General features: G+C 71.5%; 50 protein-coding genes and 1 pseudogene (1 of these 51 running past the window's edge). 24 read left to right on the plus strand and 27 right to left on the minus strand.

Going from position 1 to position 57671, the window contains the following annotated elements:
• Nucleotides 1–95: 95 nt before the first annotated feature.
• Nucleotides 96–860, plus strand: a pseudogene (locus AB0O76_RS04995) (MFS transporter); the annotation flags it as partial.
• Here AB0O76_RS04995 and AB0O76_RS05000 read toward each other — a convergent pair.
• From AB0O76_RS05000 to AB0O76_RS05015, 4 genes are all read right to left on the minus strand, one after another.
• Entirely contained in the window at nt 835–1311 is a 477-nt protein-coding gene (locus AB0O76_RS05000; RefSeq protein ID WP_365485581.1) for a (2Fe-2S)-binding protein, read from the minus strand. The pseudogene AB0O76_RS04995 and the gene AB0O76_RS05000 sit on opposite strands and share 26 nt — an antisense overlap.
• A gap of 10 nt (nt 1312–1321) precedes the next feature.
• Nucleotides 1322–3667, minus strand: a complete 2346-nt coding sequence (locus AB0O76_RS05005) for a molybdopterin cofactor-binding domain-containing protein (RefSeq protein WP_365485583.1) — start codon at nt 3665–3667, stop codon at nt 1322–1324.
• A 119-nt stretch (nt 3668–3786) separates the two neighbouring features.
• Entirely contained in the window at nt 3787–4368 is a 582-nt protein-coding gene (locus tag AB0O76_RS05010) for a TetR/AcrR family transcriptional regulator (RefSeq protein ID WP_365485585.1), read from the minus strand.
• 5 nt (nt 4369–4373) lie between these two features.
• A complete protein-coding gene (locus AB0O76_RS05015; RefSeq protein WP_365485587.1) occupies nt 4374–5069 on the minus strand; it encodes a type 1 glutamine amidotransferase domain-containing protein in 696 nt (231 codons plus the stop codon).
• Between the two features lie 119 nt (nt 5070–5188).
• Here AB0O76_RS05015 and AB0O76_RS05020 point away from each other — a divergent pair, with 119 nt between their 5' ends.
• Nucleotides 5189–6151, plus strand: coding sequence for a LysR family transcriptional regulator (locus AB0O76_RS05020; protein ID WP_365485589.1), 963 nt, complete (start codon nt 5189–5191; stop codon nt 6149–6151).
• 13 nt (nt 6152–6164) lie between these two features.
• Here AB0O76_RS05020 and AB0O76_RS05025 read toward each other — a convergent pair whose 3' ends face one another.
• On the minus strand, nt 6165–6557 hold the full coding sequence (locus tag AB0O76_RS05025; protein ID WP_365485591.1) for a nuclear transport factor 2 family protein: 393 nt from the start codon (nt 6555–6557) through the stop codon (nt 6165–6167).
• 69 nt (nt 6558–6626) lie between these two features.
• Between AB0O76_RS05025 and AB0O76_RS05030 the strand changes: the two genes are divergently transcribed.
• On the plus strand, nt 6627–6800 hold the full coding sequence (locus AB0O76_RS05030) for a hypothetical protein (RefSeq protein WP_365485593.1): 174 nt from the start codon (nt 6627–6629) through the stop codon (nt 6798–6800).
• On the opposite strand, the gene AB0O76_RS05035 is transcribed toward AB0O76_RS05030, so the two are convergent.
• Entirely contained in the window at nt 6770–10024 is a 3255-nt protein-coding gene (locus tag AB0O76_RS05035) for a cytochrome P450 (protein ID WP_365485595.1), read from the minus strand. The genes AB0O76_RS05030 and AB0O76_RS05035 overlap by 31 nt on opposite strands.
• Before the next feature lie 176 nt (nt 10025–10200).
• On the opposite strand from AB0O76_RS05035, the gene AB0O76_RS05040 reads away from it, so the two are divergent.
• The 7 genes from AB0O76_RS05040 to AB0O76_RS05070 all read left to right on the plus strand — a co-directional run bounded on the left by AB0O76_RS05040 (nt 10201) and on the right by AB0O76_RS05070 (nt 17582).
• Nucleotides 10201–10830: a PAS domain-containing protein gene (locus tag AB0O76_RS05040; protein ID WP_365485597.1), complete on the plus strand. Its 630-nt coding sequence runs from the start codon at nt 10201–10203 to the stop codon at nt 10828–10830.
• Nucleotides 10831–11052: 222 nt separating this feature from the next.
• A complete protein-coding gene (locus AB0O76_RS05045; RefSeq protein ID WP_365485599.1) occupies nt 11053–11604 on the plus strand; it encodes a heme-binding protein in 552 nt (183 codons plus the stop codon).
• A 38-nt stretch (nt 11605–11642) separates the two neighbouring features.
• Complete coding sequence (locus AB0O76_RS05050; protein WP_365485601.1) at nt 11643–12239, plus strand: ankyrin repeat domain-containing protein; 597 nt, start codon at nt 11643–11645, stop codon at nt 12237–12239.
• Nucleotides 12240–12599: 360 nt separating this feature from the next.
• Entirely contained in the window at nt 12600–13124 is a 525-nt protein-coding gene (locus tag AB0O76_RS05055) for a hypothetical protein (RefSeq protein ID WP_365485603.1), read from the plus strand.
• Between the two features lie 146 nt (nt 13125–13270).
• Nucleotides 13271–14782: an FUSC family protein gene (locus AB0O76_RS05060; RefSeq protein ID WP_365486323.1), complete on the plus strand. Its 1512-nt coding sequence runs from the start codon at nt 13271–13273 to the stop codon at nt 14780–14782.
• 403 nt (nt 14783–15185) lie between these two features.
• Nucleotides 15186–16454, plus strand: a complete 1269-nt coding sequence (locus tag AB0O76_RS05065; RefSeq protein ID WP_365485605.1) for a nitric oxide synthase oxygenase — start codon at nt 15186–15188, stop codon at nt 16452–16454.
• Nucleotides 16455–16529: 75 nt separating this feature from the next.
• A complete protein-coding gene (locus tag AB0O76_RS05070; RefSeq protein WP_365485607.1) occupies nt 16530–17582 on the plus strand; it encodes a lactonase family protein in 1053 nt (350 codons plus the stop codon).
• Nucleotides 17583–17683: 101 nt separating this feature from the next.
• On the opposite strand, the gene AB0O76_RS05075 is transcribed toward AB0O76_RS05070, so the two are convergent.
• From AB0O76_RS05075 to AB0O76_RS05115, 9 genes are all read right to left on the minus strand, one after another.
• Complete coding sequence (locus tag AB0O76_RS05075; protein ID WP_365485609.1) at nt 17684–18628, minus strand: hypothetical protein; 945 nt, start codon at nt 18626–18628, stop codon at nt 17684–17686.
• A gap of 95 nt (nt 18629–18723) precedes the next feature.
• Nucleotides 18724–19734, minus strand: coding sequence for a BadF/BadG/BcrA/BcrD ATPase family protein (locus AB0O76_RS05080; protein ID WP_365485611.1), 1011 nt, complete (start codon nt 19732–19734; stop codon nt 18724–18726).
• Nucleotides 19731–20408, minus strand: coding sequence for a uracil-DNA glycosylase (locus AB0O76_RS05085; RefSeq protein ID WP_365485613.1), 678 nt, complete (start codon nt 20406–20408; stop codon nt 19731–19733). The genes AB0O76_RS05080 and AB0O76_RS05085 overlap by 4 nt, the downstream gene beginning before the upstream one ends.
• A 33-nt stretch (nt 20409–20441) precedes the next feature.
• Complete coding sequence (locus tag AB0O76_RS05090; RefSeq protein WP_365485615.1) at nt 20442–21533, minus strand: exo-alpha-sialidase; 1092 nt, start codon at nt 21531–21533, stop codon at nt 20442–20444.
• Between the two features lie 78 nt (nt 21534–21611).
• Entirely contained in the window at nt 21612–22517 is a 906-nt protein-coding gene (mmuM, locus tag AB0O76_RS05095; RefSeq protein ID WP_365485617.1) for a homocysteine S-methyltransferase, read from the minus strand.
• Nucleotides 22514–24592: an ABC transporter ATP-binding protein gene (locus tag AB0O76_RS05100; RefSeq protein ID WP_365485619.1), complete on the minus strand. Its 2079-nt coding sequence runs from the start codon at nt 24590–24592 to the stop codon at nt 22514–22516. Before AB0O76_RS05100 ends, mmuM begins: the two co-directional genes overlap by 4 nt.
• Nucleotides 24593–24608: 16 nt before the next feature.
• Nucleotides 24609–25514, minus strand: a complete 906-nt coding sequence (locus AB0O76_RS05105) for an ABC transporter permease (protein ID WP_365485621.1) — start codon at nt 25512–25514, stop codon at nt 24609–24611.
• Nucleotides 25511–26461, minus strand: a complete 951-nt coding sequence (locus tag AB0O76_RS05110; protein WP_365485623.1) for an ABC transporter permease — start codon at nt 26459–26461, stop codon at nt 25511–25513. Before AB0O76_RS05110 ends, AB0O76_RS05105 begins: the two co-directional genes overlap by 4 nt.
• Complete coding sequence (locus AB0O76_RS05115) at nt 26458–28299, minus strand: peptide ABC transporter substrate-binding protein (protein WP_365485625.1); 1842 nt, start codon at nt 28297–28299, stop codon at nt 26458–26460. Before AB0O76_RS05115 ends, AB0O76_RS05110 begins: the two co-directional genes overlap by 4 nt.
• Nucleotides 28300–28529: 230 nt before the next feature.
• On the opposite strand from AB0O76_RS05115, the gene AB0O76_RS05120 reads away from it, so the two are divergent.
• From AB0O76_RS05120 to AB0O76_RS05145, 6 genes are all read left to right on the plus strand, one after another.
• Nucleotides 28530–29741 carry an ROK family transcriptional regulator gene (locus AB0O76_RS05120; protein ID WP_365485627.1) on the plus strand — a complete coding sequence of 404 codons (1212 nt, stop codon included), beginning with the start codon at nt 28530–28532 and terminating at the stop codon, nt 29739–29741.
• Entirely contained in the window at nt 29738–31315 is a 1578-nt protein-coding gene (locus tag AB0O76_RS05125; protein ID WP_365485629.1) for a M81 family metallopeptidase, read from the plus strand. The genes AB0O76_RS05120 and AB0O76_RS05125 overlap by 4 nt, the downstream gene beginning before the upstream one ends.
• 86 nt (nt 31316–31401) lie before the next feature.
• Nucleotides 31402–32223: a transporter substrate-binding domain-containing protein gene (locus AB0O76_RS05130; RefSeq protein ID WP_365485631.1), complete on the plus strand. Its 822-nt coding sequence runs from the start codon at nt 31402–31404 to the stop codon at nt 32221–32223.
• Between the two features lie 84 nt (nt 32224–32307).
• The gene (locus AB0O76_RS05135; RefSeq protein ID WP_365485633.1) at nt 32308–33843 is read left to right on the plus strand and encodes a hypothetical protein; all 1536 of its coding nucleotides are present in this window, start codon (nt 32308–32310) and stop codon (nt 33841–33843) included.
• A 23-nt stretch (nt 33844–33866) separates the two neighbouring features.
• Nucleotides 33867–34937, plus strand: coding sequence for a hypothetical protein (locus AB0O76_RS05140; RefSeq protein WP_365485635.1), 1071 nt, complete (start codon nt 33867–33869; stop codon nt 34935–34937).
• Nucleotides 34924–36309 (plus strand): hypothetical protein, encoded by a 1386-nt coding sequence (locus AB0O76_RS05145; protein WP_365485637.1) that lies wholly within the window; start codon nt 34924–34926, stop codon nt 36307–36309. The genes AB0O76_RS05140 and AB0O76_RS05145 overlap by 14 nt, the downstream gene beginning before the upstream one ends.
• A 239-nt stretch (nt 36310–36548) precedes the next feature.
• Here the strand turns inward: AB0O76_RS05145 and AB0O76_RS05150 are convergent, their stop codons facing one another.
• The 3 genes from AB0O76_RS05150 to AB0O76_RS05160 form a co-directional block, all read right to left on the minus strand.
• Entirely contained in the window at nt 36549–37295 is a 747-nt protein-coding gene (locus AB0O76_RS05150; protein ID WP_365485639.1) for a BTAD domain-containing putative transcriptional regulator, read from the minus strand.
• A 122-nt stretch (nt 37296–37417) separates the two neighbouring features.
• A complete protein-coding gene (locus tag AB0O76_RS05155) occupies nt 37418–40249 on the minus strand; it encodes an AAA family ATPase (protein WP_365485641.1) in 2832 nt (943 codons plus the stop codon).
• Nucleotides 40250–40404: 155 nt separating this feature from the next.
• The gene (locus tag AB0O76_RS05160; protein ID WP_365485643.1) at nt 40405–40596 is read right to left on the minus strand and encodes a hypothetical protein; all 192 of its coding nucleotides are present in this window, start codon (nt 40594–40596) and stop codon (nt 40405–40407) included.
• Nucleotides 40597–40840: 244 nt separating this feature from the next.
• On the opposite strand from AB0O76_RS05160, the gene AB0O76_RS05165 reads away from it, so the two are divergent.
• Together AB0O76_RS05165 and AB0O76_RS05170 are read left to right on the plus strand one after the other, a co-directional pair.
• On the plus strand, nt 40841–42910 hold the full coding sequence (locus AB0O76_RS05165; RefSeq protein ID WP_365485645.1) for a UvrD-helicase domain-containing protein: 2070 nt from the start codon (nt 40841–40843) through the stop codon (nt 42908–42910).
• Between the two features lie 202 nt (nt 42911–43112).
• A complete protein-coding gene (locus tag AB0O76_RS05170) occupies nt 43113–44492 on the plus strand; it encodes a tetratricopeptide repeat protein (protein ID WP_365485647.1) in 1380 nt (459 codons plus the stop codon).
• Here the strand turns inward: AB0O76_RS05170 and AB0O76_RS05175 are convergent.
• Entirely contained in the window at nt 44474–45550 is a 1077-nt protein-coding gene (locus AB0O76_RS05175) for an NADH:flavin oxidoreductase/NADH oxidase (RefSeq protein WP_365485649.1), read from the minus strand. The two genes, AB0O76_RS05170 and AB0O76_RS05175, sit on opposite strands and share 19 nt — an antisense overlap.
• 185 nt (nt 45551–45735) lie before the next feature.
• On the opposite strand from AB0O76_RS05175, the gene AB0O76_RS05180 reads away from it, so the two are divergent.
• A complete protein-coding gene (locus AB0O76_RS05180) occupies nt 45736–46104 on the plus strand; it encodes a helix-turn-helix transcriptional regulator (protein WP_365485651.1) in 369 nt (122 codons plus the stop codon).
• A 31-nt stretch (nt 46105–46135) separates the two neighbouring features.
• Here AB0O76_RS05180 and AB0O76_RS05185 read toward each other — a convergent pair whose 3' ends face one another.
• Nucleotides 46136–47485 (minus strand): FAD-dependent oxidoreductase, encoded by a 1350-nt coding sequence (locus AB0O76_RS05185; RefSeq protein ID WP_365485653.1) that lies wholly within the window; start codon nt 47483–47485, stop codon nt 46136–46138.
• 221 nt (nt 47486–47706) lie between these two features.
• On the opposite strand from AB0O76_RS05185, the gene AB0O76_RS05190 reads away from it, so the two are divergent.
• A complete protein-coding gene (locus AB0O76_RS05190) occupies nt 47707–48081 on the plus strand; it encodes a DUF6214 family protein (protein ID WP_365486325.1) in 375 nt (124 codons plus the stop codon).
• A 42-nt stretch (nt 48082–48123) separates the two neighbouring features.
• Here the strand turns inward: AB0O76_RS05190 and AB0O76_RS05195 are convergent, their stop codons facing one another.
• Complete coding sequence (locus tag AB0O76_RS05195; RefSeq protein WP_365485655.1) at nt 48124–49779, minus strand: methyltransferase domain-containing protein; 1656 nt, start codon at nt 49777–49779, stop codon at nt 48124–48126.
• A gap of 110 nt (nt 49780–49889) precedes the next feature.
• Nucleotides 49890–50564, minus strand: coding sequence for a DUF305 domain-containing protein (locus AB0O76_RS05200; RefSeq protein WP_365485657.1), 675 nt, complete (start codon nt 50562–50564; stop codon nt 49890–49892).
• 186 nt (nt 50565–50750) lie between these two features.
• Between AB0O76_RS05200 and AB0O76_RS05205 the strand changes: the two genes are divergently transcribed.
• Nucleotides 50751–52253, plus strand: a complete 1503-nt coding sequence (locus AB0O76_RS05205) for a hypothetical protein (RefSeq protein WP_365485659.1) — start codon at nt 50751–50753, stop codon at nt 52251–52253.
• On the opposite strand, the gene AB0O76_RS05210 is transcribed toward AB0O76_RS05205, so the two are convergent.
• Nucleotides 52241–52930, minus strand: coding sequence for a helix-turn-helix domain-containing protein (locus AB0O76_RS05210; RefSeq protein ID WP_365485661.1), 690 nt, complete (start codon nt 52928–52930; stop codon nt 52241–52243). The genes AB0O76_RS05205 and AB0O76_RS05210 overlap by 13 nt on opposite strands.
• Before the next feature lie 192 nt (nt 52931–53122).
• Between AB0O76_RS05210 and AB0O76_RS05215 the strand changes: the two genes are divergently transcribed.
• Nucleotides 53123–53368 carry a DUF2630 family protein gene (locus AB0O76_RS05215; protein WP_365485662.1) on the plus strand — a complete coding sequence of 82 codons (246 nt, stop codon included), beginning with the start codon at nt 53123–53125 and terminating at the stop codon, nt 53366–53368.
• Nucleotides 53369–53493: 125 nt separating this feature from the next.
• On the plus strand, nt 53494–53628 hold the full coding sequence (locus AB0O76_RS05220; protein ID WP_365485664.1) for a hypothetical protein: 135 nt from the start codon (nt 53494–53496) through the stop codon (nt 53626–53628).
• A gap of 22 nt (nt 53629–53650) precedes the next feature.
• Here AB0O76_RS05220 and AB0O76_RS05225 read toward each other — a convergent pair whose 3' ends face one another.
• From AB0O76_RS05225 to AB0O76_RS05240, 4 genes are all read right to left on the minus strand, one after another.
• Nucleotides 53651–54352, minus strand: coding sequence for an HAD-IA family hydrolase (locus tag AB0O76_RS05225; protein ID WP_365485666.1), 702 nt, complete (start codon nt 54350–54352; stop codon nt 53651–53653).
• A gap of 359 nt (nt 54353–54711) precedes the next feature.
• Nucleotides 54712–55434 (minus strand): phosphatase PAP2 family protein, encoded by a 723-nt coding sequence (locus AB0O76_RS05230; RefSeq protein WP_365485668.1) that lies wholly within the window; start codon nt 55432–55434, stop codon nt 54712–54714.
• A gap of 98 nt (nt 55435–55532) precedes the next feature.
• The gene (locus AB0O76_RS05235; protein ID WP_365485670.1) at nt 55533–56468 is read right to left on the minus strand and encodes a M56 family metallopeptidase; all 936 of its coding nucleotides are present in this window, start codon (nt 56466–56468) and stop codon (nt 55533–55535) included.
• A 98-nt stretch (nt 56469–56566) separates the two neighbouring features.
• On the minus strand, nt 56567–57139 hold the full coding sequence (locus tag AB0O76_RS05240) for a DUF5134 domain-containing protein (protein ID WP_365486327.1): 573 nt from the start codon (nt 57137–57139) through the stop codon (nt 56567–56569).
• A gap of 152 nt (nt 57140–57291) precedes the next feature.
• Between AB0O76_RS05240 and AB0O76_RS05245 the strand changes: the two genes are divergently transcribed.
• Nucleotides 57292–57671: the beginning of an FUSC family protein gene (locus AB0O76_RS05245; RefSeq protein WP_365485672.1), read on the plus strand. It continues 1345 nt past the right edge of the window; the window shows 380 of its 1725 coding nt (coding positions 1–380); it begins with the start codon at nt 57292–57294; the stop codon falls past the right edge of the window.

A 57671-nucleotide genomic window follows, 5' to 3' on the forward strand; every position in this document is an offset into this window, starting at 1 on the left:
CCGCCTTGCAGCTGCACGCACCAGGGCCCGCTCGGCCCTGCTGAATCGGCACCCGGCGCGAAGACCGGCCTGACCCATCGGACAGGCCCTAGGCGCTCGGCTGGCGCGTCGCGTTCCTGCTGATGACCGTGCTCACCGTCGTACTGCTCGCCTGGATCACCGTGTCGGTCCCCGACCATCCCGGGCAGCGGCGCGAGGGCCGCACCCCGGTCCTCTCGACCCTGCGCATCCCCGGCGTGACACCGGTCCTGACCGTCACGCTGGTCTTCGTCCTGGCCCACACCATCCTCTACACGTACATCGCCACGTTCCTCGACCACCTCGGCATGGGCGGCTCCACCGACGTCGTCCTGCTCGTCTTCGGCGCCGCGTCCCTGCTGAGCATCTGGATTGTGGGCGCCCACATCCACCGCAGGCTCCGTACGCTCACCATCGCGAGCGCCCTGCTGGTCGCCGTGGCCGCCGCGCTCCTCGCGGTGCTCGCCGACAGCCCCGCGCTCGTCTATGTGGCCGTGACGCTGTGGGGGCTCGGCTGGGGCGGCGCCCCCACGCTGCTGCAGACCGCCGTCGGCGACGCGGGCGGTGAGTCGGCGGACGCCGCGCAGGCCATGCTCGTCACCCTCTGGAACGCGGCCATGGCGGGCGGCGGAGTCGTCGGCGGCATCCTCCTCGGGCAGCTCGGCTCGGAGTCCTTCCCCTGGAGCGTCCTCGCCCTGCTCGTACCGGTGCTCGTCGTGGTGGTCGCCGCCCGCAGGCACGGGTTCCCCGCCCGGCGCCGGGGCGCGGGCCCCGACGCCGCCCGGGCGCCCGAACTCACCGTGGAGAAAAGGGAGTTCACATCTGCTTCGCCCCGGCCTTGATGGCCTCCCGGATCCGTGTGTACGTGCCGCACCGGCAGATGTTGCGGATCTCGTCCAGGTCGCCGTCGCTGATCTCACGACCGGCGTCGGCGGCCTGCCGCACCTTGGCGACCGCGGCCATGATCTGCCCCGGCTGGCAGTACCCGCACTGCGACACGTCGAGCTCCAGCCAGGCCTCCTGCATGGGGTGCAGTTCCTTGCCGACCGTGCCGGGCAGGCCCTCGATGGTGGTGATCTCGTCGTCGGAGCCGATCTTCGACACCGGCACCGAACAGGGGTTGAACGCCTTGCCGTTGATGTGAGACGTACAGGACTGGCAGACACCGAGACCGCAGCCGTACTTGGGTCCCGTGACGCCCAGCAGGTCGCGAAGGACCCACAGGAGGCGTACGTCGTCCTCGGCCTCGACGGTGATCTGCTCGCCGTTGAGCTTGAAGGTGTGGCTTGGCACGAAAGGCTCCTCAGTAGGCGCGGTCGAGACCGTCGGTGGGGGACTGCGGCGTCGACGGCTCGAGCGGCAGCGGTTCGAAGCTGAGCGTGCCGTGGTTGATCGGGAAGCTGGTCGGCAGTGTCCCGGTGGCGCGGGCGTAGGCGCAGGCGATCGCGGCGAACGCGGGCGCGACCCCCAACTCGCCCGCCCCGGAGGGCTTGTCGCCGGTGCTCGGCATCACGACGACCCGCAGATCGAGCGGGGTGTTCCACTGCCGGGTGTAGAAGTAGTTGTCCCAGCTGCCCTCCAGCGGGATGCCGTCCTTGATGTGCAGGCTGGAGGTGAGCGCCATGGCGAGGGCATCGTTCATGCCGCCCATCATCTGGGCCTCCAGGCCACGGGGGTTGATGGCGAAGCCCGCGTCCACGACCATCAGGGCCTTGCTGACGCGCGGTCCGGTGACTCCGTCCCTGACCTTCCGGTTCACCGTCTCGGGCCGGCAGTCGATCTCGACGAGCGCGGCGACCGCTCCCCGGTACTCGGAGTGCAGCGCGATGCCCTGCGCGACCCCGGCGGGAAGGGACTTGCCCCATCTGCCCACCTCAACTGCCTTGTCCAGTACGGCCCGCAGCCGTTTGTCCTTGAGGAACTCGCGGCGGAACTCCACCGGATCCTTGCCGAGCTTCGCCGCAAGCAGGTCGACGACGAGCTCCCGCGCACACGCCACGTTCGGCGAGTAGATGTTGCGCATGCTGCCCGTGTTGAACTTCAGCGGCACCTCGTTGAGGAGCTGCGTGGTCACCCCGAAGTTGTACGGCGTGGACTGGGTCAGCTGGAAGATGGTCTCGGCGAACGTCAGATTGCCCGCCACCGGCAGCTTCGCCGCCGTCGACGTGATCATCTCGCCCAGGCCGTGGCCGAAGTCGGTCTGTGAACTGGTGTGCCGCTGCTCGTAGCTGAGGACATTGCCGAGCGCGTACGTCGCGCGGACCCGCGAGACACACATCGGATGGGTGCGCCCCTGCCGGAAGTTGTCCGTACGGGACCACGACAGCTTGACCGGCTTGCCCATCTTCTGCGAGATCTCGGCGGCTTCGGCGGCCACATCGTGGAAGAGATGCCGCCCGAACGAGCCGCCGCCCTCGATCACATGCACGGTGACCGCCTTCTGGGGCAGCCCGAGCCGCGTGGCGATCTCCCGCTGGGCGACGATCGGCACCTTGAGGCTCGACCAGATCTCGGCACGGTCGGCGCGCACGTCCGCGATCGCGTTGTCGGGCTCAAGAGGGCTGTTGCTGGCGAACGCGAAGGTGAACTCGGCGTCGACCTTCTTGGTGAGCAGCGGCGGCACGACCATCGGCAGCGCCGCCTTCTTGAGCTTGGCGAGGACGGTGCCGTCCGACTCCCCGTCGACGGTGCCACGCCCCCAGGTCACCTTCAGCGCCCGCAGCGCGTCGATGCACTGGCCGAACGTCTCGCCGCGCACCGCCACACCGTGCTCGACGGTCACGACATCGGTGATGCCCGGCATGCCCCGCACCGCGTCGGCGTTCTCCACGGACACGACCGTGCCGTTGATCGTCGGCGGCCTGCGCACCATCGTCGGCTTGGCGTCCGGGATCTGCATGTCCATCCCGAACGTCTTGCGCCCGGTCACGGCGGCCAGCGCGTCGACCCGGTTCTGCGGGGTGCCGAGGACGGTGAACTCCGAGGGTTCCTTCAGCCTGGCCGATGCCTGGACGACGTGGGTGCTTGCCGCCGCCTTCGCGAGCGATCCGTACGTGGCGCTCTTCTCGGAGCCGTACGCGATGACGCCGTCCTTGGTGGTGAGTTCGGACGCGTCGACTCCCCACTGCTCGGCGGCCGTCGCGACGAGCCGCTGCCGGGCCACGGCCGCCGCGACGCGCACCGGGCGGTACATGCTGCGCATCGAGTTCGACCCGCCGGTCAGCTGGTTCATCAGGAGTTCCGGGCGGGCGTCGGCCATCGTCACCTTGACCTTGCCGATGGGCAGGTCCATCTCCTCGGCGATCATCATCGCGACCGCCGTGGTCATGCCCTGGCCCACCTCGGCCCGTGGCACCGCGAAGGACGCCGTGCCGTCGGCGTGCACCTGGACGGCGATCAGGCCCGCGGTGGGAGCCGCCGCCAGGTTCTGCAGATCGCCGAGGTCGAGGAGGTTCTCGGGCTGCGGCGGCGACGGCACCACGGCATCGGCGCTCTCGCCGGCCGAGTCCACGCCCAGGCGCACGCCGACGGCCAGCGTCGGCGCCGCGAGCAGATACGCGAGCACCCTGCGGCGGCCGGGCCCGTCGGACCCGTCGGGCCCATCCGGTTCAGCCTCCACATCCGGTGCCGAACGGCGCTGTGCTGCCATGGGTGCTCCTCCCCGGAACGTGAACGATCAGCCGGGGGAGCCTATGGCGCGGCGGCAGGGACCGCAGCGAGGGGGCGAAAAATCCACACAGCCACCACAGGAATTGACCGGAAGTCAGCTCAGGGGAAAGTGGTTACGCCGCCCGTCGTGACCGGAGGGGCGAGGAGCCCGGTCAGGAGCGCGTCCGTCGCGGGCCCGAAAAGGCGCTCCCCCTCGGACACCGACTCCAGGCCGATGACGAGCGCGATGCACATGTCGGCGGCCTCGGCGGGGTCCACCGTCACGGGGGTCCCCGCCTCGCTGAACAGGCCGATGAGCAGGCGGCGCAGCGAGCCGGTGAAGTCGTGACAGATGTCGCCGAACAAACGGGCCTTGTGGTCGAGGAGTTCGGCGGAGTGCGGCGAGTCCCCGGCCAGGCGGAGGACCAGGTCGAGCTTGGCCGCGAGGACGCCCCGGATGCGTTCGGCGTGCGGGGCGTCCGTGTCGGCGGCCGCCCGCCCGGCCCGCTCCAGCGCCTGGGTGTGCAGGCGCCGGGCGAGCTTGCGGAAGGCGTCGTCCTTGTTGCGTACGTACTGGTAGACCGCTGACCGGGACACGCCCATGGTGCCGGCGATGTCGTCCATCGTGGTGCGCCGTACGCCGTACCTGGTGAGGCAGTCGTAGGCGGCGTCGAGGACCTCGTCGAGCCGGTCGGTGCCCATAGGGGTCAGGCCAGCTTCTTCAGGAGTTCGGTGGCCGCCGGGGCGGCGGACGCCGGGTTCTGGCCGGTGACCAGGTTGCGGTCGACGACGACCTTCGGGGCCCACGGCTCGCCCTCCTGGAAGTTGACGCCCGCCACGACCAGGCGGTCCTGGAGCAGCCACTTGGCCTTGTCGGCGAACCCGGACTGGGTCTCCTCGACGTTGGTGAAGCCGGTCAGCTCGTAGCCCGCGAAGGCGTTGGAGCCGTCGGCCTTGGTCGCGGCGAGCAGGGCGGCCGGTGCGTGGCAGACCACGCCGAGCGGCTTGCCCGACTCCAGGGCGAGAGTGAGGAGCCTGCCCGAGTCCGCGTTGACGGCAAGGTCCTCCATGGGGCCGTGGCCGCCGGGGTAGAAGACCGCGGCGTAGTCGGCCAGGTCGACCTCTTCGAGCTTGACGGGGTGGTTCAGCTCGTCGATCGAGTCGAGGGTGGCGGCGACCTTGTCGGCGCCTTCCTGGCCGCCGTTGAACTCGGGCGCCAGGCTCGCCCGGTCCACGGGCGGGACGACACCGCCCGGCGTCGCGACGACGATCTCGTGGCCCGCGGCCTTGAAGGCCTCGTAGGGGGCGACGGCCTCCTCGGCCCAGAAGCCGGTCGGGTGCTGGGTGCCGTCGGCCAGGGTCCAGTGGTGGGCGCCGGTCATGACGAACAGGATCTTGGACATGTGTCTCTCCGAGGCTTCCGATGGCTGGAGTCCCTGACGTTCCGTGCTCAGAACGTCAGTGCGTTGATGTCCTCGAAGGTAGGTCCGTCTCCCCAAGGAAATCCAATAGGCTGAGCCATATGGAAGATAAGGATTCCAATGGGTTGCCGGGGACGGCGCAGGCGGCAACAGCGGGTGCTCCGCTGGACCTGAACCTTCTGCGCACCTTCCTCGCCGTGTACCGCTCGGGGTCCCTCACCGCCGCCGCGCGCCTGCTCGGCCTCTCGCAGCCCACCGTCACCACCCAGATCCGCACCCTGGAGCGGCAGGTCGGCCGGGAGCTGTTCGAGCGGCTGCCGCGTGGCGTCGCACCCGCGCCGTTCGCGGACGCGCTCGCCTCCCGCATCGTCGATCCCCTCGACGCCCTGGCGGCGGTCACCGGTCACGGCGGCCCCCTCGACGGCGCCCCGGCCGAGCCCGTCCATCTGGCGGGCCCGGCCGAGATGCTCTGCCACAGCGCGCTGCCCGCCCTCGCGCCGCTCGTCGAGAAGGGCGTCCGGCTGCGGATCGCCACCGGCCTGACCGATCCGCTCCTGGACGAACTGCGCGCCGGACGCCACGACCTGGTGATCGCCACGGCCAGGCCCCGCGGGCGTTCCCTGACCGCAGTGCCGCTGGCCGACGAGGAGTTCGTCCTGGTCGCCGCCCAGTCGTGGGCCGAGCGGATCGGCGGCCCCGACCGGATCGCCGCCGAAGGACCGGCCGTGCTGCACGACGTCCCGCTCGTCACCTACGCCGAGGATCTGCCGATCGCCCGCCGCTACTGGCGCCACGTCTTCGGCAAGCGCCTGACCCGCGAAGCCTCCGTCACCGTGCCCGATCTGCGCGGAGTGCTCTCCGCCGTGATCGCGGGCGCGGGCTTCTCCGTGCTGCCCCGCTATCTGTGCCGCGACGCGCTGGCCGCGGGCAGCCTCGTCCTGTTGAACGATCCGCAGGACGCCCCGATCAACACCGGCTACCTGGTCCAGCGCCCCGGCTCCGCGGACAACCCGCACGTCGCGCTGGTCCGCGATCAGCTGATCAAGGCCGCCCGCGCCTGGTAGCCGCGGGCCCGGCTCACCCGGCGGCCGCCTCCTCGGTGATCCGCTCCCACTGGGCGCCCATGGCGGCGGCAAGCGCCTGCGCGGCCGACAGCGGACGCACCATCACCGTGAGCTCGTCGATCAGGCCGTCCTCGTCGAGGTGGAGGAAGTCGCAGCCGCTGATCTCGCGGTCGCCGACGCGGGCGGCGAAGACGAGCGCGAAGTCACGGCCACCGGCGTCATTGATCTCGCGTACGTAGCGGAAGTCCTCGAAGACGCGCGTGACGCCGCGCAGGATCGCCGCCGTGGTCGCCTTGCCGGGGTACGGGCGGAACACGACCGGGCTGGTGAAGACCACGTCATCGGCCAGGAGCGCCTCGATGGCCGTGTGGTCGCCCGCCTCGACGGCCTTGCGGAATGCCTGCATGCCACACCTCATAGTCAATTTGTTGAGTAGGTGCGTGGGAGGCTAATCGCATCGGTGTACGGTGTCCAGATGGGAACTTCTGGTCGGCCACTCCCCAGCGGCTCTACCGCGAGCTGGAGCGTCACGCTGATGCGCGGTCGCGCCTTCGAGGAGGAGAACCTGCGCTGCTGCGAGCGGGTCCTGGAGATCCTGGCCCGCCGCGAGGCGTCGCCCTACCCGGCGGCGTACACGTCCTCGACGTAACGCCCCGCCCCGATCAGCCCGTCGAGCCACTGCTCGGAGTCCTCGGCCGTGGCCCCCGGGGTGCGGTCCCGGTGGAGAGTGCGGAAGGCGTCGCGTACGCCGGGTGCCATCCGGGAGCCGTCGCCGCAGACGTAGATGCGGGCACCGGCGGTCAGCAGCCCCCACACCTCGTCGCCCTCGGCGGCGATGCGGTGCTGGACGAAGGTGCCCCCGCCGACGGTCGAGCCGGGGGCCTCGCTGAACGCGGGCCGCAGTGAGACCGCCCCCGCGGCCTCGGCGGCGCGCAGCTCGTCGGCGTGCAGGAAGTCGGCGTCCGGATGGTCGCAGCCGAAGTAGCAGAGTGCGGGCGGGAGTTGGGAGCCTCCGGCCACCAGCGCGGCACGGTCCGCGACCGTACCCCGGAAGGGCGCAAGACCGGTTCCGGCAGCGACCATGATGACCGGTGCTGTGTCCGTGTGATCGATGCGGAAGGCCTCGCGGCACGGCTGGACGCGGGCGAGGACCGTGTCGCCCGGCAGCAGGCCGACCAGATGGCCGGAGCCCGTCCCCCGGTAGAGGCGGCCGCTCCCGGAGCGGGCGGGCGCCTGCAGCAGGGACACCATCAGGTCCACCTGGCCGGGCCGGACGGCGGGCGACGAGGACACCGAATAGTGGCGCGGACGCAGCGGCGTGAGCACCTCCAGAAGCGTCGGCCAGTCCAGGGCGCCGCGCAGCGCCGGGTGCGCCTCGACCACTTCGAGCAGCGTGCGCCCGTCGGCGGCCCGCGCCTCGGCGTCGTCGGCCAGGGCGGCGAGGGCCGCACGCTCCGGCGGGCAGGGGTTGGCCGCGGCGAGCACGGCCAGCTGCCCGGCGGTCGGGCGCTCCTGCAACTCGACATGCCGGGAAAGGAGTTGGCGGACCGTCAGCGGGCGATCCACGGCGAGACCGTCACGGCGCGGGCGGCCCGCGCGGATGTCGAGGACGGCGTCCAGGTCCACGCCGAGCGCGCCGGCGGCCCGTTCGACGGACGCCGGGTCCTGGACGGGCAGCACCGTGAGATGGTCGCCGGTCCGGTAGGTCACGCCCTCGGGCAGCGCGAGCCGCACGAACCGCTTGACACGGGGGTGGCCGGGCGCGGTGAGGTCGTACGCCTCCGTCACGGTCATCGGGACGAGCCTGTGGCGCGCGGCCAGGGCGTCCAGCGGACCGCCGGTCAGCTCACGGACCTCGTACGCGTCCGACGGCTGAGCCTCTTCCACCGCGTCGGGGTCGCCGTAGTGTTCGAGCAGCGCGGTGCGCAGCCGGGCCGTGAAGTCCCGTACCGCGCCGCCGAGATCGCCCGACGCGTCGGCCGCCGTACGGTCGAGGAGCCGGGTGCCGCCAAGGTCCGCGAGCCGTTCGTCGAAGCGGGTCGGTACGTGCTGATAGGTGGCGGCCCAGTTCCGGTCGCCCACGCCGAGCACCGCGTATGTGACGTTCTCGGCGGTGGCCGCGGGTGCGCCGTCCAGCCAGGAGGCGAAGGCCGCAGCGTCGTCGGTGGGGCGGCCGTTGTAGGAGGCGGCGGTGATGACGACCGGGCGGTCGACGGGCAGCGCCCCGGCGTACGCGTCGAGCGGCGCCACCTCCGTCTCGCAGCCCACCGAGGCCGCCTCGTCGGCGAGTTGGGCCGCGAAGTCCCGGCAGGTGCCGTAGTTGCTGCCGTGCAGGAAGAGCGCGCGGGTTCCGGCGCGGACCCGTGCGGGCAGGGCGACCGCATCGGTCTCGACGGCAGCCGCGGGGCGGGCGCCCGTGCCCGGCAGCTCGCCGTGCACACGGTCGGCCGCGGTGCGGGGCGTGAGGGTGAGCGTGAAGCCCTCGGGCTTGAGGGTGAGCGTCTCCTTGACGGTGAGCCGGTAGTCGGCGTGGTCGTGAAGGCGGTAGCGGTGGACCAGCATGGCGAGGAGCATCGTCGCCTCGTGCAGCGCGAACTGCCGCCCGATACAGGCCCGTTCACCGGTGCCGAACGGCAGATACGCGTGCGGGGAGCGGGCCGCCTCCGCCTCCGGGGTGAAGCGCGAGGGGTCGAACAGCTCCGGGTTGTCGCCCCACACCGGGTGCCGGTGCAGCATCGGCGTCAGGACCGTGACGCCCTGCCCGGCACGCAGCGGGATGCGGCCGCCGAGCAGCGTGTCCTCGCGGGCGTGGCGGCCGAACGCGGCGGCCGTCGGCCACAGCCGCAGCGCTTCGTTGAGCACCTGGCGGGTGTAGGTGAGCCGTCCGACCTCGTCGAACGTCGGCTCGGGGTCGGAGGTGTCGCCCCAGAGCGCGTCGACCTCGCGGCGCACGAGCCGCAGCACGGCCGGGTGCTTGGCCAGGTAGTACAGGGCGAACGACATCGCGCCCGACGTCGTCTCGTGCCCCGCGATCAGGAACGTGATCACCTGGTTGCGGATGTTGGCGGTGCTCAGCTTCCCGCCGTCGCCCGGATGCCGCGCGGTGAGCATCAGGCCGAGCAGATCCTCGGCGGACTCCGCCGTGCCGGGAGCGTCGGCGCGCGCGGAGACGACCTCGTCGACCACCTGCGCCAGATAGCCGGCGTCGGCCCGGAACGCCGCGTCGGCCGCCGAGTGGTCGCTGCCCGGCGTACGGCTCAGACGCGTCATGCTCCACTCCAGGCAGCGGACCATGGCGTCGACGAACGGATGCGGCTCGGCCCGCTCGAAGGACCCGAAGTCATAGCCGAACCCGGCGAGGCCGATGGTGTCGAGCGTCATCCGGGTCATGTCGCCGGGCACGTCGACAGGACGCCCGTCGCGCGCGCCGCGGTCCCACGACTCGATGAGCCGGTGGGCGACGCGCAGCATGACCGGGTGGTAGGTCCGCATCGAGCCCAGCGCGAACGCGGGCATCAGGATGTCGTGTGCACGGGCCCAGTCGGGCTCGTCGTTGTACGCGGTGAACAGGCCGTCCGCGGTGAACTCGCGCACGTTCTCCAGGGCGGGCCCGACATGCTTGGCGAACCGCTGCTCGTCGGCGAGTTCGGTGACGAGGTCGAGATCGCTGACGAACAGGGCTTCCCTGCCGTGCAGCCGCCGCAGCAGCACCGGACCGTGCCGCCGGGTCAGCTCCATGGCCTGCTGCAGCGGGGCGTGCCCAGGACCGGTCGCGGAGATGTCGATCAGCGGAACGCCGTCGGCGTCATCGCTCGTGTGTCCGGGTGCGGACAGGTCCGGGAGTGCTGCGGTGGGGGCGGGTGTGGGGGGCATGGCGCGACAACTGCCTTTCGCCGTACGGAAGTCACTGCTCCCCAGCTTGATCGTTCTTACCCCCGGGTCAGTACCGTGCCACTACATGATTGTGTAGTGCCGTGGGCCGCCACGCACTTGACGGCTTCCGCCCCGATCGGCCTCGCCCGGATCGACATCCACGGAAGGAGCCGCACATGGACACGGAGCCGTCCGTGGACTCCGTGCTGTGGCGCAACCGCGCCATGACCCTCTTCGACCGCATCCCGACGCCGGTCGCGGTGTGCGCCGCCGACGGGGCGATCATCCTGGCCAACCCGGCGATGGCGACGGAGTGGGGTGCGACGCCCGGCGCCCTGCGCGACCGCAACGTACTGGAACTGTTCCGCCCCGAGGAGAAGACACAGGTCGTCCGGATCGTCGAGGCGGTGCGCCTGGGCCGCCGCTCCCGCTACCCCGTGGCGGTGCGCTGGGAGGCCGCCGACGGGGTGCGCCGCCACGGCGAGCTGACGGCGGAGCCGGTGAGCGACACCGCGGACGAGGTCCCCGGGCTGCTTGTCCTGCTCCGCGTTCTGGGCGAGGACACCGCCCCCGCCGCGCCGGAGGCGACGGCCACCCCGTCCGAGGCCCGCATCCTGGCCCTGCTCGCCACGGGCGCCACCACGGCAAGAGCGGCCCGCGAAACGGGCCTCACCAGGGACGGCGTCACCTACCACCTGCGCCGCCTGACCGAGCGCTGGGGCGCGTCGAACCGGACGGAGCTCGTCGCGCGGGCGTACGCGCTGGGGGTGCTCGTTCCGGGGAAATGGCCGCCGACGGTGGCATGAGCGGCGACCGGGGGTCAACCGATCGGTTGACCCGGCCGTCGACCGTCGGGGGCGGTGAAGGAGGCCCCTGGGCCGACCGGACCGGCCCGGATCCGGACCCAGGATGGATGTCAGAGCGGGAACGCAGAGCTTCCCGAGCTTCCCCGGCCCATCCGGCCGGTCCCGCGGTCCATCCGGCCGGTCCCCCGGTCCATCCGGCCAGTCCATTCGAAGGAGCCCACCATGAAGAAGATGTCGCTGCGTACCCGCGTCCTCACCGGCACCGTTGCCGCCGCCGCCCTCTCCGCCGGTACGTTCGGGGCCGTCTCCGCCAACGCCGCCACGCCGGCCGCCCCCGCCGCGGCCAAGGCCGACGCCGCCGAGAAGAACGTCACGCAGACCTCCCACCTGACGATCGACGCCGCCACCGAGGCCGCGCAGGCCACCCTCGACGCCGCTGAGAAGGAGAACCAGCGCGTCTCCGTCGCAGTCGTCGACCGCAACGGCAACACCATCCTGACGCTGCGCGGCGACGGCGCGGGCCCGCAGTCCTACGAGGCGGCCGAGAAGAAGGCGTTCACCGCCGTCTCCTGGAACGCCCCGACCTCCGAGCTGGCCAAGCGCCTCGACAAGGCCCCCACGCTGAAGGACATCCCCGGCACCCTCTTCCTCGCGGGCGGCGCCCCCGTCGCCGCCAAGGGCGCCCCGATCGCGGGCATCGGTGTCGCGGGCGCGCCCTCCGGCAACCTGGACGAGAAGTTCGCCCAGGCCGGCATCGCCGCCCTCGCCAAGTAGCAGCGGGGCATGCGTCGATACGTCACTGGAGGACCGAGATGCACGACCACAACCGCCGGCTCCTGGAGGCCGCCCGCCGGGGTGACGCCGCCGAGGTGCGCGCCGCCCTGGACGCGGGGGCGTCGGTGGAGGCCCGCGACGAGGAGCTGCGCTCCCCGCTGCTGCTCGCCTCGTTGGGCAGCCATGTGGAGGCCGCCCGCGTGCTGGTCGACGCCGGGGCGGACCCCAACGCGCAGGACCGCCGCAGCGACAGCGCGTGGCTGGTCACCGGGGTCACCGGCAGCGTCGCGATGATGCGCGTGCTGCTGCCCGCGGGGCCTGACCTGACCTTGCGCAACCGGTTCGGCGGCGTCTCGGTGATCCCGGCGAGCGAACGCGGCCACGTCGCCTACGTACGCGCGGTGCTGCGCGAGACGGACATCGACGTGAACCACGTCAACGACCTCGGCTGGACGGCCCTCCTGGAGGCCGTGATCCTCGGCGACGGGGACCTGCCGCACCAGGAGATCGTGGAACTGCTCATCACGGCGGGCGCCCGCCCCGACCTCGCCGACGCGGACGGCGTCACACCGCTGCGACATGCCGAGCGGCGCGGCTTCGACACCATCGCGGCGCTCCTGAGGGCCGTTTCGTGAGGGCGGGCCTGCTCGGCGCGGTGGCCGTGGCCCTCCTGGTCACCGGCTGGCGGATTTCGACAGCGACACCGTCACGTTCGTCGACCCCGAACGCGGGCCCATCGACTCCGTGAAAGTGGGCGCCGCGCCGTACGGCCTGGTCGTCGGCGACGACGGCAGGGCATGGGTCGCGACCGCCGAGGGCGTGGCTGGGTACGGCCGCTGGGGATCGCGGTGCTCTGACGTCCGCTCCGCCGCGTGGCGGAGGCGCCACCGCGGCGACGGTACCCAGGCGTGATGCCCGCACGCTCGCAGGAGAGCACCGTGAGACCGGCCGACGGCGGTCGTCGGCCGGTGAGGCTCGCGAGAACAGGAGTGGGAATGACACGTGTGGTGACGCCGGCGGTGGCTCGGACGGTCGTGGCCCTGGGCAGTGCGGCTGCCGTGCCCTACATCGCCCTGAAGACGTTCTGGGCGATGGGCGGCAGAGCGGGGCTCGCCGACGGGTTCGACCTGGCCGACGAGTTCGCGAAGAACGGTGCCTCCGACGAGGTGGTGTGGCTGGAGCGGCACGGCATCGACTTCACGGCCGTGCTGGCGCTGATGGGCGTGGTGCTGGCCTTCGCCCTCGTCCGGCCATGGGGACGCAGGTTCCCCCGGTGGCTGCTGCTCACCCCGGCCCTGGCGGGCACGCTGCTCGTCCCCTACGGCCTGCTGACCGCCGTGCTCGCCCTCACTCGGAGCGGCAGTCACACCGAGTCCTCGATGACGGAGTGGGTGGTGCCCGCCGGGGCGTGTGCCTTCCTGGGCATCGGAACAGCTCTGGGCGTCGGAGCCTGGTCCCGCCTGCGCCACGGCGACCGTGTGGTCCGTTGGCCCGCTCGCGGTACGGCATCAGGAGAGTGAGGTGTGCCAATGGCCCAGCCGAATCGGTGTCGGTTGAGCCAGGGTGCGGGTGGATGGTGTGATGTGTCTGTCGATGGCGCTGCGGAACTCCGCGGCGCCTTTTTCATGCGGGCATGTCGGGCAGGACGTCGAAGGGGCGGGAAGCTGTGCTGAAGAGGGTGTTCGTGGCGCCGGATCCGGGGCGGGCGCGGTTGCGCTTCGCGTCTCGGGCCGTCCTCGGGATCAGCCTTGCCGTGGTCCTCTGCGGTGTGGCCGGACACTCCCTCGTCGCGGCGATCACGGGTGGCCTCGCCGCGCTGCTCGCCCTCTTCACGGTGACCGACGCGACCGTGCGCGGCCAGGCGGTCACCACCGCCCTGCTGCCCGCCGTCGGGCTTCCAGTCCTTGCCGTCGCGGCGCTGCTGCACGACTACCCCGTGGCACGGGACGCCGCCTTCCTCGCGGTCATGGGCGCCGGGGTGTACGCGCGGCGGTGGGGGCCGCGCGGGCACTCGCTCGGGGTGTTCGCGTTCATGATGTTCTTCGCCACGCAGTTCCTGCACACGCGGCCGGGGCAGCTGCCCGAGCTGTTCGCCGCCGTCCTGCTGTCGCTGTGCGCCTCCTCGGCCGTGCGGTTCGGGGTGTGGTGCTACGAGCGGCGGATGCCGCCCGCGGCCGTGCCGGCCCCGCCCGGCGGCAAGGGCCTCGCGCGTACGACGACCCGGCAGGCCGTCCAGGCGACGCTCGGCGGGGCCTTCGCGCTCGGGCTCGGACAGGTGCTCTCCGACCAGCGCTGGTACTGGGCGGTGGGCGCCACCTGGTGGGTCTTCGTGAACACCGCGTCGAGCGGCGAGACGCTGGTGCGGAGCTTCCGGCGGGTCCTCGGCACCGTCATCGGCATCGGGGTCGGCTTCGTCCTCGCGGTGCCGCTGCACGGCGCTCCCGTGCCCTCGGCGGTCATCGTCGCCGTCAGCGTCTTCGGGATCTTCTACACCGCCGCCGTGTCGTACACGTGGATGATGCTCGCCGTCACCGTGATGGCCGGAGTGCTGTACGGCCTGCTCGGGGTCCTGAACCCGGGGCTGCTCGCCCTGCGCGTCGCCGAGACCGGCGTCGGGGCGCTCGGCGCCGTCATCGCCGTGCTCCTCGTCCTGCCCGTCACCACGCACGCCACCACCAACGCCTGGATCCAGCGCGCCCTGCGCTGTGTGCACGCCTGCACCGCCGAGGCCGCCGCCCGGCTCGCCGGATCCGAGTCGGCGGACCCCGCCCCGCGCGTCGCCGAGCTGGAGCAGCTTCTGGGCAAGGTGCGGTTCTCGCTCGCCCCGCTTGTGCATCCGCTCAGCCCGCTGCGGGCTCGCAAGGAGCGCGCCCGGCAGGTGCTCGCGCTGCTCGACGACTGTGCCCGCGAGGTGCGCGGCCTCGCCTCGATCGCCGCGGACCCCGAGGCCTCGCACGACGACCGCCTCGCCGCGGCCTGCTGGCGCGTGGAGGCGGCGGTGGAGGCGCTGACCGCGCCGGAGCGGATGCTGGGCGGCCACGCTGCCCACCCGGTCGCCGTGCCGCAGGGCGCCGCCGCCGAGCCGGTGCTCGCCCATCTCCATGGCCTGGAGAAGGCTCTTTCCGAGCTGTCGGGGCCGCTGCACAGCTCGACGCGTACGCCGCTGATCGGAGCGTGAGCGCTCCGCTGGTTGGGCGGTGACGGAGCTGGGGGCTCTTTCCGTGGCTCGCGGCGTCCGCGGGGGAAGGGGGCCTTCCGTGGCTTGGCGTCCGCAGGTTGTTTGTGGCTGGTCGCGCCCACGCGGCGGAGCCGCAGATGTCACAGCCCCGCGCCCCTGCGGGCGCGATTCTGCGGGCCGTCTGTGGCTGGTCGCGCTCACGCGGCGGAGCCGCAGATGTCACAGCCCCGCGCCCCTTCGGGGCGCTCATTCGGTCACGACGTGGACACATTGCCCCCATCTGAGGCATGTTCACCGGGCACATACAGGGTGGATCAGGCGGTCCGAGGGGTAACTCCGCGGCTAACAGACGCGCGGGCCGTGCGGGAGCGGTCCGTGCCCCGGAGCCGCCTGGGGGTACACCATGCGGAATTTCCTGCGCAGGGCCGTACACGGAACGCCCGCCGACCTCGGCCACCCGCACCAGCGCGCCGCCGACGCGCAGTGCCCGGACGGCGCGGCGGGCCACGAGGACGGAGCCCCGGGAGCCCCGCCTGCGCCCGACATCCTGCCGGAACCCGCCCTCCGCCGGGCCGCCGCCGAGTTCGTCCGGCTGCACCACGGCGAGGCCGGTCTCGGCGACCCCGCACCGCGCGTCGCCCAGGTGTTCGCCGAGATCGCGGAGGGCGGCACCTACCGCCACACCCCGGAGGAGCTCGCCTTCGGCGCCCGGCTCGCCTGGCGCAACGCCGCCCGGTGCATCGGGCGCCTCTACTGGCATTCCCTGCGCGTCATCGACCACAGGGAACTGACCGGCGCCGATGACGTCGCCGCCGCGTCGGCGGAGCATCTGCGGGAGGCCGTGCGCGACAGGGGGCGGATCAGGCCCGTCATCACCGTCTTCGCGCCCGACGCCCCGGGACGTCCGGGGCCGCGCATCTGGAACGAGCAGCTCATCCGGTACGCCGGGTACGAACGCCCCGGCGGCGGCGTCACCGGCGACCCGCGCAACGTCGGCATCACCGCGCTCGCACGCCACCTCGGCTGGCCCGGTGGCCCAGGCAGCCCCTTCGACGTACTGCCCCTGGTGATCCAGGGAACCGACGACAAGCCGCGCTGGTTCAGGCTGCCGCCCGACGCGGTGCTCGAAGTACCGATCGAGCACCCCGAACACCCCGCCTTGGCGGGCCTTGAGCTGCGCTGGCACGCCGTTCCCGCGATGGCCTGCATGTGCCTGGAGATCGGCGGCGTCTGCTACCCGGCCGCGCCCTTCAACGGCTGGTACATGGGCACCGAGATCGGCGCCCGCAACCTCGCCGACAGCGACCGCTACGACCTGCTGCCGCGCGTCGCCGAACTCCTTGGCCTCGACACCGGCAGCGACCGCTCGCTCTGGAAGGACCGCGCCCTCGTCGAGCTCAACCGCGCCGTGCTGCACTCGTTCGACCGGGCGGGCGTCACCATGACCGACCACCACACCGAGTCCCGCCGCTTCCTGACCCACCTGGGCCGCGAGGAGAGCAAGGGCAGGACCGTGGGCGCCGACTGGTCCTGGATCGTGCCGCCGCTGTCCGGAAGCGCGACGCCCGTCTTCCACCGCACGTACGACACGGTGGAGCGGCATCCCGCCTATGTCCACCACCCGGAGGCACTCGCCCGGACGCGCGGCGAATCAGGCGACGCGTTGGTCTAGACCGACTGCTAGCGTCGGCCGCAGCAGCGCCGCCACGTGGCCGCGGCGCTCTCCGGTCGAGAGGGGAACGCAGTGGTGGGCAGGCACGGAGACAGGCAACGGGCGTACATCGGGTCCTTCACCGCGGCGGGCGGGTCCGGCATCCTCACGACCGCCGTCGACGCGGAAAGCGGCGCGCTGACCGTCCTCAGCGCCACGGACGCCCTCCCCGATCCCTCCTACCTCGCGCTCTCGCCCGCCGGCGACACCCTGTACGCCGTCAGCGAGACCTCCGACGGCGCCGTCGCCGCCTTCCGCGTCGACGGCGACAAGCCCGAGCGGACCGGACCCCAGGTCCTCGTCGAAGCCGCGGCGCCCACCCATCTCGCCCTGTTCGAGGACCATGTCCTCACCGCGAACTACGGCTCCGGCAGCGTCACCGTCGTGCCCGTGCACCCGGACGGAACGCTCGCCCCCGCCCCCTCCGACGTCTTCCGGCACACCGGCTCCGGGCCCCACCCGCAGCGCCAGCAGGGCCCGCACGCCCACGAGGTGCTGCCCGATCCGAGCGGCCGATGGGTGGTGAGCGTGGACCTCGGCACCGACTCCGTACGCGTCTGCGCGCTCACCGATCAGGGCGGCCTCACCCTCCACCGCGAGGTCGCGCTGCGGCCCGGCTCGGGCCCGCGCCATGTCGCCTTCCACCCGCGCGGCGAGCGTGCGTACGTCCTGAACGAACTCGCGCCCACCGTCACCATCTGCGCCTGGGACGCCGCCGACGGCGCGCTCAAGCCGCTCGGCGAGGCGGCCGTGCTGCCAGGACCCGCGGACGGCGACGGCGAGGCGCACCCCTCCGAGGTCGTCGTCGCGCCCGACGGCCGGTTCCTGTGGACCGCGACCCGCGGCCAGGACGTCATCTCGGTGCTCGCGCTCGACGCGGCGGGCGATCGGCCGCGGCTGACGGCCACCGTGCCGTGCGGCGGCCACTGGCCGCGTGACCTGGCCATCGATCCGTCGGGGAGGTTTCTGTACGTGGCCAACGAGCGGTCGGGCGACGTGACCTGGTTCGCGATCGACCCGGAGACGGGCATCCCGCGGCGCGCGGGTGCCATCGAGGCTCCTGCCGCCTCCTGCGTGATCTTCGGCTGAGGCTGAAACCTTTGGTCCTCGCGGTACGCCGATGGGCCCGCCCCCTGTCCCGGGGGCGGGCCCATCGGCGTAACGGCATCAGACCCGTATGCGCGGCGCGGTCAGTGGACCGGCGCGCCCGACGGCTGCTGCGGGGCGATGCCCAGCGCCGTCGCGTACTTGGAGAGCGCCAGCTTGCCGATCGCCGGGTAGGCGCCGAGCGACTCGGCGACGGAGCAGCCCGCCTCCTTGGCGGCGTCATCGAGCAGGCTCACGTCGATCTCCGGGCCGATCAGGTACGGGGCGAGCGCCAGCTGGGTGGAGCCGGAGCCGCGCAGCTGCTCGGCGGTCGCCGCGATGGCGCCCTCCTGGTCGAGCGCGGCGGCCATCACCGGCACCGCGAGGCGCGCCGCGAGCAGCATGCCGGTGATCCCGGCGGCCTGCACGGCCTCCTCGCCGCCGACCGTGGCGAGGACGATGCCGTCCGCCGCGGTCGCCACCGTGAAGAGACGGGCGCGGTCGGCGCGGGCCAGACCGGCCTCCGAGAGGCGCACGTGCAGCGCCTCGGCGAGCAGCGGGTGCGGGCCGAGCACATCGGTCAGCTCGGCGGGCGCGCGGCTGTCCATCACGGCCTGCCGCACGCGCCGCATCAGCGCGTTGTCGGGGCCCGCCAGGAGCGGCACCACGACGGCGACGGGGCCGTCGGGCTCGGCGACGTCCGCCCCAGCGGCGCGCGCCTGCTCAAAGCGGGCGGTGCGCTCGGTGGAGGCGTGCGCGAGCACGGACTGCAGCGAGGGGAACTCCGGGAACGAGGTGGTCGTCGCGTCCTCGGTGCCGTCGAGGTATCCGATGCGGGCGTCGAGGCCGGGCAGCTCGGAGCGGGCGATGCTCACGACCTCCTCGGCGAGGCTGCGCGTGGCGGTGCTGGGTACGCCCGGTACGGCGAGGACGAGCGCGGGCGCGTTCTCGGGAGCCGCCACGGGCTCCGGGCGGCGGTGCCGACCGGGCTGGCGGGGTCGCGGCATTCGTACGGGCAGGCCTGATGCGGGCCCGGTGGGGGAGCTCATGGCCCCGCATGCTACTGGTCTTGGGGGCTTCGCTGTTCGGGGAGGGTACAGGTGGGCGGTATACGTCCGCTTTTGTCCGATGAGTTACGCGGAGGTCAACTGTTGCCTTCTGTGCGCACGGTGAGCATGTCTGTGTGAACGGTGAGCATGCGCGCGTCGAGCGGCAGCCGGAGCCGGTCCGCGGCGATGTCGGCGGCGATGCGCACCGCCCCGTCCAGCGGGTCACCGGCGGCCGCGACCTGGCGTGCCGAGGGCAGCTGCTCCGCCAGTTCGGCGCGCAGAGGCGCAAGGAGCGGCTCGCCGATCTTGAACAGGCCGCCGGTCAGGGCGACTTCGGGCAGGTCGCCGGTAGCGGGCGGCGGGCAGGCGGCCGCCGCCGTCTCGGCGATGTGCGCGGCCGCGGTGCGCAGGATGCCCGCCGCCACGGGATCGTCCGGCGCGCAGTGCGCCACCTCGGGCGCGAAGGAGGCGAGCACGGCGGGCCGGTCCGTGCGGGGGTAGAGCTGTCCCGGCAGCCCGGACAGCCGGCCGAACAATTCCTCGGCGCGGGCCCGCAGCGCGGCCGACCCACCGCGCCGCCCGTCGAACGCCCGCATCGCCGCGTCGAGCCCCGCGCGGCCGATCCACGCGCCGCCACCGCAGTCCCCGAGCAGATGGCCCCAGCCGTCGGCCCGCCGCCAGGACGCCAGGTCCGTGCCGATCGCGATCATGCCGGTGCCCGCCGCGACGACCGCGCCGGGACGGTCGCCGAGCGCTCCGGCGTACGCGGTGACGGCGTCCGCGGCGAGCGCGAGGCGGCGTACGCCCAGGGACTGGCGCAGGGCGGACGGCAGTTCGGCGCGGAGTTCCTCACCGAGGGACGCCATGCCGGCGGCGCCGATGGCCACGGCCGTGATCCGCCCGCTGCCCGCCTGCCGCAGCAACTCCTCTGCCATGGGCAGCAGTTGCTCCATGAAGTGCCCTGCGTCGATGCCGCGTGAGCCGGTGCGCACGGGCTCCTTCGAACTCAGCGGCTCCGGGCGGCGTGATGCCGCGGGCCCGCCGAGGGCGACCCGCATCCCCGAGCCGCCCGAGTCCACCCCGATGACGCACGGGGCGTCTGTCACGGCAGCCGCCAGTCCACCGGCTGTGCGCCCTGCTGGACCAGCAGGTCGTTGGCCCTGCTGAAGGGGCGCGAGCCGAAGAAACCGCGGTCCGCCGACATGGGCGACGGGTGCGCGGACTCCACCGAGGGCAGCGGGCCGAGCAGCGGCCGCAGATTGCGGGCGTCACGCCCCCACAGGATGGAGACGAGGGGCCGCCCGCGCGCGGCGAGCGCCTTGATGGCCTGCTCGGTGACCTCCTCCCAGCCCTTGCCCCGGTGCGCCGCCGGGCGCCCGGGGGCCGTGGTGAGCGCCTTGTTGAGCAGCAGGACGCCCTGCTGTGTCCACGGCGTGAGGTCGCCGTTCGACGGCGGTGGGAGCCCCAGGTCGCTGCCCATCTCGCGGTAGATGTTGATGAGGCTGCCGGGCAGCGGACGCACCTCGGGCGCGACCGAGAACGACAACCCCACCGCGTGCCCCGGTGTGGGGTAGGGGTCCTGGCCGACGATCAACACCCGCACCTCGTCGAAGGGCTGTTGGAACGCGCGGAGCACGTTCGGCCCGGACGGGAGGTAGGTGCGTCCCGCGGCGATCTCCGCGCGCAGGAAGCCGCCCATCTCGGCGATCTTTCCGGCGACGGGTTCGAGGGCCTTCGCCCAGCCCGCCTCGACGATTTCATGCAAGGGTCGTGGTGCCACGGCGTCACCCTACTGCCGTAACGGGGGCGTCGATCAACCGATGGCCGCCGCCCTGACGCACAGTACGTCGGGCAGGTGGGACGCCAGCTCCTGCCAGCTGTCGCCGTCGTCCGCCGAGGCGTACACCTCGCCGTTGCGATTGCCGAAGTAGATGCCCGCCGGGTCCTGGCCGTCGCTCCACATCGCGTCCCGCAGCACCGTGCCGTAATGGTCGCCCGAAGGGAGGCCCGCGCTGAGCGGCTCCCAGCTCTTGCCCGCGTCGCCCGTGCGGTAGACCCGGCATCGGCGGTCGGCGGGGACGCGGTCGATGTCCGCGTTGATCGGGAAGACATACGCCGTGTCCGCCCGGTGCGGGTGCGCGACGACGGCGAAGCCGAAGTCGGAGGGGAGGCCCTCGCCGATGTCCGACCAGTGCGCGCCCGTGTCGTCGCTGCGGAACACGCCCCAGTGGTTCTGCAGATACAGGCGGTCCGGGTCGGCGGCGTCCCTGGCGACCTTGTGCACGCACTGGCCGAACTCCGGGTTCGGGTCCGGCAGGAAGACCGCGGAGACACCGCTGTTCGACGGGGCCCAGCTCCTGCCGCCGTCCAGCGTGCGGAACACTCCGGCGGTGGAGACGGCGACGGTCACCGCGTCCGGGTCGCGGGGGTCGGTCAGGACCGTGTGCAGGCCTTCTCCGCCGCCGCCCGGCACCCACTCGCCGCGGGTGGGGTGCTCCCAGAGGGGGCGCACGAGCTCGAAGGTTTCGCCCCTGTCCTGCGACTTGTACAGCGCCGCCGGTTCCGTGCCCGCGTACACGACGTCCGGTTCGGCGGTCGCGGGGTGCAGTTGCCAGACGCGCTCCAGGGAGGCGTCGGTGTCCTTGGGGAACTTGACGGCCGCCTTGGCCGGCTCCGTCCAGGTCCTGCCGAGGTCGTCGGAGTGGAAGACCGAGGGGCCGAAGTGGGAGCTGTCGCCGCCCACCAGGATCCGGGGGGTGTCGCCGCGGGTGTCGATGGCCACCGAGTAGATGGCCTGGGCGTTGAAGTACGGCCTTTCGTCGAACCGCCAGGTGTCGGTGCCGCTCCGTTTGCGGCCGATGAAGAGACCTTTTCGGGTGCCTACGGTCAGGATGAGATCGGCCATGGTGGCCACCTCCGACGTCGTTGTCTCAGGTATCAGCCAGTCTGCACCTCGGCACTGACAGTCACCCCTGCGCGGACGTCATCGCAGGTCGGGCGGGGTGTCCAGTTCGCCGGCCAGCTCCGCGATCGTCTCAGGGCCGACCCGGCAGCACCCGCCGATCAACCGTGCCCCCGCGTCCCGCCAGCCGGTGACCCGGCCCGCGCTGAAGCGCTGGGGCCCCCGCCAACTCTTGGTGTCCGCGTCCCATGTCTCGCCGCTGTTGGGGTAGACCACCACCGGCTTCCCGGTGATCCTCACGGCCAGGCGCACCGCCGCGTCCGCGTCACGCGGGTCGCAGCAGTTGACGCCCACCGCGAGGATCTCGTCGGCGTCGGCCGCGAGCGCGAAGGCCTCGGTCAGGGGCTGGCCCGCGCGGGTGAAGCCGCCGGAGACCGTGTACGACAGCCATGCGGGGACGCCGAGGCCGCGGACCGCGCGCAGCAGCGCCCGAGCCTCGTCCGTGTCCGGCACCGTCTCCAGGGCGAGGACGTCGGGCGCCGCGTCCGCGAGGACCTCCAGGCGCGGACGGTGGAAACGCTCGAGCTCGGCCACGGTCAGGCCGTACCTGCCCCGGTACTCGGAGCCGTCCGCGAGGATCGCCCCGTAAGGGCCCGCGGAGGCCGCCACCCACACCTCCCGGCCGACACCCGCCCCCGCGTCCCGCGCCAACTCCACGCTCAGACGCAGCAGTTCAGCGGTGCTCAGGGCATCGATGCCCTGCTTGGCGAAGCCCTCGAACGTCGCCTGATAGCTCGCCGTGGTGGCGATGTCCGCGCCCGCCTCGTAGTACGCGCGGTGCGCCGCCGCGATCGCCTCCGGCTCGTCGGCCAGGAGCCGCGCCGACCAGAGGGCGTCGCCCAGGTCGTGCCCGGCGGCCTCCAGCTGGTTGGAGAGACCGCCGTCAAGGACGAGCGGGCGGCGGGTCAGGGCCTGTGCGAGTCTCACGCCGTCGACGCTAGCCGAGGCGCGGGCAGCGGGAAGTGGCAGGCGACCTGGTGTCCCGCACTGTTCGGGGTGCTCACCGGCGGTTCCGTGGTCGAGCACACCTCCTGGGCCATCGGGCACCGGGTGCGGAAGCGGCAGCCCGTCGGAGGCTTCGCGGCCGACGGTGTCTCGCCCTCCAGGGGTGTGCGGTCGAGGCCTGCCGCCGCCTCCGGGTCGGGCAGGTTGACCGTGTCGAGCAGCCCGCGCGTGTAGGGGTGCAGCGGGTGGGCGTACACCTGCTCGGCGGGGCCCGACTCCACCAGCTTGCCGAGGTACATCACACCGACCGTGTCCGCCAGGTGGCGCACGACGGCCAGGTCGTGCGAGATGAACAGATACGTCAGGCCGCGTTCCCGCTGCAGCTCCCGCATCAGGTTGAGGATCTGCGCCTGGACGGACACGTCGAGCGCGGAGACCGGCTCGTCGGCGATCACCAGATCGGGGGAGAGCGTCAACGCCCGTGCCAGGCCGAGGCGTTGACGCTGCCCTCCGGAGAACTCGTGCGGATAGCGGTGCACGGCGCCGCGCGGCAGGCCCACCGAGTCCAGGAGTTCGGCGACCAGCTTCTCCTGGTCGGCCCGGCTGCCGACGCCCTGGATGACCAGCGGCTCCCGCAGGATCTCGCCGACCCGCATCCGGGGGTCCATGGCGGCCGTGGAGTCCTGGAACATCAGCTGCACGCGCCGCCGGTGCGCACGCCGCTCGCCCCGTGACATGTCCGCCGGGTCGCTGCCCTCGAAGCGGACGCTCCCCGCCGTCGGCTCCTCAAGGCCCGCGACGATCCGCCCGAGCGTCGTCTTGCCGCACCCGGACTCGCCGACCATGCCGAACGTCTCGCCCTTGCGGATCTCCAGGGAAACCCCGCCGACCGCGCTGACCGTGCCCCTGCGGCGCGAGAACGTGCCGCCCTTGAGGGGGAACTCCTTGACCAGCGCGTCGAGTTCGAGGAGCACGTCACCGGAGGCGCGCGGCGCGGGCACGGTTGCCGGGACCACGACCTCGGCCTCCGACGCGTTGTCCGGCACCGGGTGGAAGCAGGCGAACCGGTGTTCACCGCCCCCCACTTCACCGCCCCCCACTTCATCGTCCGCGAGCGGCGGCTCCTGCGTGCGGCACTCGTCCGTGGCGAAGGTGCAACGCGGCGCGAACCTGCACCCCGTGGGGCGCACCGCCAGGTTGGGCGGAAGGCCGGGGATGGTGTGGAGCTCGGTGCCGTTGTCGGCCGCACGCTCGGGGAGCGAGGCGAACAGCGCCTCGGTGTAGCGGTGCCGGGGCCGCGCGAACAGGCCGCGCACATCGGACTGTTCGGCGACCTTCCCCGCGTACATCACCGCGACGCGGTCGACCCGGTTGGCGATGACACCCAGATCGTGGGTGACCAGGATCATCGCCATGCCGAGCCGCTGCCGCAGACCGTCGATCAGCTCCAGGATCTGGTGCTGCGTCGTCACGTCGAGCGCGGTCGTCGGCTCGTCGGCGATCAGCAGTTTCGGCTCGCAGACCAGGGCCATGGCGATCGCCACGCGCTGGCGCATGCCGCCCGACAGCTGATGCGGATACGCCTTCATGCGCTCGGCGGGCTGTGGCATGCCGACCAGGCGCAGCATCTCATCGGCGCGCGCCCAGGCTTCCTTCCTGCCCAGGTCGGTGCGGTGCAGCAGGAGCGGCTCGGCCACCTGCGCGCCGATCGTCATCGTCGGGTTGAGGGAGGTCAGCGGGTCCTGGAAGACCATGCCGATGGTGTTGCCGCGTACGTCCTGGAGGACGGGAGCGGGCGCGGCGGCCAGGTCCTGTCCGTCGAACAGGACGTGCCCGCCGGTGACTTGACCGCCGGGCGGCAGGAGCCCGAGGACGCTGAGCGCGGTCATCGTCTTGCCGCAGCCCGACTCGCCCACGACGCCCAGGGCCTCGCCCGGGGCGAGTTCCAGCGAGACGCCGTCGAGGGCGTGGACGGTGCGGTCGCGCGATGCGATGTCGACCCGCAGGTCTTCGATCTTGAGCAGGGGCTCGGTCACCTTGAGCAGAAGTTCGGTCATGTTGTCGGTTCTCCCTCTACTTCCGCAGCCGCACTTCGAACGCGTCCCGCAGCCCGTCACCGATGAAGTTGAACGCGGCGACGACAAGGACGATCGCGATGCCCGGCGGGAAGATCAGCCACCAGTAGCCGTTCTGGGTGTAGGTGATGCCGGCCGACAGCATCGAGCCCCAGTCCGCCGACGGCGGCGGGATGCTCAGCCCCAGGAAGGCGAGATAGCTGACGTAGAGGATCGCGTCGGCGATCTGGAAGGTGCAGTTGACGATGACCGTGCCGATGGCGTTCGGCACGATGTGCTTGAAGACGGCCCGCGCACCACCGCCGCCCATCATCCGCATCGCCTGCACGTAATCGCGGTCGCGCAGCGAGAGTGCCTCTCCGCGCACCAGACGGGCGGGTGAGAGCCAGGCCACCGAGGCGATGATGACGATGAGGACGCCCTTGCTCGGCGTGATGATCGCGGCGACCACGACGAGCAGGAACATCGCGGGGATCGCGAGCGCGGCGTCGGTGATCCTCATCATCGCCGCGTCCACCCAGCCGCCGAAATACCCGGCGACCGCGCCGTACACGGTCCCGAAGAGCGTCGCCAACAGGCCTGCCGCCAGGCCGATTTCAAGCGATGTCTGCCCGGCGACCATCAGGCGTCCGACCATGTCGTAGCCGAGGTCGGTGGTGCCCAGGAGGTGGCCTGAGCCGCCCGGCGCGAGGTTGGCCTGGGACAGGTCGGTGTGCACCTGCTCGGTGGAGTGGAGGAGCGGCCCGAGGTAGCTGAAAGCGAGGAGCAGGACCAGGACCACCACGCCCGTCAGGGCGAGCTTGTTGCCGGTGAAGACCTGGAGGGTGCGGCGGGCCAGCGAGGGCGTGGCCTGCGCCGCTTCTTCCTGACCGGGGGCGGTGACAGGGGCGGTCGCGGTACTCATGCCACGCTCCGTATCCGGGGGTCGAGGACGGCGTAGAGGATGTCGGTGAGCAGTGAGCCGACGACGGTGGCGACACCGACGACGAGCGTCACGCCGAGCAGCACCGGGAAGTCGGAGCCCTGTGCCGCGTTCCAGAACAGCAGCCCCATGCCCGGGTAGTTGAACATCGACTCGACGACGAGCGCCCCGCTGAAGAGGGTGGGCAGATAGAGGCCGAGCAGTGTCGCGAGGGGGATCAGCGCGTTGCGCAGCACGTGCCGGACCATGATCCGGCGGCTCGACTGGCCCTTGGCCATGGCCGTACGGACGTATTCCTCGGTGAGGTTGTCGAGGACCGCCGAGCGCATGTATCGGCTGAACATCGCCACGATGCCGAACGCCATGGTGACGACGGGAAGCACCAACCCCGTGAAGTCGCCGAGGAGTTCACCGATCGTCTCGCCCTGCGGCGCCTCCGCCGGGAGGATCGGCATCACCTGCGCGAACAGGATGATCATGATGAGGCCGAGGAAGAACACCGGCGTCGCGTAGAGGAGGAAGGCGAGCCCCGTCAGCGCGTAGTCCGACGCCTTGCCGCGCCGCACGGCCTGCAGCAGACCGAGCGGCACGGCGATGATCACCGCGAGGGCGGTGGAAAGGACCGTCAGGAGCAGCGTCTTCGGCAGCCGCTGTTTGAGCAGCTCGGACACCGGCGAGTTGAGCTTGAAGGACTCGTCGAGGTCGCCCGTGAAAAGACGCTTCAGGTACATTACGTACTGCGCGGGCAGTGAACGGTCGTACCCCTGCTGGTGGTTGAAGTGCTCGATCTGCTGCGGGGTGCCCTTCGGGCCGAGGATCGCGCGGGCCGGGCCGCCGGGCAGCATGTGAAGCAGCGTGAAGACGATGACGGAGACCAGGAACAGCACGACGAGCGCCTGAAGGAAACGCTTGACCAGAAAGCCGGTCACTTCTCGGCTCCCTTCTTCTTGACGTAGTACCAGTCCTGCGGCGAGAAGGTGACCGTCGGGTTCTGCCCGACCCCCCGCAAGTCGTTGCGGATCACGGAGACTTGGTACGCCGGGTTGGGCATCCACATCACGGGCAGCTGCTCGGCGAGGTACTCGCCGTACTCGTGCACGGCCTTCATGTCGGGGGAGTACTGCACGCCCCGGATGATCCGGTCGGCTTTCTTGTCGCTGTAGTTGCCGAAGTTGGCCGACGCGCCGGTCGAGAAGAGCTGCTCGCCGCTGGGGTTGAGCGAGTAGTACCAGCTGCCTGCCGTGCCGAAGAACGACATGTCCCAGTCGCAGCCGGGGTCCTTCGCCTTGCAGGGAACGGAGTTGCCGAGCACCGAGTTGAGCGGCTGCTGGCGGACGGTGAGGTCGATGCCCGCCTTGGAGAGCGAGGACTTCAGCTCCTGCATCATGTTCGTCGTCTCGGTGGAGCCGGACTGGGAGAGCAGGGTGAGTTCGAGCGGGGTGTTCTTCGCGATGCCCTTGCCGCACCGGTCGGCGCCCGTGCCCGGACGTACACAGCGGGCGGTGCCGTCCTGGGTCTTCCACCCGTGGGCCGCGAGCAGCTCGCGCGCCCTGCCGACGGAGAACGGATACCGGTTCTTCTCCATCGCATCGGACAGATACTGGCTCTTCGGGGTGACCGGCACCGGCCCCAGCGTCGGGGTCGCGCTGCCCTGCCAGACGACGTCGCTCATCGCCTTCTGGTCGACGAGATGCTGCATCGCCTGCCGGATGTAGAGCTGGTCCATCATCGGGCCCGCGTGCGTGGAGTTGAAGTTGTAGACGATGTACGTCGCCGCCCAGCCCTCCCACGGATCGACGCGGTACCCCTTCTCCTCGAACTTGCCCTTCTGCGCCATCACCGACGGCGGGATGTAGCCGTAGTCAACGCCGCCCGAACGCAGCACGTTGTACTCGGAGTCGGCGGTGGTGAAGGGCTTGAAGACGACCCTGTCGAGGTGCGGGTGCTGCGACTCGGGGCCGGTGTACTTCTCGTTCGGGACGATGGTGACCTGGCCGTTGTCGCGCCACCCGGCCAGCTTCCAGGGGCCGTTGACGGTCTTCCAGAGCGGATCGGTGCCGTACGAGCCGAGGCTCTTGGCATGCCGGGTGAGGCGTGCGAAGACCGCCTTGGCGCCCGCCTTCGTGCGGTCCCAGTCGGCGATCTTCCCGCCGTCGGTCTTGGCGTCCCAGGCGTGCTGGGGCAGCGCGCGCATCCGCGTGAGCTGGTTGGCGGTGAACCAGTCGGGGTTGTACGCGCGGCTCAGGTGCAGCCGGACGGTGTGGTCGTCGACGGTCTCGAAGCGCTTGATGTTGTCGGGCATCGCGCCGACCGCGTAGTTGCCCCAGTCCGCCTTGTTGGCCTTGAGGAGGTTGAACCAGAACTCGAGGTCGCGGGAGGTGACCGGCTCTCCGTCGGACCACTTCACGCCCTCGCGCAGCGGCACGGTCACGGTCCTGTTGCCGTCGCTGAACTTCGGTTCGAGGCCCAGGGTACTCGGGCCGTGCGTGGTCAGCTCTGCCTTGCCCTTCTCCTGCACGGCGTCGTACACGGGCGAGAACAGCAGCGACTGGATGCCGTAGTTGTACGAGGCGCCGTAGCCGGGCGGGCCGATCGGGAAGATCCAGTTCGGTGTCGCGGCGGGCGGCAGCGCCATCGTCGCCGTGCCGCCATCGACCGGAGTGCCGCCGGTGGGGCCCATGTCGACGCGGCCGCCCTCCTGAGTGCATCCCGTCAGCGCCGCCGCGAGGACGAGCAGCGCCGCGGCCGCGGACCTGAGTGAGCGCATGGCGATGGGCCTCCAAGGGGTACGGGACCTGCCCCGCGCCGGAGAACGACGGGGCGGCGCCCGAACGCTAGGACGCACGAGAAAACCAAGTCAATAGCTTCATTCGGCAAGAAGTCGAAAAGGCGGGAGGACTGGTCAACTTCCTTCGGGGCGACCTAGTGTTCGTCCCGTTGTCGAAGAAACACATCGAAACAACACCTCGAAGCAGCATCGGAGCACCAGGGGGCGGCATGGCCGGAACACCACTCGGCGAACCAGGATCGGCGCAGCACATCCTGCGACTGGTCTCATCGGGCGCCGCGTCGTCCCGGGCCGATCTCGTACGGGAGTTGGGGCTCGCCGCGTCCACGGTCTCGCTGCGGGTCCAGGAACTGGTCGACGCGGGCCTGCTCACCGAATCCGGCGAGGGAGCATCGCGCGGCGGCCGCCGCCCACGGCTGCTCCGCGTCCGCGCACAGGGCGCCGTCGCCCTCGCCGCGGACCTGGGCAGCCATCACGCACGCCTCGGCGCCGTCGACCTCGGCGGCACCGTCCTTGACGCCGTCGACCTGCCGCACGACATCACCGCGGGACCCGAGTCCGCCGTGGACTGGCTCTGCGAGCAGGTCGCCGAACTCGGCGCACGGCAGCGCGAAGCGGGCCGCACCGTCCGCGCGCTCGGCGTCGCCTTCCCCGGCCCCGTGCGGCCCGCCGAGGGCCGCGTCCTCAGCCCGTCCCGCATGCCCGGCTGGCACCGCTACCCGCTGCGCGACGTCCTCGCCGAGCGCCTCGGCATCCCCGTGACCGTCGACAACGACGCCACGATGATGGCCGTCGGCGAACACCGCACCGCACGGCCCGAACTCGACCACATGGTCGTCGTCAAGGCGGGCCGCGGCATCGGCAGCGGCGTCATCGCGGCGGGCCGCCCGCACGACGGCGCGAACGGCTCCGCCGGCGACATCAGCCACGTACGCATCGAGGCGGCGGGCGACCGGCCGTGCAGCTGCGGCAACATCGGCTGCCTGGAGACCGTGGCCAGCGGCGCGGCGCTGATCCGCGAACTGGCCCTGCAGGGCGTCGAAGTGGCCGACACCACCGAACTCCTGCGGCTCGTCGCGGACGGCGACCCGCAGGCCACCACCCTCGTCCGTACGGCGGGCCGGCACATCGGCACGGTCCTGTCCGTCGTCGTCAACTTCTTCAACCCGCAGGCCGTCGCCATCGGCGGGGTGCTCGCCACCGCCGAGCCGCTGGTCGCCGCCGTACGCGGTGTCCTCTACGAGCGCTGCCTGCCGCTCGCCACCGCGGACCTGGAGATCACCACCACGGTCACCGGCCGCGACGCGGGCCTGCTCGGCGCCGGCCTCACCGCCCTGCGCCACCACCTCCCGACCGCCCCGGCAGCGCAGGACCCGGCACCCAGGTCCCCGGCATCCCAGGAAGAGAGCGTCCACGCATGACCACCCCCGCCACCCAGCAGCGTCGCCTCCGCATCGGCATCGGCGGCATCGGCATCGAGTCCTCCACCTTCTGCCCGCACCGCTCCACCACCGACGACTTCCGTCAGACCCGCGGCCAGGAACTCCTCGACCGCTACACCTGGACCCAGGCGGACTCCGACCTGGCGTACACGGTCGAATGGGTGCCGCTGCTGCACGCGACCTCGCTGCCCGGCGGTCCGGTGGAGGCCCAGTCGTATCTCACCCTCAAGGACGAACTCGTCACCCGCATACGGGAATCGGGCCCCCTGGACGGCCTCGTCTACGACATCCACGGCGCGATGAGCGTCATCGGCCTGACCGACGCCGAAGCCGACCTGACGGAGGCCGTGCGCGCCGCGCTGGACGCCGTCGGCACCCCCGACGGCGGCCGCCCGATGATCTCGGCAGCCATGGACCTGCACGGCAACGTCTCACGCCGCTTCGCCGACCCGATCGACCTGCTCACCGCCCACCGCCTGGCCCCGCACGAGGACGCCTGGCAGACCCGCGAGCGCGCCGCGCGCCATCTCGTACGCTGCCTGCGCGACGGCACCCGGCCGCACCGCGCCTGGGTGCAGGTGCCGGTGCTCCTGCCCGGCGAGAAGACCAGCACCCGCCTGGAGCCCGCCAAGTCCCTGTACGCCTCGCTCGCCGAGATCGAGCAGCTGCCCGGCATCCTCGACGCCGCGATGTGGGTCGGCTACGCGTGGGCGGACGAACCGCGCTGCCAGGCCGCGATCGTCGTCACCGGCGAGGACGCCGAACTGGCCGCCGCCGAGGCCGAGAAGCTGGCCCGCCGCTACTGGGACGCCCGCCGCGACTTCGTCTTCGTCGGCCCGACGGGCAGCGCCGAGGAGTGCATCGAGCAGGCGGTGACCTCCACCGAGCGGCCCTTCCTGATCAGCGACTCCGGGGACAACCCCACGGCGGGCGGCGCGGGCGACCTGGCGTACATGCTGGGCAAGCTCCTGGAGAACGAGGCGATCCGCTCCGGGGAGGTCACCGCCGTCCACCCCGGCATCACCGACCCCGTCGCCGTCGCCCGCTGCTTCGAGGCCGGAGTGGGCGCCGATGTCACCCTGAGCGTCGGAGGCAAGGTCGACGCGAACCACGGCGGCCCTTACGAACTCACCGGCACCGTAGTGGCGTTGCAGCGCGCCGCCGAGCGGAAGGATCGGGCTGAAGGCGGCGCCTACGACCGGGGCGTCGACATGGCGGCGGTGCGGAGCGGCGGGGTGACCGTGATCCTGGTCGAGCGCCGCAAGCCCTTCCACACCCTCGCGGACTTCCTCGGCCCGGCCGAAGGCGGCCTTGGTATCGACCCGCGCACCTTCGACCTGGTCGTGGTCAAGATCGGCTATCTGGAGCCCGAGCTCTATGACATGGCCGCCGACTGGCTCCTCGCCCTCACCCCGGGCGGCGTCGACCAGGACCTGCTGCGGCTCGGCCACCACCGGGTGGAGCGCCCGCTGTATCCATTCGACGAGGATGCGTACGACACCGGGGCGGGACCTGACCTGACGGCCACTCAGCTGGCGCCGCTCGCCCGGTGATCGCCTGATGAGAAGGGGCTTCACCGGCCAGAACGGGTCTGCGAAGGTGATCCCTTCGAGCCGCGAACCCGTCCGGAGGAGCCCCCGTGAAGCGTGCCGCCACCCTGTCCGCACTGGTCTGCCTGCTGGCCGTGACCGCCGCCGCGCCCGCGTCGCCCGACGCGGCGAAGCGGCCGGACCGCCCCCACGGCAGCCTCCTGGACTCCATCCCGAAGACGGGCGTCCTGAAGGTGTGCACGACGGGTGACTACCGCCCGTTCACCCACCTCGACCCCGCCGACGGAACGTACAGCGGAGTGGACATCAAGATGGCCGAGGACCTCGCCGAGAGCCTCGAAGCGAAGCCCTCGTACGTGGCGACGACGTGGGCGAACCTGACCAAGGACGTCGCGGCGGGCCGCTGCGACATCGCCGTCGGCGGCGTCTCCATCACCCTGCCGCGCGCCCGCCAGGTCTACTTCGGCGAACCGACCCGCGAGGACGGCAAGACGCCGATCATCCGCTGCGCCGACAAGGACAGGTTCGGCGACGGCACGCTGAAGGACATCGACAAGACCGGCACCACCGTGATCGTCAACCCCGGTGGCACGAACGAGCAGTTCGCGCGCGCCAACATCAAGCAGGCCACCATCAGGCTGCACCCGGAGAACACCACGATCTTCCAGGAGATCATCGAGGGGCGTGCGGACGTGATGATGACGGACGCGAGCGAGACCCGCTACCAGTCCAAGATCCACCCCGAGCTCTGCTCGCTCCACCCCGACAAGCCCTTCACGTTCTCCGAGAAGGCCTACGCACTGCCGCGCGGGGACGAGGAGTTCAAGGAGTACGTCGACCAGTTCACCCACCTCGCCACGCACGACGGGACATACGCGGCCTACGAGGCGGAGTGGATGGGCGGCGCCTGAGGGCCCTGGGGCCCGGCCCCCAGGGGGTATCCCTGGGACGGTCCCCGAGGCCAGAGGGCGTGCGGCAGTCCTAACGTCCTTGCCATGCCTTCCTCCCGTGAACGGTGCATCCACAGCAGGCAGAGCGGCCGGCTCGCCTCGACCACCACCGCCGACATCGACGAGCTCGTGGCCGGGCTCAAGGACCGACCGCGGGTCGTGCTGCACTTCCACGGCGGGCTCATCGACGACGCGCTGGGGTTCGCGACCGCCGAACGCCTCGCGCCCGTCTACGAAGCGGCCGGGGCCGACCCCGTCTTCTTCGTGTGGAGCAGCGGGCTCCTGGAGACGCTGCGGGGGAACCTGCCGCAGATCCTGAACGAGAGCGTCTTCCGTACGCTGCTCAACAGGGTCACGCGTTATGCGACAGGCATCGTCTTCCAGGAGCCGGGGCAGCGGGCCCTCGGGGTGGTGGCCACCCCTACCCCGAGGGCCGTCGCGGCGGAACTCGCCCAGGTGCGGGCGGGACAGGAGCCGTACGCACGGCTGACCGCCCCGGCCGACGTGCCGGAACTGAGCGACGAGGAGCAGCGGCAGCTGGCTGCCGAGCTCTCGACGGACCTCGAACTCGCCGAGCGCACACGGGAGATCGTCAACTCGGTCGCACCGGCGCCCGCAGAGCAGGCCGCCGCGGCGCGAGACGCCATCGGGGGGCGTGCCGCGGCGGCCACACTGATGTCACCCGACATCGTCGCCGAACTCGTGGACCGGGCGGGGACGGGGGAACGCGCCCTGGTCAGCACCGCGTTGCTCGTACGCAAGACCGTGCGCGTGGTGGCCGCCGTCGTCGGGCGGTTCCGGCGGCGCACCGACCACGGGCTCTATCCGACGGTCGTCGAGGAGATCCTCCGCGAGTTCTATCTGGCGGGCGTGGGCGCGGCGATCTGGGACGCGATGAAGCGGCAGACCGCCGACACCTTCGCCGCCGGTGACGAGGCCCGCGCCGGACGGTACTTCCTCGACCGGTTCGCCGATCTGCTCGCCACCGGCAGTCGGCCCCAGGTGACCGTCGTCGGCCACAGCGCGGGCGCCGTGTTCATCGGCAACCTCCTCGACGACATCGCCCGCAGGCGCGCCGCGGCCGACGACCCTTCCCCAAGCTCTCAACTGCGTTCGAGCAGGGGACACCCCATCCCGCCCGACTTCCGCTTCCGTGACGTGGTGCTCCTCGCGCCCGCCTGCACGGTGTCCCAGCTCGCACCTGTCGTACGCCGCCAGGCCGAACTCTTCGACCGGTTCCGGATGTTCACGATGAACGACCCGGCGGAGCGGGCCGACCACCTGGTGCCGTTCCTGTACCCGAGGTCGCTGCTCTACTTCATCTCCGGCGTCCTGGAACGCGGGCAGGACAAGAAGTCCGCCGTCATTCCGGTCGCCGGCATGCAGCACTGGTACCTCGACGCGGCGGCCGTGGACCGCGACTCGGCCGACCTGCGCGACTTCCTGGGCGCCAACCCCGCCCGGACCGTGTGGTCACCCGACGACGGCGGCCCCGGACTGCGTTCGGGCGCCATCAGCCACACCGCGTTCGACGACGACCCAGACGTGCTCGCGAGCATGGCCGACATGCTCGCCGACTGACGCCACCGACGGGGGAGATACGCATGAACGATCTGCACTACGCAGTGGTCGTCGGGATCAACCGGTACCCGGCCATCGGCGACCTGCAGGGGGCACGGGGCGACGCTTGCCGGTTCCACGAGTGGCTCGTCGACCCCGGGGGAGGTGCCGTGCCCGAGGCCAATGTTCACCTGGTCACCGCGACCGAGGAGGACGAGCGCGTTGACGACTTCCTGAGCGCCGTGCCGACCAGGGACTACGTCGACCGGGCGCTCTACCGCTCGCACACGGCCGTGGGGAAGGCCGTCGAGGCCAGGCCGGAGGAGGAGCGGACCGACGCGTGGCGGGCGACCAGACTGTACGTCTTCCTGGCGGGGCACGGGTTCTCGCCGTCCAACAACAGCGACGCGGCGCTGCTCATGGCCAACGCCGCGCGGGACTACATGGGCAGCCACATCGCCGTACGCCAGTATCTGAACTGGTACGAGTCGGCGTCGCCGTTCCACGAGGTGGTCTTCCTCGCCGACTGCTGCCGCACCCGCTTCGGCGGCGTGGAAGCCTTCGCCCCGCCCTTCACCGGAAGCACCGAGGCGCCCGACGACGTCGACTACTTCGTCGGTTTCGCGACGTCGCTCGGCGACCCCGCCTACGAGGAGCAGATCGCCGACCGTGACGGGGCCAGGGGGCACTTCACGACCGCGGTCCTTGAGGGGCTGCGCGGCGCGAGCGCCACCCCGGCGGGCACGGTCACATCCGACGGCCTCGCCAACTACGTCACGACGTCGGTGCGGGCCAGGACCGGGGGCGCGCTGGTGCCGCAGCAGGCCAGGTTCATCACGGGCGCAAGTGCCCCGATGGTCTTCACGCGGGGTGTGGAGGACCCGTCGGCCCCGGTGACGCTGCGCTTCCCCGAAGGCTTCCGCGGCTGGGTGCAGCTGCGGGGCGGCGCCCCCGGCGAACCACCGATCAGGCTGCACGTCGACGCGGCGGAAAGCGTCGAGAAGCTCAAGCCCGGGATGTACCGCGCCATGCCGGAGAGCGTGAACGCGGTGGACTTCAGGGACGGCGGATTCTTCGAGGTAATGACAGGCGGTGGCAATGGTGTCCAGCTCTGAAGACCGGCGGCACACACGAGAAGAGGCCGCGGCCGGGGTGCCGTTCGTCGTCGTCCCGGACACTCCGTCGGTCCTCGTCACCGTCACGGACTCCGCGTTCCGCGAGGTCGCGCACGCGATGGGGACCATCGACACGACGCTGCCGCCCGGCATCTACCGTATCGAGCAGCGGTTCGGCGGCGAGGTGGAGAGCCGGTTCGTCGAGGTCGGCACCGAGCCCTTCACCGAACGGCTCGCGCTGCCCCGCATGCCCACGCCCACTCCGGTCGAGGGCACCCCGACCACCCGTGAGGACCACCGTGCGGCGGCGCAGCGCTGGAGCACCCGCGCGACGCACGGCGACGGCACGCCCACCCTGATGGTGCTGATCCGCAATCTGCGCCGGGGCTGGCAACTCGACCCGTACGCCCTGGAGGTGGCCGGCGAGGACGGCACGCCCGTGGACGGCGGAGCCGGCGGCTGGGAGCCGTCGGGCGGCGAGGAATGGTCGGCCTGGAGCGGCGAACTGCCGCCGGGCGGCTACCGGTTGCGGATGCGCAGGGAGCCCGCCGACGGGCTGCCCCTTGCGCAGGCCCTGTATGTGCTCGACGGGTGGACCACCCTGGTGTTCGTGAGCAACGGGCCGCAGGGCCCGCAGCCGCAGTTCGCCTCCATCCAGATGGTGCGCCACGGCGCCGGCTGGCAGTCCACGGACCGCGCGCTCGGCCTCGCCCTGGAAGCGGCGCTCTCCGGACTGCGGCAGGGCATCGACCTGGTGTCGACCCGGCAGCTCGTCGAACTGCTCGACGCCAAGACCCTCAACCCGTTCATGGGGATCATCGGCGCCCACGCCCTGCTGCTGCACCCGGTGCCCGATCTGGCGCGGATCGGATCCCTGGTGGGCAACCTCCTGCACGAGGCCCCCCACCATCCGGACATCGCCGCGCTCTCCACGCGGATCGGCGAACCGGTGGCGCCCGTCGTCTCGCCTCCCATGCTCGCCGCGTCCTGCCGCCTCCTGGTCAAGGCGGACTCGGTCGACCCGGGGGTCCTGAGGGACGGTTCGGTGGCGGAGAGCGTGGCGGAACACATCGTCGGGCGCGGCGTGTGGACGACCTGGCTGGAGCAGGAGCGCGGGCCGGCCGGCGCGGGGGCCCGGGACGCCTTGCAGACTGCTGGAGCGCCGACCTCCGTCAGTCTGAAGTGGTCCAGGGAGGCCGATCCGGTCGACCGGGTCCAGCGGTACGTCATGGACATCGCGAGCGTGGAGGACAAGACCGTCGACGACGTGCTGAGCAGCCTGGAGCCGAAGGACCTGTGCCGCAGGACCGGCCTGCCCCACAAGGCGGTCGACAGGGCGATCGAGCAGCTCAGGCGCCCGCAGGGGGAGTGAGGCGTGGACGCCTTCGGGCGGGGGAACGGCGACGGCCGGGACGAGGATGTCCCGGCCGTCGCCGTTCCCGCGATCCCCGCTGCCGCGCACGGCACCCCCGTGTCCGTGCGTGGCCGGGTGGTCCAGGGTGCGCGGACCCGCATCACACAGGTGTCACCGCGGCGTCACACCCGCGGCCCGTGCACCCCCGAGCGCACACGGACCTGCGGGCCGACGAGCCGACGACGACCACGACGCGATCACGTCAGCACGTGGCGCACCATCGTGAAGAACTGCGCCGACGGCTCGATGCCGAGTTCCGTACGGAGCAGCCCGCGGAAGGCCTTGAAGTGGCGTACCGCCTCCGCCAGGTTGTTCTCGGCGAGGTGGACCGTCACGACCGCGCGGTGCGCGCTCTCGCGCAGCGGGTCGATCCGGGTGCTCTCCAACGCGGCCTCGAGGGCGGGCGCGTACTGCTCCTGGGCGACGAGCCGCGCCGACAGCGCCTCCAGGGCGTGCAGCCGCAGCTGGTGCAGCCGCTCGCGCTCGAACACCACCCAGTCCTGGTACCAGCCGGGCAGCAGCTCGCCCATGCCGAGCAGCGAGGCGCACGCGGCCCCGGTTCCCTCCGCCGGGGCCGCGAGAATGTGGTGTGCCGTGGTGGTGAAGTCCTGGATGTCCATCCGGACGCGCCCGTCGAGCGAGAGCACCCCGGACCGTGCGTCCGCGACCACCGAACTCGCCCCGTTGAGGCGCCAGATGGCGGTACGAAGACAGGCCCGCGCGCGTTCCTCGGTGACATCGGGCCACAGCGTCCCCGCGAGGGCCGACCGTGTCGCCGAGCCGCGCAGCGCGAGCAGGGCGATCAACTGCTGCCCGCTGGCGGGGACGCCGACCGGCACCGCGCCCCGGCCGTCGTCGCGGCTGAGCTGGAATCCCCCGAGGAGACTCAGCCGCAGAGCGGGTGGTGCGTCCTCGCACACCGCCGGACATTCCGTGACGGCCATCTGTACCCCCTGTAGAGCAACCCGCCCCTGACCTGGCACGAACCTACGCCGCGGGTCACCAGGGGTGCCTCAGGGAACCGCCCAGGGATATCCCCGGTGTGCCGGGCCCGAGGCCGCGGCGGTCATGACGACGCGCGGTGCTCCTGCGGCGTGAAGTGGCTCACGAGCCCGATACGGGAGGTGATGCCGAGCTTCGTGTATGTGTGGCCCAGGTGGTACTCGATGGTCTTGACGCTCAGCGCGAGCGCGGTGGCGATCTGCCGGTTGGTCAGACCCTGCGACGCGAGGCGCGCGACGGCCAGCTCCTGCGGGGTGAGCCCGTCGGCGGCGGGTCCGGCGGCCGCCGGTTCCTGCGCGGACCGTGGCGGCGCGGCCCGGCCGCAGGCGTCCAACTCCCTTTCGCAGCGCGCCAAGTAGGGGGCCGCGCCCAGTGCGCGCATCGTGGTGTACGCGGCGTGCAGCTGCTCCACGGCGACCGAGCGGCGGCCGATCCGGCGCAGGAACGCCCCGTGGTCGAGTTCAACGCGGGCCCGGCCGAAGGGCGAGGGAACCTGCGCGGCCTGGTCGTGGGCGCGCAGGAAGGACGCCTGGGCGCGGTCGGTCTCGCGCCGCGCCGCGTGCAGATTTCCGCGCACCCGCGCCGCGGCGGCAAGCGCCGAGTGCCGCCCCCGGGCCGCCGCCCGCTCCTCGTACGGGGCGAGCACGGCCTCGGCCTCGTCGAACTCCCCGAGGTGGATCAGCGCGTCGACGATCAGTTCACGCCAGGCCACCACGCCCGGCTCGTTCACCCCGTCGTGCGAGGCGAAACCGAGGAGCGGCCGCAGCGCCTCGACGACCCGCTCGGGCTCCGCGCGGGCCTCGGCGAAGCGGCCGTGCGCCGATGCCGCGTACGCGAAGGCCAGCGCGCTCTCGTCGCAGCCGGGCGCGTCGAGGGCGAGCCGCAGATGCACCGAAGCCCGCTCCCATTCGCCGCGCGCCGACAGGATCCAGCAGGCGATGGCGTGCGTCACGGGCTTGAGCCACGATTGCTCGGTGTCGTCGGCGATCGACGCGGACGCCTCCGCGTGGATCAGCGCCTCGTCCCAGTCGCCGAGCCGGTGCAGGGTCTGGGCGAGCGCCGATGCCGAGAGCAGCCGCAGCGGCACGGTCCCCCTGCGGCAGCTCGCCACCGCCCCGAGCAGGTCGCAGCGGGCGCCCGGCAGATCGTCCGACCACAGCCTCAACTGCCCCCGCGCAAGCAGGAGATCGATGCTCGACGGCGGCACGAGCAGCGGATCGGGCAGCTCGCCGGCGAGCTCGATGCCCTTCTGGGCGAATCCGCTCAGGCCAAGCGCCAGAAGGTGGTTGAAGCGCAGCATCCGGCTCGGCCCCTGCAGGGTGGACAGGCGCTGCGCGCGCTCCGCCCACCGCGCGGCGTCGGCGGCCCGCCCGCGCATCACGGCGGCGTAGCTCAACTGCTCGGCGGCCCGCGCGGCCAGCGACGGGTCGTTCTCGTGGTCGCACTGGTCCCAGGCGTCGACGAGCAGCGTCTGCGCCTGTTCCATACGTCCCTGGACGCGGGCCACATAGCCGCGGACGTAGCCCCGCAGCGCGGGATCCGCGCTCTCCGGAAGGCCCGCGGCGAGCTCGGCCGACTCGTGCACCCGGCCGTCCAGCAGCAGCGCCTCGACGGCCTCGACGGCGAGCCGGTCGCGCTCCAGGTCGGTCGTCGCAACGCGCGACGCGTGCCGCAGATGCGTTCCCGCGACCGCCCACTGCCCGGTGGCGGCCTCCCGCCGGGCGCATGCGGCGAGGGCGGCGGCTAGGTGTTCGTCGGGGCCCGTCGCGGCGAGCACGCGGTGGCGCAGGCTGGAGTACTCGTCGCCGACCAGCGCGGCGGCCCGGGTGTGCAGGGCGGCCCGGTGGGCAGGGCCGATGTCCTGATAGACGGCGGCGTGCACCAGGGGGTGCGGGAAGGCGATCTCGGGCGCGGCCCCGGCGGGCAGCTCAAGCAACAGCCCTGCCTTGACGGCCCGTTCGAGCGCGGGCAGCGGTGCGGACACCCGCGCGAGCGAGGCGGCCACGCTCAGCGGGCTGGAGAGCCCGAGCACGCTGACCGCCTGCACGAGCCGCAGCGTCTGGGCTCCGCACTCGGCGAGGTTGGCGAGCACCAGCATGGCGTACGAACGAGGAGCGGGCAGCGGCGTCGCCACGTCCCGCAGGACACGGTCCGGCACCTGGTCGAGCAGGGCGCGGGCGTGCAGCGGATTGCCGTGCGTGTGTTCATGGAGTCGTACGGAAGCGGAGTGCGGGAGCCGGTCGGTGCCCAACTGGACGCTGAGCGAGCCGAGTTCGTCCGGGCTGAGTCCTTCGAGGGGGATCCGGCGGGTGCGGACGTCGCCGAGCAGGCGACGGATGCCGTCCGGCAGTTGGGGTGCGGCCGGGTCCCGTGCCGTCACGATCGCCAGGACCTTGTCGACGCGAAGCCGCCGCAGGGCGAACGTCAGCGCGTTCAGGGACGCGGAGTCCGCCCAGTGCGCGTCGTCGAGCACCAGAATGACGGGCCCCTTGTCCTGGAGCTCGCTCAGCAGGTCGAGCAGCCCGAACCCGGCCGCGAGCGGCGGCAGCGTGCCGGGCGCCGAGCGGGGCACACGGACCAGCGATCCGAGGCAGTCCGGCAGCGGGATGGGGCTCTGCCCGACGAACTGGGCGAGCACCCCGCACGGCAGCGCGCTCTCGTTCTCCTCACCGCTGGCCTGCAGCACGCAGGCGTCGCCCGCCGTGTCCAGGAACCTGCGGACCAGCGCGGTCTTGCCGATCCCGCCGGGCCCGTCGATCAGCACGAGGCGCGGCACGCCGTCGCACGCCTGCCGGAACTCCTCCTGGAGCGCGGCGAGTTCGTGTGTACGCCCCGCGAACGCCGCGCCGGGCGCCGGAGTATGGACATGGCCGTTCAGCGTGTTCCCGGACGTCATCACCGCCCCCACCTGTCGACACCCGGTACGGCCGCCCGGACTGTGACGGCGAATCGTGCCGGGCGCATGACCCTGAACGTCCACGATGATGCCGAAACCGCTCTCGGTACAAGCTGATTCCCCACTCCCGAAGAGCGGTTTCCCGCCGGGCGGGATCAGACGTCACAGGAGTCGTCACCCGTAGCGGACGAGGGCGCCGACTCGGGCGGAGGTTCGAGGAGCGACAGGAGCTCGAGCCAGCCGTGGAACGGCGTACCCCGGCCCGTGTCCTCCTCGCCGTCTTCTTCGTCCACGACGTTCCCGTGCACGCCCCCGGGGGAGCGGAACACCTCGATGACGTAGCGCACAACGCCCTCCCGGGGGCCGGCACAGCCCCGAACGTGACACATCGCGACAGCGCAAGCCTAGGAACCCCGGGCCGCCCGGCGCTTCGGGGACTCACCTGGGGATGACCCCAGTCCTAGGACCCGGGGGTGCGCCGAAGCGCCCCTTACGTGACGTGATCACCACCCATCGCGGTAGCTGTCCGCCCTATGATCGTCACTCCACGTGCTAGGCGCGTGCCGGGGAGCGGCGACGACTGGGGGCGGTATGGCGGCGGGTGGATCGGCGTCGAGGCGCGCGCAAGAGGCGAGGCGGCAGGAGCGTCTGCTGCGTGAGCAGTGGCAAGCGGCCAGAGAGCGGGCACGCCGCTGGGAGGCCGGGAGCGAGGGTGAACGACGGGTCGCCGCCCAGCTGTTGGTCCTGACCGAACGTGGCTGGCGACTGCTGGTCGACCGCCGGTGGCCCGGGACGCGTTCGGCCAACGTGGACATGCTGCTGGTCGGCCCCGGCGGTGTCTTCGTCATCGACGTGAAGAACTGGCGGGCCGCCCCCGAGGTCGCGGAGGCACGGCTCAGCGCCGGAGGCCGTCCTCGCGACGACGACGCGGCGAAGCTGGCAGCGGTCACCTGGGCCGCGGAGAACGCGGTGGCCACGTTGGGCATGACGCCGGTGGCGGTTCAGTCCCTCATGGTCTTCGCCGGACACCGTGTGGACGCGCGTCTCGGCCGGATTCGACTGCTGGGCGAGCACGAAGCCGGTCCCGCTCTGCTGTCCGAGCCCTGCCGGCTGCGCCCCGAGGCGGTACGCGCCATTGCCGACCTCCTGGAACGAGTCTTCCCCGAGTACGAGGGATCGAAGGTCGCCAAGACCACGAGCGGGCCCTGTCGCTCCGCTGCCCAAGTGCCGGAGCCCGACGGCCTCTTCAACATCGACGGACTGCGTGACGCGGCCCTCGCCGAGGCCATGCGGGCACCGATCGAACAGTGGATGACCTTCCTCCATCCCGACCAAGTCGCCCTGGTGCGCCGGAACTGGGCGGGCCCGGCAAGGATCACCGGACCCGCGGGAACCGGAAAGACAGTGGTCGGCCTGCACCGCGCGGCCCATCTGGCCCAGCGCACGAGCGGACGGATCCTGTACGTCACCTTCGCCAACAACCTGCCCCGTGTGCAGGGCACCTTCCTGAAGGCGATGTCCCCCGCACTGGCCGACCGGGTCGACTTCAGCAGCCTCCACCGGTGGGCCCAGGAGTTCCTCCACGAGCGGGGCATCGACACGCGACTGCACGGCGACAAGGCGGAAACGGCCTTCAGCCTCGCGTGGAAGCAGGTCGGACGGGACAGCCGCCTGGCCGAGGTCGACCCCATGCCTTCCTACTGGCGTGAGGAGATCGACTACGTCATCAAGGGGCGCGGCCTCTCCTCCTACTCCGAGTACGCCGCCGTGCAGCGGCGCCGTCGCAGGACCGCCCTGCGCGGGGACCACAGGGAAGCGGTCTGGACCCTGTACGAGGCGTACGAGCAGCTCCGCGTCGAGCGCGGAGTGCACGACTTCAACGACATCCTCGCTCTGGCGCTTGCGGAAGCGAGCAGAGACGGCGTGCGGCATCGGTACGGCGCCGTGATCGTCGACGAGGTGCAGGACCTGACGCTTGTCGGGGTGCGCCTGCTGCATGCCCTGGTCGGCGACTCCCGCAACGGACTCCTCCTCATCGGTGACGGCCAGCAGGCCGTCTATCCGGGCGGATTCCGCCTGACCGACGCGGGGATCGACATCCGCGGTGACCGCGGCCAGGTGCTGCGTACCAACTACCGTAATTCCAAGGAGATCCTGGACACCGCCCTCGCCCTCGTCGCGGACGATGCCTTCGATGACATCGACGGCATCCGGACGCCGGGACGCCGCGATGTCGATCTCACGTACCGCGAGGGCCAGGTCGTCCGCGTGGTGAAGCAGACCGTGGCCGAACACGACCGGGCCATGCTCGATGCCCTGCGTGAGCTTTCGGCGGAGGCCCTGGGCGACGCTGCGGTGCTCTGTCCCTCGATGCGGGCCATCGGCCACTACCAGCGCCTTCTCGCCCAGGCATGCATCCCCACCTGCCTGTTGGAGCACTACGACGGCAGCCGCGCGGAGGGCGTGAAGCTGGGAACCTATCGCAGGGCGAAGGGACTTGAGTTCAAACGCGTATACCTGCCACAGCACGATGCCGCGCTCTCACCGGGCCTGCACCCGTCGGAAGCCGCCCGCGAGCGCGCGGAACTGGCCCGCAGCCGGCTCTTCGTCGCCATGACGCGTGCGCGTGACGTCCTGTGGCTGGGATTCGCGGGCCAGTAGTCGAGATACCCCGGAGGATTTTATAGCAAGTCGACGGTACGGATGAGGCGTCCCGACGAGGCGAGTATGGCAGCAGGGGAGCAGCGGCAACCCGACGAGGGAGCCGCACAGGCCGTGCACACGTGATGCCGAACTGCGGCGGCTCGGATCGGTATTGGACGGTGAGGGTGCCGGAGCCGCTCCGAGGCGGTGCGCGGATTCCATGCTCATCGTCCTGGACAACGCCCGCGACACGGAGCAAGTCGCGCCGCTGCTGCCGGCCGGCTCCTCCTGTTCCGTACTGATCACCAGCAGGAAACGCCTGGCGGGACTGGTGACGGCGCACAACGCCCAACCGATGCCGCTGGGCACGCTCTCCGCCGAGGAGGCGCGCGACCTGCTCACGAACCGATTCGCGGCGCGGGCCGAGGCGTTCCGGCTGCTGGGTCTTGCGCCGAGCCCGGACATCGGCCTTCCCGCTGCCGCCGCGCTCATCGGTGTAAAGGAGGAGCGGGCGGCGCGCGTACTGGCAGATCTGGAGCTCGCTTCGCTGATCGAACAGTACGTGCAGGGCCGCTACCGGATGCACGATCTGATCCGCCTGTACGCCGCCGAACGGGCGGAGCGCGACCACAACCGGAATCGCCGTGAAGCAGCGATGCGCAGGGTGCTCGACTTCTACGCCCGTACGGCCACGCGCGTACTGGGACCAACGACGGAGGACGACCGCGCATGGCCTTGGCTAGCGGCTGAGCACGCCTGTCTCCAGGCCGCCCAGCACAAGGCGGCCGATCTTGGGCTGCACAGGGCGGTCTGGAAGCTGGCGCGTGCGCTGGACACGTTCCACTACCGGGGAGGACAGGCCGAGGAACAGATCGCCGCCTGCCGTGCGGGCCTTGACGCGGCCCGGCAACTGAACAACCCCGACAGCCTCGCCCGCGCCTACCGGCTGCTCGGCGGCGCGTGTACGCGAGCTCACCGGTACGAGGAAGCCATCGCCCACCTCGACAAGGCCCTGCTCCTGGCCAGGAGCAGCGGCAACCGCCCCAGCCGCGCAAAGACCCACCAGGCGTTGGCCCGTGCCTGGGAGAAACTCGGTGTGTGTGAACGGGCGCGGGACCACGCCACCGAGGCCCTGGCGCTCCACCGTGCTCTCGGCAACACCACGGGCGAGGCGCGTGCGCTCAACCAAGTCGGCTGGAGCCTGGCCCAGTTGGGCGACCTGGAGGGAGCGGAGCAGCACTGTACAGCGGCGGCCTCGCTGTTCCGCCGCGCCGATGACCGCCACGGCCAGGCGAACACCCTGGACAGTCTGGGCTACATCGCGCACCTGGACGGCCGGTGCGGCCCCGCGGTCGACCACTACGAGCAGGCCCTCGCCCTGTTCCGGACTCTGGGCGACCAGTACCACCAAGCGGACACCCTGGCCCGCATGGCTCGGGCCCACGCGGCCCGCGGCCATGCGGAGCCGGCGGCGGCTTGGCAGCAGGCGCTGCGCCTGTACCGGACCCAGCATCGTGACAGCGAGGCGCAACGGGTGCGGCAGGAGGCGGAGTCGGCGGGCCTACTCGATGGCGGGCGGAGTCAGGCCCGGCCGTACTGATGCGGCGTCTGTACCGTGCCGCCGAGTTCGCGGGCCGCGCGCCGTGCCCAGTACGGGTCGCGGAGGAGTTCGCGGCCCAGCAGGACCGCGTCCGCCTCGCCGTTGGCGAGGATCTTGTGGGCCTGCGCCGGTTCCGTGATCAGGCCTACGGCGGCGACCGGCAGGTCCGTCTCGGCCTTGACGCGGGCGGCGAAGGGGACCTGGTAGCCGGGGCCGATCGGCATGCGGACGCCTGCCGCGTTGCCGCCGGTGGAGACGTCCAGGAGGTCTACGCCGTGGGCCTTCAGGAGCCTGGCGAAGCGGACGGTGTCGTCCGGGGTCCAGCCGTTCTGCTCCAGCCAGTCGGTGGCCGAGATGCGGAAGAAGAGCGGCTTGTCATCGGGCCACACCTTCCGTACGGCGTCGACGACTTCGAGGGCGAAGCGGGTGCGCCCCTCGAAGGAACCGCCGTACTCGTCGGTGCGCTCATTGCTGTGCGGGGAGAGGAACTCGCCGATCAAGTAGCCGTGCGCGCCGTGTACTTCGACGACCTCGAAGCCCGCCTCCAGCGCGCGTCCGGCGGCCGCCGCGAACTGCCCGATGATTTCCTGGATCTGATCGACAGTCAGCTCTGTCGGTACGGTGTGGTGCTCGTCGAATGCCAGCGGGCTCGGGCCCAGCGGCTGCCAGCCCTCCGCGTCCGGGGCGAGCGGTGCGCCGCCCTTCCAGGGGCGGTCTGTGCTTGCCTTGCGGCCTGCGTGCGCTATCTGGATGCCGACGCGGCTGCCCCTGCTCTTGGCGAAGTCGGTGATCCGGCGCAGTGCGTTGACCTGCGTGTCGTTCCAGATGCCCAAGTCGTAAGGCGAGATGCGGCCCTCAGGGCTGACAGCCGTCGCCTCCGTAATGATGAGGCCGGTGCCACCCGCGGCGCGCGCCGCGTAGTGGGCGAAGTGCCACTCGTTGGCGACGCCGGCGTTCGGTCCGAACGCCTCTGCCGAGTACTGGCACATCGGCGCCATCCATACGCGGTTGGGGATGGTCAGCGATCGCAGGGTGTAGGGCTCGAACAGTGTGCTCACGGCGGACTCCATATCGCGTGCGGTCTCGGATGCCGCTAGTACGATAAACCTCGTAGTACGGTGGATGTCAAACTACGAAGCTCCTCGTACAATGGAGCGCGTCGATGAAGCGTCGATGATGAGGCTGACGGCGTCGATGAGTACGGCGATGACGATGACGGACGCCTGGATGAAGTGGAGCCGCCATGACTACCGACGCAGCGAGCAGCCGACCGCTCGCTCATCCCGAGCGGTCGGAGATCCGGCTCGAGGGCGTGCTGCACGCGCTGTCGGATCCCATCCGTCTGCTGATCGTGCGACAGCTGGCCGGCGACGGTGAAGGCGCGGGACCCGGGCTCTCCTGTTCGCAGATCGAGCTGCCCGTCACGAAGTCCACGAGCACGCATCACTACCGGGTGCTCCGCGAGAGCGGTGTGATCCAGCAGATCTACCGCGGCACCGCCAAGCTCAACGAGCTGCGCCGCGACGACCTGGACGCCCTCTTCCCGGGGCTGCTCGGCAGCGTCCTCGACGCGGCCACCGCGCAGGCCGAGCGGCCCGTCGTGCTGAGCTGACTGCTGAGCTGACTTCCGGGCGGCCCGCCGGTCAGGCGGCGCCGTGCGACGCGGCCGTCCAGAGTCCGGGCCAGTCCGGGATCTTCACCGGGCCGCGGCCCAGCGATGTGCCCAGCTCCGCCTCCGCCCGCTCGATCGACTGCCAGCCCGACCATTCGACGGGCCGGAACCCCGCGTCGCGGAGCGCGGTCAGCGGATCGTCGGGCACGTCCTTGCGTACGAGGACGGGGGCGTCGTCGAGCAGGGAGAGCACCGTCTCCTTGGCGCAGGGGCGGTTGGTCCCGATGACGCCGGTCGGGCCGCGCTTGATCCAGCCCGCCACGTACTCGCCGGGTGACGCCGCGCCCTCGCGCAGCACCCGCCCCGCCGCATGCGGCACCGTGCCCCGCTGCGGGTCGAACGGAAGCCCGTCGATGGGCACCCCGCGATACCCGACCGAGCGCAGCACCAGCTGGCCCGCGATGTCCTCGTACCGCCCCGAACCCGTCACCCCGCCCTGCCCGTCCGGCAGCGTCCGCTCGAAGCGCACCCCGCCGACGCGTCCCGCCGTCTCCGTCACGGCTACGGGGCGCAGGAAGAAACGGAGCCGGATGCGCCGGGGCAGACCGAGTACCGGACGCTCCGCCCAGCCGCGCAGGACCTCGATATTGCGGCGGACCGCGGCAGGCAGCCCCGCGGTGTCGGCGTACGCGGGATCGAGCGCCAACTCCGCCGGATCCACGACGACTTCGGTGTCCGGCAGCGAGCCGAGCTCACGCAGCTCCTTGGTGGTGAAGCGGGCCTGCGAAGGGCCCCGCCGCCCCACCATGTGCACCTCGCGGACCTTGCTCTCGGCCAGCGCGCCGAGCGCCGCCTGCGGCATGTCGGTGGGCCGCAGCTCGGCCACGCCGCGCGCCAGCATCCGGGCGACGTCCACCGCCACGTTCCCGACGCCGATGACGACGGCCGACTCCACGCCCCGTACGAAACCGTCGGCCTTCGCGTCCGGATGGGCGCTGTACCAGGACACGAACTCGGTCGCCGAGTAGCTCCCCGGCAGGTCCTCGCCCGGCACGCCGAGGTGGCGGTCCGCCGCCGCGCCCACGCAGTAGACGACCGCGTGGTAGAGGTCGAGCAGCCGGGCGGGAGGCAGGCCGTCGGGGCCGATCTCGATGCCGCCGAGGAAGCGGACGTTCTCGTGCTCGAGGACCGTACGCAGGTTGTTCTGGAGGGACTTGATCTTCTCGTGGTCGGGGGCGACTCCGTAGCGGACGAGGCCGTACGGGCAGGGCAGCCGGTCGAGTACGTCCACGTGCACCCCGGGCAGCCGGTCCTGCTGGACGAGGGTCTGCGCGGTGTAGACCCCGCTCGGGCCCGATCCGACGACGGCGACACGCAGCACGGCGGTGCTCCTTCCGCGAGGCGGCCTCGGGGGATGACTTCAGCATCGCACTCCGTAGCGGGAAGGGGGAGGGGGCGTGGGCCGCCGGGGCGCCCTGTGAGCGTGCCGTTCGTGACCTAATGAGATCGCACGGCTACCTTACGTATGTGTCGGAGAGCTCCTTTGTTGACGTATCTGATCACTGTCGACCGAATGCGGCGGAAGGCGCCGATGGTGGCCCGCTGCCGCTGCTGCCTCCCTGGTTCCATGTGCGGCTGACCTTCGGTGACGGCGCCGTCGTGGACGCGCGGGCCGTGGTGTCGGAGGGGCGGATCACCATCGGTGATCTGAGCGCCGGGCCGCCCGCCCCACCGGACGGCCACACCGCTCCCGCCGATTTCGCCGGGCCCGCCCGGCATCGCGCCCGCCCGTCGTGGCCACGCGGGCGCGAAGGGCGCAGGCTGGTGGCGGAGGCCTACCGGGCGGCGCAGAGCGAGGGGCGGGATCCGGTGCTCGCCGTGATGCGCGAGACCGGGCGCAGCCGCCGCAGATCGCTCAGGCTCGTCGCCGCGGCCCGCGACGCGGGGTTACTGCCGCCGCGCCACAACCGCCACTAGGGACTTCCGCAACGAGCAAGGAACGCCCCGGACCCGCGCCGCTCAGCCGCGCACGAAGTGGAAGATGCCCCACGTCAGGTGCCCCTGTCGGCCCCCGTCGATCCAGTGGCCGAGGCCCTTCTTCATCTGGGTCAGATAGTCGTGGCTGATCTGCCGGGCCAGACCGTCCGCCTCCTGCCGCGCCGTCTCCTCAAGCACGCGTGCGTAGTGCGTGGTCAGTTGTTCGCCGTGCTCCTCGAAGCCACCGTCAGTGCCGTCGGCAGGGGAGAAGCCGAGCCTGGACAGCTCCCGCCGGTAGAAGCCGGGTGAGCCCATGTCGTCCAGGTGGATCCGGTCGAGGATCGGCTGGAGCACACCCGCCGGGCAGTCGTCCGCGGCCATCGGGTCGGTGAAGATCAGGTGGCCGCCGGGCCGGAGCACCCGGGCGATCTCCTCCAGGACCCTGACGCGGTTTCCGCTGTGCAGGAAGGCGTCCTGCGACCAGACGACATCGACCTGCCCGTCGCCGTACGGGATGTCCTCGAAGGAGCCGTCCACGACGTCGATGCGGTCGGTCAGGCCGCGGCCCGCGTTCAGTTCCATGTGGCGCTGGTTCTCGACCTCGCTCAGGTTGAGCGCGATCACCCGGCAGCCTTGCCTCTCGGCCAGCTGACGGGCCGAGCCGCCGAAGCCCGAGCCGAGGTCGAGGACCACCGACTCCCGGGTCAGAGGCAGTTTGCCCGCCATCCGCTGGACTGTGCGGCGGCTGGCGTCCGCGATCGGTTCGCCCGGATTTTCGTAGAGGCCGATGTGGATGTCCTCGCCGCCCCACACCTTGGCGTAGAAGGTGTCCGCGTCGTGCGAGTTGTAGTAGCTGCGGGCGGTGCCGACCGCGCCGGTGTAGCGACTGTTCTCCTCGCCCTCCGTCCGGTACTCCTTCTCCGCCACATGCACGAAGAAGTCCGGCTGCTCGCCGCGGTACGTGTGCTGGAAGTCGCCGTACGTCTCCACCCTCTGGAAGCCCACGTCCGTCATGAGCTTCCTGGTGTACTCCTTGCGCAGCGGGAACATGTTGAGGTGGTACACGGAGTCGTCCGGGAACCGGTACCGCATGCGGCACAGCCCCTCGTCGACGTACTCCGGCTCCACGGCGACGTCCTCGCCGCAGTAGTAGTACCTGTGCTTGCTGGTGTAGCCGTCGTCCAGGATCGCGTCGTAGTTGCGCTGGTCGAGGACCAGAATGCCGTCGTGCTTGAGCATCGCGTAGAACTCGGCGAGCGCCTTGCGGCGGTCGCGCTCCGAGAACAGATGCGTGAAGGAGTTGCCGAGACAGACGATGGCGTCGTATTCGCCGTGCACATCGCGGTTGAGCCAGCGCCAGTCGGCCTGGACGACCCGCATGATGTGGCCGCCCTTCTGCATACCGTTGGCGAAGGCCATGGACAGCATCTCGGCGCTGCCGTCGGCGCTGACGGTCTCGAATCCGGTGGCGAGCAGGCGCACCGAGTGGAATCCGGTGCCCGTGGCGACGTCGAGGACGCTTCGCACGCCCCGCTTGCGCAGCAGGTCGATGAAGAACGTCCCCTCGCTCTCCGCCCGCTTCTCCCAATCTATGAGTGAGTCCCACTTCTCGACGAAGCTGGGTACGTATTCTTCCGTGTAGTGCCCGGTTTCTCGTACTTCGACAGGGTTGTCGCCGAACTCTTGGGCCGGTTGCACGATGATGGAGAACCCTTCAATTGTCGGGATTCCGCTTGAGGGCATCGCTATCCACCCTCGAAGGCTTCATTCCTCCGACTGCCGTATACATGGCACAAGTTGCGGAGCCCTCACATCTCCCGCATCCTCCCGATCTCCGCCGTCTGCTGCGCGATCACATCGTTCGCCATCTCCTCGACCTGGATGTTGTTGCCGTCGGACAGCACATCCGTCGCCATGGTGACCGCACCGCTGTGGTGAGTGATCATCAGTTTCAGGAAGAGTTCGTCGAACGCCTTGCCCTTCGCGGCGCGCAACTGCTTCAGCTGCGCCTCCGTCGCCATGCCCGGCATCGTTCCGTGGCCGCCGTGTCCGTGCTGCTCCTGCTTCTTCTTCGCGCCGCCGTGGCTCTTCAGCCAGCCTTTCATCGCGCCGATCTCCGGACGCTGCGCGGCCGTGATGCGGTCGGCGAGGCGCTTCACCTTCGCGGAGTCCGCCCGGTCGGGGGCGAGTTCGGTCATCTCGAGGGCCTGCGCGTGGTGCGTGATCATCATCTGGGTGTAGCTGAAGTCCGCCGAGTTGGGGGTGTCGTCGTCGGATCTCTTCTTGGCGGCGTCCTCGGCGGACATGGTCGCGGCCTTCTCGCCCGGTTTCCCCGGAGCGATCACGGACGGGCCTGGAGCCGCCTTCTTGCCGGGAGTTGACCCGTCGTCGGAGTCGGAGGTGCAGGCGCCGAGCGCGAGGGCGGCTGCCGTGACGGCGGCCGTGAGGAACACGGTTGTGGCGGGCGTACGGCGGTTGAGCACGGCTGCCTCCTGTGGCGCGCGGGGGAGTTGGGGGAGTTGGGGACCGTCCTGGCGCGCTTACGCGCGTGAGTGATCAAAAACTTTCATTACGGGTACGTTGCCATCTATTGATCTGTGCATGATGAGCACGATACTGCGGGGTGTCCGTGAACCGTTCAACCATGAACGGCGACTAGGGAGGGCACAGTGACCCTGTTGAACAACCCCCGAACACGGCGCAGACGCTTCGGCATCGGCGCGGCCGCGGTCGGACTGCTCGCCACGCTGTTCACAGCGGGGCCGGCCGGAGCGACACCCGATCCGGGTGACTCGCCCGCCGCACCCAAGAGCGTGTCGAAGAGCGATCGCGAAGATGCGAAGGCGGCCATCGAGAGCGGAAAGATACCCGCGCCAGACGAGGTCGTGCACTCCGACAACATCAAACATCTGGCCAACATCCCCAAGGACGCGCTGCCGGGACTCAACACCGACCTCGCCTTCCAGGGGAAGTACGCCTTCGCCGGCAACTACGACGGCTTCCGCATCTACGACATCAGCAACCCGAAGGCGCCGAAGACCGTCTCGCAGGTGCTGTGCCCCGGATCGCAGAACGACGTCTCCGTCTCCGGCAACCTGCTCTTCCTCTCCACCGACTCCTCGCGCAGCGACAACTCCTGCAACAGCACCACGCAGCCCGCGACCGAGAAGTCGTCGTGGGAGGGCATGAAGGTCTTCGACATCAGCGACAAGGCCAACCCGAAGTACGTCTCCGCCGTCGAGACCGCCTGCGGCTCGCACACGCACACCCTGGTGCCGAAGAAGAGCGACGTCTACGTGTACGTCTCCTCGTACTCGCCGAACGCGACGTTCCCCGACTGCCAGCCGCCGCACGACGGCATCTCCGTCATCAAGGTGCCCCGCAAGGCACCGCAGAAGGCGGCGGTCGTCAACTTCCCGGTGCTGTTCCCGGGTGAGGGCCCCGACGGCGGCGGCAACCCGGGCGGACCCACCAACCCGGGCGTCTCCAAGACCACCGGCTGCCACGACATCACCGTGCTGCCCTCCCGTGACCTCGCGGCGGGCGCCTGCATGGGCGACGGGATCCTGTTCTCCATCGAGGACCCGGAGAACCCGAAGGTCATCGACCAGGTGCAGGACAACGTGAACTTCGCGTTCTGGCACTCGGCGACCTTCAACCAGAAGGCCAACAAGGTCGTCTTCACCGATGAGTTGGGCGGCGGCAGCGGCGCCACCTGCGACGAGGCGACAGGACCGAACCGCGGCGCCAACGGCATCTACGACATCACCGGCAAGGGCGATCACCGCAAGCTCGTCTTCAAGAGCTACTACAAGATCCCGCGCCACCAGGCCGCGACCGAGAACTGCGTCGCCCACAACGGCTCGCTGATCCCGGTCAAGGGCAAGGACCTCATGGTCCAGGCCTGGTACCAGGGCGGCGTCTCCGTCTGGGACTTCACCGACTCCTCGAAGCCGAAGGAGATCGGCTACTTCGAGCGCGGCCCGCTGACCACCGACAAGATCCAGATCGGCGGCTCCTGGTCGGCGTACTACTACAACGGCTATGTCTACTCCAACGACATCGCCAAGGGCTTCGACGTCCTGAAGATCGACGACAAGCGGACCGATCCCGCCGAGCGGGTCCGGGTCCGTGAGCTCAACGTCCAGACCCAGCCGGACTACTTCGACTGAGTGGACTGCTTCGACCGAGGAGTGGACCGCGTCGCCTGCGTGGTCTGATCCTCGGCCCGCGCATGTGTCCCGCCGGGCGGCTCGTCGCCCGGCGGGACCCCGAGCTCCCAGGCGAGGCCGTACCGCTGGAACAGCTCGGCCCGCAGCGCGGACGCCGGCATCGGCGCCCCCGGAAGCAGCACCGCGAAGACCGCGCCCATCAGGAGCGCGCGCAGCAGCGGATAGTCGGTGTCCACGTCGGACGAGCCATGCCGTACGACGGTGTCGCGGAGCAGCTCGGCGAGGCGCTGCTGCTCCGGGCAGCGCACAAAACCCTCCGCCTGCAGGATGCCCGCCATGTGGGTGCGCATCAGGACGGGGTGGTCCCTGGCCAGGCCCAGGATCGCGTCGATGGCGCGGGCAAGCAGCTCGTCCCCGTCCGTGGTGCGCGGCTCGCGTTCGAGCGCGGCCTCCAGGGTGCGGTGCATCAGGCGGTGCACCGCCGACTGCAGCAGCTGCCGCTTTCCGGGGAAGTAGTACGACACCAATCCGCGCGCCGATCCGGCGCGGTCCGCGATGTCGGCAAGGGTCGTCGCCTCGTAGCCGCGCTCGCCCACGAGCTCGACCGTGGCCTGCAGGAGCCGCTCCCGAGAACGCCTTCGCAACTCTTCATTGACCGATGGGCTACGCGGGGACATCCTGTAACTCCTGCGTTGACTGGCTCTGAGCCAATATACTCAGTGCGTCCCGGGCCAAGACCCCCAGTGGGCCTGTCATGGTCCGGTGCGACCTGGGGCAGGCAACACCGCGGGGGAGTGTTGCCTGCTCACAGGTGCCGATCGGCCGAACCGTCCCTACAGTGGGCCGGGGGGCCGAGGAGGCGTACTGAGATGGATCAAGAGCAGATTCTGTCCCGGATCGCGTCGATGGTCGACGACGAGCGGACGCTGCGGGACTCCCTGGCGTCGGGAGCGATCGACGAGGCGACGGAACGTGCGCGGCTCGCTGTGATCGAACGCGAGCTCGACCAGTGCTGGGACCTGCTGCGGCAGCGGCGCGCGAAGGCCGAGTTCGGCGAGAACCCGAACGAGGCGCGGGTCCGCCCGACGGCCGAGGTCGAGGGATACCAGTCCTAGCGGTCATCCAGGCCATCCAGGCCATCCAGGTCTTCCACCGGACGCACGCCGAGGAGCCGGCATGGGCGCCGAGCGAGGCAAGCCGTACCGCGGCAATCTGATCACCGTCACCTTCGACGCGCGGCGTGCAGTATCGACTTGTCGATGGCTCTACGGAGCGGCCGGACGCCCCCACCACCGTGCAGCGGACCGACGACGGCAGGCTGGTGCTCCGCGGCGACCAGCCGTACTGCGACCTCTCCGGGGCCTGCAAGGCGTAAGAGGCGGTCCGACACCCCGGCCTCAGGCGTGGTCGACGAGGACGAGGACCGGGCGCAGTCCGTCCGGCCGCCGCTCCACGGGTAGATGGTCCACGAAGTGCACCGCGCAGCCGAGCGCGGCCGCGCCGCCGTCCGCGCGCCGGTCGTCACCGACCATCAGAGCGTCCGAGGGATCGACCCCGAGTGCCTCCAGGGCGTGCGCGAACAGCCGCGGGTCGGGCTTCTGGATGTCATGTTCGTACGACAGCACGTACGCGTCGATGTACGGGTCGAGCCCGTGGGCGCGAACGACGGGGCGCAGATCCCAGCCGATGTTGCTGACCACCGCGACGCGGACGCCCCGCGAGCGCAGCCCGGCGAGCACCTCCACCGCGTCGGCGTAGGGGCGCCAGGCCTCCGGTGTCATATGGCGGTCGTAGAGGGCGTCGTGCAGCCGCGGATCGGGGAGCGTGACCTCGCGGGACAGGCCCGTGTACGCGGCGCGGTGCCGATCGGCGCTCCGGTCGCGCGAGCCCCACACCTCGGCCAGGTGCGCGGGCACGGTGACGGGACTGGCCCCGCCGGGCAGCGCCCCGGCTCGCTCCAGGTCGGCCGCACAGCGCTCAACCTCCCGCTCGGGGAGAGCCATCCGCGCCTCCCGAAGCACCGCGCGCAGCCAGGCCCCGGTGGATTCGACGCGGAACAGCGTCCCGGAGAAGTCGAAGAGTGCGCCCTTGATCGTCATGGAAGGATCCTCCGGGAGCGCCCGAGGGACGGTCAAGTGCCGTTGCCCGGCAGGCAATTCGCCGGTGCGCCGCGCCGCGCCGGTACGTGTGGGTCGCGGGGCCAAGGCTGTCGCGCGGGCGCAGGGTCGTGCATGTGGGGGCTGGTGGGGGCACAACTGCCGTCGCCGGTGCGGGTGTTACGTTGCGGCGGGCACCGCCGCCTGGGTGAGGGGCTGGCGGGCATGCAAGTGCCGTCGCCCGTGCGAGTGTTACGTGTCCCGGCGGCCTGTGCGCCCCGCTGGTGCGCCTACTTCGCGATGGTCGGGCCGCCCGTCGCGCGGGTGCCGGGCTGCAAGGGCCGTCAAGGCCCGGGGGGCGATCAAGTGCTCTCGCCCGTGCGGGGGTCCCCGTCGGCGTCGGCTCGTGAACCCTGCCAGTAGGTGTACGTCGCCACGGCCAGGGCCACCATCAGTGCGCCGAGCAGCCAGCCGCCGACGACGTCCGATGCCCAGTGCACGCCGTTCCAGATCCGGGTCAGGCCGACCCCGATGACGGAGACCACGGCGAGCGTCAGGCCCGTGCGCCAGACGGCGGGGCCCACGCCGTACACGCGGAGGAGCCACAGGAGCAGTCCGCAGACCACCGCTGCCGTCATGGCGTGGCCGGAGGGGAAGGCCGCGTACTGGGCGGAGTCCACCGGGTCGGGCCAGGACGGGCGCGGCCGGTCGACCGCCGCCTTCAGTCCCTGCTGCACCAACGTGCCCACCGCGCAGGTGGCCGCGATCCACAGGGCGAGCCACCACGCGCCGCGGAACGCCAGCCACACCACCGTCACAGTGCACAGCGCGCGCATCGTCCACGGGTCCCACACCCAGTCGGTCAGGATGCGACTGGCGTGCGTGAGGTCGTCGTGCGCGACGGCCCAGCGATGCGTGGTGCGCGCGATGTCGCCGTCGAGGTCCATCAGTGGGCGCCACTCCAGCTCGACCAGGAGCAGCAGCGCGATCGAGGGGACGCACAGCAGCGCCGCCACGAGTGCGGCGCGGGAACCGGGGGGACGGGGCGGGCGGGGTGGCGGGGCGAGGGGTGCGGCGGGGTGCATGGGGTGATCCTCGCCGACGGGCGGCGCCCCGGGCCATCCCGGGGTGCGGCGCGTCATACGATCCGGTAAGACCGGGTGCGGCGCGTCACGCGATCCGGTCAGCCGAGGGCGCGCAGGCCCGGCACGAACGTCACCAGGACGGGGATCACCGGCACCAGCGCCGCAGCCGCCGTGAGGCGCAGCCTGCGGGCCGGGGTGAGGCGCGGGCGGGCGGAAAGCAGGCGGTGCACGCGCTGCGGAACATGTGCCTGCGGGGTCGGGCAGGGGCCGAACACGCCCCGGTCCTCGTTGAGTTCGACCAGGGCGAGCGCGATCGTGAGGCGCCCGAAGCGGCGTGATGCCACATCGTCGGCGGCCAGCTCCACCAGGCGGTGCATCTCGTCCCGGAACGCGGCGAAGACCGGCACCTGCGGGAAGCCGGTGGCCAGCGCGCCCGAGCAGTGCAGGAGCCAGTCGTGCCTGGCCTGCGCGTGCCCCTGCTCATGGGCCAGCACGGCATCGAGCTGACGCCCCTTCAGGCGGAGCAACGCCGCTGTGGTGATGACCAGTTGGGGAGCACTGCCCGGCAGCCACCAGGCGTCGGGGCGCTCGCCCTCCAGGACCACGAGACGGTCGGCGCCGGGCTCCTCGCCGGGCAGCAGCGGGGCGCGCCGCAGCAGTTCGGTACGCCGCTTGCGGCGCCGGGCCCGGGCCCGCGCGATCTCCCGCGTCAGCATCGCCGCGGTCCATACGCCGCCGAGGGCCAGCGCCACGGCCGTCGCCGGCGCCCAGGAACCGCCCGCCCCCAGCGCGTAGGCCTCCACGACGTCGTTCGGCGCGGGGGCGAAGACATGGCCGCGTACGGCCTGCCACGCGTCGGCGGCGCTCAGGACCATCGACAGGCCGCAGCAGAGCAGGACACCCGCAACGACGCACTGCCACGCCCACAGCGCGACGATCGGCTCGCGCTCCGGCCAGTCGGCCCGTGCGAGAAGACGCGGGGCGACGGCGGCGGTGAGGGCGCCCAGCAGCAACAGCGCAACGGGGAGCAACATGTGTCAACCCTATGAGGGCGGTGCTACCGGAGGGTATGGCATGCCGCCTCAAGTGACGCACGCCACGTCCCGCCGGGGATTGGCCACAAGGTGTTTGGCTAAAGGGTGAGCAGCATCGCGAGCATGGCGATGCCCATGGACAAGCGGCACACCATCGCGAGCTCCGGACGGTCGGCCCACCCGATGACAGTGCCGCCGGTGCCGCCGGTGCCGCCGCCCTCTGTCGCGAGCGTCCGCACCGGCAGCAGGCGCACGCCCGACCAGAGGACGTACCCCGCGAAGTAGAGCAGCAGCGTGCCGGTGAGGACGGGGGCGCCACCGCCGCCGTGGCCCGCGTGCGCCGAGGGCGTCGCGGTCATGGCCAACGCCATGTAGACCATGGCGCCCGCGCCGACCAGGTGGTGCAGGTGATGCGGATCGCGCCGGGCCGCCCACAGCGCGCGCAGTGCCGCGGCCCCGAACACCGCCGCATAGACCGGCCAGGCCCATCGCGGCGGGGTCAGTACGGTGGCGGGCACGGCCATCGCCGCCATCCCGAACCCCATGAGCGCCTCGCCGCCCGCGGTGCGCCGCTGTTCCTCGATCCTGCTGCGCAGCCGCAGCAGGCAGTAGGACCCGGTCGCCACGCACAGCGCGACGAGCAGCCAGCCGGCCTGCGCCGGTCCGTGCACCGCGCACCTCCCCGATCGACCGATCGACGCCGTCGTCGGGTCGATGCCCGTGCGCGGGGAGTCGTATGCGAGCGCACGGGGGTACGCCGGGAGCGCAGCGGGCGCGGAGTGCGAGATGTTTTCCAGGTAAAACACTTGCTAATGTTCTCCGTATGAGCAGCACACCACCCCCCGAGGCCCGCCCTTCCCGACCCCCGCTCCTGTCGACCGTCCGCCGGCTCCCCCTGGCAGGTGTGCTGCGCCTGGCCAAGCCGTCCGACATCTGGTTCAAGCCCGCGTCGAGCGTGGTCGTCGCCACCGCGATACCGAATCTCACGCTCCTCGCGCTCGGCCGCCTCGACCTCGTGATGTACACGATGGCCGGATCGTTCTGCGCCCTCTACGCGCACAACCTCCCCTACGCCGCCCGTGCCCGGGCCCTCGCCGGGGTCGTCGCCGGAATGCTCGCGAGCGTCGGCGTCGCCCTGGTCACCGCCTCGCTCACCTCGTCACCGGCCGTCCTGGTGGCCGTCGGCGCGCTGCTCGCCGCCGC

It is taken from the genome of Streptomyces sp. NPDC086554 (genome assembly GCF_040686095.1).
GTDB lineage: Bacteria > Actinomycetota > Actinomycetes > Streptomycetales > Streptomycetaceae > Streptomyces.

Excerpts from the sequence above, each read along its gene's own strand:
- AB0O76_RS05005 (WP_365485583.1), bottom strand. The coding sequence starts at position 3,667 with ATGGCAGCACAGCGCCGTTCGGCACCGGATGTGGAGGCTGAACCGGAT.
- AB0O76_RS05010 (WP_365485585.1), bottom strand. The coding sequence starts at position 4,368 with ATGGGCACCGACCGGCTCGACGAGGTCCTCGACGCCGCCTACGACTGC.
- AB0O76_RS05015 (WP_365485587.1), bottom strand. The coding sequence starts at position 5,069 with ATGTCCAAGATCCTGTTCGTCATGACCGGCGCCCACCACTGGACCCTG.
- AB0O76_RS05020 (WP_365485589.1), top strand. The coding sequence starts at position 5,189 with ATGGAAGATAAGGATTCCAATGGGTTGCCGGGGACGGCGCAGGCGGCA.
- AB0O76_RS05025 (WP_365485591.1), bottom strand. The coding sequence starts at position 6,557 with ATGCAGGCATTCCGCAAGGCCGTCGAGGCGGGCGACCACACGGCCATC.
- AB0O76_RS05030 (WP_365485593.1), top strand. The coding sequence starts at position 6,627 with ATGGGAACTTCTGGTCGGCCACTCCCCAGCGGCTCTACCGCGAGCTGG.
- AB0O76_RS05035 (WP_365485595.1), bottom strand. The coding sequence starts at position 10,024 with ATGCCCCCCACACCCGCCCCCACCGCAGCACTCCCGGACCTGTCCGCA.
- AB0O76_RS05040 (WP_365485597.1), top strand. The coding sequence starts at position 10,201 with ATGGACACGGAGCCGTCCGTGGACTCCGTGCTGTGGCGCAACCGCGCC.
- AB0O76_RS05045 (WP_365485599.1), top strand. The coding sequence starts at position 11,053 with ATGAAGAAGATGTCGCTGCGTACCCGCGTCCTCACCGGCACCGTTGCC.
- AB0O76_RS05050 (WP_365485601.1), top strand. The coding sequence starts at position 11,643 with ATGCACGACCACAACCGCCGGCTCCTGGAGGCCGCCCGCCGGGGTGAC.
- AB0O76_RS05055 (WP_365485603.1), top strand. The coding sequence starts at position 12,600 with ATGACACGTGTGGTGACGCCGGCGGTGGCTCGGACGGTCGTGGCCCTG.
- AB0O76_RS05065 (WP_365485605.1), top strand. The coding sequence starts at position 15,186 with ATGCGGAATTTCCTGCGCAGGGCCGTACACGGAACGCCCGCCGACCTC.
- AB0O76_RS05075 (WP_365485609.1), bottom strand. The coding sequence starts at position 18,628 with ATGAGCTCCCCCACCGGGCCCGCATCAGGCCTGCCCGTACGAATGCCG.
- AB0O76_RS05090 (WP_365485615.1), bottom strand. The coding sequence starts at position 21,533 with ATGGCCGATCTCATCCTGACCGTAGGCACCCGAAAAGGTCTCTTCATC.
- AB0O76_RS05100 (WP_365485619.1), bottom strand. The coding sequence starts at position 24,592 with ATGACCGAACTTCTGCTCAAGGTGACCGAGCCCCTGCTCAAGATCGAA.
- AB0O76_RS05105 (WP_365485621.1), bottom strand. The coding sequence starts at position 25,514 with ATGAGTACCGCGACCGCCCCTGTCACCGCCCCCGGTCAGGAAGAAGCG.
- AB0O76_RS05115 (WP_365485625.1), bottom strand. The coding sequence starts at position 28,299 with ATGCGCTCACTCAGGTCCGCGGCCGCGGCGCTGCTCGTCCTCGCGGCG.
- AB0O76_RS05120 (WP_365485627.1), top strand. The coding sequence starts at position 28,530 with ATGGCCGGAACACCACTCGGCGAACCAGGATCGGCGCAGCACATCCTG.
- AB0O76_RS05125 (WP_365485629.1), top strand. The coding sequence starts at position 29,738 with ATGACCACCCCCGCCACCCAGCAGCGTCGCCTCCGCATCGGCATCGGC.
- AB0O76_RS05135 (WP_365485633.1), top strand. The coding sequence starts at position 32,308 with ATGCCTTCCTCCCGTGAACGGTGCATCCACAGCAGGCAGAGCGGCCGG.
- AB0O76_RS05140 (WP_365485635.1), top strand. The coding sequence starts at position 33,867 with ATGAACGATCTGCACTACGCAGTGGTCGTCGGGATCAACCGGTACCCG.
- AB0O76_RS05150 (WP_365485639.1), bottom strand. The coding sequence starts at position 37,295 with ATGGCCGTCACGGAATGTCCGGCGGTGTGCGAGGACGCACCACCCGCT.
- AB0O76_RS05155 (WP_365485641.1), bottom strand. The coding sequence starts at position 40,249 with ATGACGTCCGGGAACACGCTGAACGGCCATGTCCATACTCCGGCGCCC.
- AB0O76_RS05165 (WP_365485645.1), top strand. The coding sequence starts at position 40,841 with ATGGCGGCGGGTGGATCGGCGTCGAGGCGCGCGCAAGAGGCGAGGCGG.
- AB0O76_RS05170 (WP_365485647.1), top strand. The coding sequence starts at position 43,113 with ATGCTCATCGTCCTGGACAACGCCCGCGACACGGAGCAAGTCGCGCCG.
- AB0O76_RS05180 (WP_365485651.1), top strand. The coding sequence starts at position 45,736 with ATGACTACCGACGCAGCGAGCAGCCGACCGCTCGCTCATCCCGAGCGG.
- AB0O76_RS05210 (WP_365485661.1), bottom strand. The coding sequence starts at position 52,930 with ATGTCCCCGCGTAGCCCATCGGTCAATGAAGAGTTGCGAAGGCGTTCT.
- AB0O76_RS05215 (WP_365485662.1), top strand. The coding sequence starts at position 53,123 with ATGGATCAAGAGCAGATTCTGTCCCGGATCGCGTCGATGGTCGACGAC.
- AB0O76_RS05225 (WP_365485666.1), bottom strand. The coding sequence starts at position 54,352 with ATGACGATCAAGGGCGCACTCTTCGACTTCTCCGGGACGCTGTTCCGC.
- AB0O76_RS05230 (WP_365485668.1), bottom strand. The coding sequence starts at position 55,434 with ATGCACCCCGCCGCACCCCTCGCCCCGCCACCCCGCCCGCCCCGTCCC.
- AB0O76_RS05235 (WP_365485670.1), bottom strand. The coding sequence starts at position 56,468 with ATGTTGCTCCCCGTTGCGCTGTTGCTGCTGGGCGCCCTCACCGCCGCC.